At 64.2% G+C, this 40,726-nt stretch carries 36 protein-coding genes (1 of these 36 only partly in view); 8 read left to right on the forward strand and 28 right to left on the reverse strand.

The features are described from left to right. On the forward strand, positions 1–1,976 hold the 3' portion of the coding sequence (locus ACFOMF_RS16245; protein ID WP_386366780.1) for a carboxy terminal-processing peptidase. It extends 118 nt beyond the left edge of the window; the window shows 1,976 of its 2,094 coding nt (coding positions 119–2,094); its start codon lies beyond the left edge, outside the window; the stop codon is at positions 1,974–1,976. A gap of 254 nt (positions 1,977–2,230) precedes the next feature. Here ACFOMF_RS16245 and ACFOMF_RS16250 read toward each other — a convergent pair whose 3' ends face one another. Both ACFOMF_RS16250 and ACFOMF_RS16255 read right to left on the reverse strand, forming a co-directional pair. Further along, complete coding sequence (locus ACFOMF_RS16250) at positions 2,231–3,838, reverse strand: class I adenylate-forming enzyme family protein (protein WP_386366782.1); 1,608 nt, start codon at positions 3,836–3,838, stop codon at positions 2,231–2,233. Positions 3,839–3,984: 146 nt separating this feature from the next. Beyond that, positions 3,985–4,974 (reverse strand): Bug family tripartite tricarboxylate transporter substrate binding protein, encoded by a 990-nt coding sequence (locus ACFOMF_RS16255; protein WP_386366784.1) that lies wholly within the window; start codon positions 4,972–4,974, stop codon positions 3,985–3,987. A 285-nt stretch (positions 4,975–5,259) separates the two neighbouring features. Between ACFOMF_RS16255 and ACFOMF_RS16260 the strand changes: the two genes are divergently transcribed. Then, positions 5,260–5,709, forward strand: a complete 450-nt coding sequence (locus tag ACFOMF_RS16260; RefSeq protein WP_386366786.1) for a PaaI family thioesterase — start codon at positions 5,260–5,262, stop codon at positions 5,707–5,709. A gap of 31 nt (positions 5,710–5,740) precedes the next feature. Here the strand turns inward: ACFOMF_RS16260 and ACFOMF_RS16265 are convergent, their stop codons facing one another. From ACFOMF_RS16265 to ACFOMF_RS16275, 3 genes are read right to left on the reverse strand one after another with little or no spacing between them, the layout of a single operon-like run. Further along, on the reverse strand, positions 5,741–6,412 hold the full coding sequence (locus ACFOMF_RS16265; RefSeq protein ID WP_386366788.1) for a nitroreductase: 672 nt from the start codon (positions 6,410–6,412) through the stop codon (positions 5,741–5,743). 57 nt (positions 6,413–6,469) lie between these two features. Beyond that, positions 6,470–7,399, reverse strand: a complete 930-nt coding sequence (locus ACFOMF_RS16270) for an electron transfer flavoprotein subunit alpha/FixB family protein (RefSeq protein ID WP_386366790.1) — start codon at positions 7,397–7,399, stop codon at positions 6,470–6,472. Next, a complete protein-coding gene (locus ACFOMF_RS16275; protein WP_386366792.1) occupies positions 7,399–8,148 on the reverse strand; it encodes an electron transfer flavoprotein subunit beta/FixA family protein in 750 nt (249 codons plus the stop codon). Before ACFOMF_RS16275 ends, ACFOMF_RS16270 begins: the two co-directional genes overlap by 1 nt. Before the next feature lie 311 nt (positions 8,149–8,459). Here ACFOMF_RS16275 and ACFOMF_RS16280 point away from each other — a divergent pair, with 311 nt between their 5' ends. After that, on the forward strand, positions 8,460–9,785 hold the full coding sequence (locus tag ACFOMF_RS16280) for a hypothetical protein (protein ID WP_386366873.1): 1,326 nt from the start codon (positions 8,460–8,462) through the stop codon (positions 9,783–9,785). 27 nt (positions 9,786–9,812) lie between these two features. Here the strand turns inward: ACFOMF_RS16280 and ACFOMF_RS16285 are convergent, their stop codons facing one another. The 21 genes from ACFOMF_RS16285 to ACFOMF_RS16385 all read right to left on the reverse strand — a co-directional run bounded on the left by ACFOMF_RS16285 (position 9,813) and on the right by ACFOMF_RS16385 (position 33,198). Next, positions 9,813–10,955, reverse strand: coding sequence for an acyl-CoA dehydrogenase family protein (locus tag ACFOMF_RS16285; RefSeq protein WP_386366794.1), 1,143 nt, complete (start codon positions 10,953–10,955; stop codon positions 9,813–9,815). Positions 10,956–10,965: 10 nt separating this feature from the next. Continuing rightward, complete coding sequence (locus ACFOMF_RS16290) at positions 10,966–12,162, reverse strand: acyl-CoA dehydrogenase family protein (RefSeq protein ID WP_386366795.1); 1,197 nt, start codon at positions 12,160–12,162, stop codon at positions 10,966–10,968. Beyond that, entirely contained in the window at positions 12,159–14,300 is a 2,142-nt protein-coding gene (locus ACFOMF_RS16295) for a 3-hydroxyacyl-CoA dehydrogenase NAD-binding domain-containing protein (RefSeq protein ID WP_386366797.1), read from the reverse strand. Before ACFOMF_RS16295 ends, ACFOMF_RS16290 begins: the two co-directional genes overlap by 4 nt. A gap of 37 nt (positions 14,301–14,337) precedes the next feature. Continuing rightward, positions 14,338–16,014: a long-chain fatty acid--CoA ligase gene (locus ACFOMF_RS16300; RefSeq protein WP_386366799.1), complete on the reverse strand. Its 1,677-nt coding sequence runs from the start codon at positions 16,012–16,014 to the stop codon at positions 14,338–14,340. Positions 16,015–16,041: 27 nt separating this feature from the next. Then, complete coding sequence (locus ACFOMF_RS16305; protein WP_386366876.1) at positions 16,042–17,019, reverse strand: NAD(P)H-dependent flavin oxidoreductase; 978 nt, start codon at positions 17,017–17,019, stop codon at positions 16,042–16,044. 7 nt (positions 17,020–17,026) lie between these two features. Next, on the reverse strand, positions 17,027–17,944 hold the full coding sequence (locus tag ACFOMF_RS16310) for an SDR family oxidoreductase (RefSeq protein ID WP_386366801.1): 918 nt from the start codon (positions 17,942–17,944) through the stop codon (positions 17,027–17,029). Between the two features lie 51 nt (positions 17,945–17,995). Then, the gene (locus ACFOMF_RS16315) at positions 17,996–19,264 is read right to left on the reverse strand and encodes an OprD family porin (RefSeq protein ID WP_386366803.1); all 1,269 of its coding nucleotides are present in this window, start codon (positions 19,262–19,264) and stop codon (positions 17,996–17,998) included. Between the two features lie 265 nt (positions 19,265–19,529). Then, positions 19,530–20,681, reverse strand: a complete 1,152-nt coding sequence (locus tag ACFOMF_RS16320) for an acyl-CoA dehydrogenase family protein (RefSeq protein WP_386366805.1) — start codon at positions 20,679–20,681, stop codon at positions 19,530–19,532. A gap of 23 nt (positions 20,682–20,704) precedes the next feature. Beyond that, on the reverse strand, positions 20,705–21,874 hold the full coding sequence (locus ACFOMF_RS16325; protein ID WP_386366806.1) for a thiolase: 1,170 nt from the start codon (positions 21,872–21,874) through the stop codon (positions 20,705–20,707). Next, the gene (locus tag ACFOMF_RS16330; RefSeq protein WP_386366808.1) at positions 21,861–22,262 is read right to left on the reverse strand and encodes a Zn-ribbon domain-containing OB-fold protein; all 402 of its coding nucleotides are present in this window, start codon (positions 22,260–22,262) and stop codon (positions 21,861–21,863) included. The genes ACFOMF_RS16325 and ACFOMF_RS16330 overlap by 14 nt, the downstream gene beginning before the upstream one ends. After that, a complete protein-coding gene (locus ACFOMF_RS16335) occupies positions 22,255–23,103 on the reverse strand; it encodes an enoyl-CoA hydratase/isomerase family protein (protein ID WP_386366810.1) in 849 nt (282 codons plus the stop codon). Before ACFOMF_RS16335 ends, ACFOMF_RS16330 begins: the two co-directional genes overlap by 8 nt. Before the next feature lie 10 nt (positions 23,104–23,113). Next, positions 23,114–23,941 carry an SDR family oxidoreductase gene (locus ACFOMF_RS16340; RefSeq protein WP_386366811.1) on the reverse strand — a complete coding sequence of 276 codons (828 nt, stop codon included), beginning with the start codon at positions 23,939–23,941 and terminating at the stop codon, positions 23,114–23,116. Positions 23,942–23,984: 43 nt separating this feature from the next. Further along, entirely contained in the window at positions 23,985–25,658 is a 1,674-nt protein-coding gene (locus ACFOMF_RS16345) for a long-chain-fatty-acid--CoA ligase (protein WP_386366813.1), read from the reverse strand. Positions 25,659–25,699: 41 nt separating this feature from the next. After that, positions 25,700–26,851 (reverse strand): acyl-CoA dehydrogenase family protein, encoded by a 1,152-nt coding sequence (locus ACFOMF_RS16350; protein WP_386366814.1) that lies wholly within the window; start codon positions 26,849–26,851, stop codon positions 25,700–25,702. Between the two features lie 11 nt (positions 26,852–26,862). Beyond that, complete coding sequence (locus ACFOMF_RS16355; RefSeq protein WP_386366816.1) at positions 26,863–27,684, reverse strand: SDR family NAD(P)-dependent oxidoreductase; 822 nt, start codon at positions 27,682–27,684, stop codon at positions 26,863–26,865. Positions 27,685–27,706: 22 nt separating this feature from the next. After that, on the reverse strand, positions 27,707–28,129 hold the full coding sequence (locus ACFOMF_RS16360) for a MaoC family dehydratase (RefSeq protein WP_386366817.1): 423 nt from the start codon (positions 28,127–28,129) through the stop codon (positions 27,707–27,709). A gap of 10 nt (positions 28,130–28,139) precedes the next feature. Then, on the reverse strand, positions 28,140–28,583 hold the full coding sequence (locus tag ACFOMF_RS16365) for a MaoC family dehydratase N-terminal domain-containing protein (protein WP_386366819.1): 444 nt from the start codon (positions 28,581–28,583) through the stop codon (positions 28,140–28,142). Between the two features lie 10 nt (positions 28,584–28,593). Further along, positions 28,594–29,781, reverse strand: coding sequence for a lipid-transfer protein (locus tag ACFOMF_RS16370; protein WP_386366821.1), 1,188 nt, complete (start codon positions 29,779–29,781; stop codon positions 28,594–28,596). 215 nt (positions 29,782–29,996) lie between these two features. Continuing rightward, a complete protein-coding gene (locus ACFOMF_RS16375; RefSeq protein ID WP_386366823.1) occupies positions 29,997–31,049 on the reverse strand; it encodes an AraC family transcriptional regulator in 1,053 nt (350 codons plus the stop codon). A gap of 42 nt (positions 31,050–31,091) precedes the next feature. Further along, positions 31,092–32,612, reverse strand: coding sequence for a tripartite tricarboxylate transporter permease (locus ACFOMF_RS16380; protein WP_386366825.1), 1,521 nt, complete (start codon positions 32,610–32,612; stop codon positions 31,092–31,094). Between the two features lies 1 nt (position 32,613). Beyond that, on the reverse strand, positions 32,614–33,198 hold the full coding sequence (locus ACFOMF_RS16385; protein ID WP_386366827.1) for a tripartite tricarboxylate transporter TctB family protein: 585 nt from the start codon (positions 33,196–33,198) through the stop codon (positions 32,614–32,616). Positions 33,199–33,482: 284 nt separating this feature from the next. Here ACFOMF_RS16385 and ACFOMF_RS16390 point away from each other — a divergent pair, with 284 nt between their 5' ends. Next, positions 33,483–34,646, forward strand: a complete 1,164-nt coding sequence (locus ACFOMF_RS16390; RefSeq protein ID WP_386366828.1) for a CaiB/BaiF CoA transferase family protein — start codon at positions 33,483–33,485, stop codon at positions 34,644–34,646. A gap of 214 nt (positions 34,647–34,860) precedes the next feature. Here the strand turns inward: ACFOMF_RS16390 and ACFOMF_RS16395 are convergent, their stop codons facing one another. Together ACFOMF_RS16395 and ACFOMF_RS16400 are read right to left on the reverse strand one after the other, a co-directional pair. After that, on the reverse strand, positions 34,861–35,301 hold the full coding sequence (locus ACFOMF_RS16395; protein WP_386366830.1) for a PaaI family thioesterase: 441 nt from the start codon (positions 35,299–35,301) through the stop codon (positions 34,861–34,863). Between the two features lie 44 nt (positions 35,302–35,345). Further along, on the reverse strand, positions 35,346–36,971 hold the full coding sequence (locus ACFOMF_RS16400; protein ID WP_386366832.1) for a class I adenylate-forming enzyme family protein: 1,626 nt from the start codon (positions 36,969–36,971) through the stop codon (positions 35,346–35,348). Positions 36,972–37,273: 302 nt separating this feature from the next. Between ACFOMF_RS16400 and ACFOMF_RS16405 the strand changes: the two genes are divergently transcribed. The 4 genes from ACFOMF_RS16405 to ACFOMF_RS16420 form a co-directional block, all read left to right on the forward strand. After that, positions 37,274–38,260, forward strand: coding sequence for a Bug family tripartite tricarboxylate transporter substrate binding protein (locus tag ACFOMF_RS16405; protein ID WP_386366834.1), 987 nt, complete (start codon positions 37,274–37,276; stop codon positions 38,258–38,260). Positions 38,261–38,490: 230 nt separating this feature from the next. Next, positions 38,491–39,324 carry a tripartite tricarboxylate transporter substrate binding protein gene (locus ACFOMF_RS16410; protein WP_386366836.1) on the forward strand — a complete coding sequence of 278 codons (834 nt, stop codon included), beginning with the start codon at positions 38,491–38,493 and terminating at the stop codon, positions 39,322–39,324. A 221-nt stretch (positions 39,325–39,545) separates the two neighbouring features. Further along, positions 39,546–40,382, forward strand: a complete 837-nt coding sequence (locus tag ACFOMF_RS16415; protein ID WP_386366838.1) for an FAS1-like dehydratase domain-containing protein — start codon at positions 39,546–39,548, stop codon at positions 40,380–40,382. A 67-nt stretch (positions 40,383–40,449) separates the two neighbouring features. Further along, positions 40,450–40,726: acyl-CoA dehydrogenase family protein (locus ACFOMF_RS16420; RefSeq protein WP_386366841.1), on the forward strand; the 277-nt coding region annotated here is incomplete at its 3' end.

The following is a 40,726-nucleotide window of genomic DNA, read 5'->3' on the forward strand; positions in this document are numbered from 1 at the left end:
AGGTCATCGCCAGTCTGAATGTAGTCGAACTACTGAAGCGTCATCACTACAACAAGCCGCCGCTGGACGATGCGCGGTCGGCGCAGATCTTCGAAAGTTACCTGAAGATGCTCGATCCTTCGCGCAGCTTCTTCCTCGCATCGGACGTCGGCGAGTTCGAAAAGTGGCGCCACCAGTTCGACGACTTTCTGCGCAATGGTGAGTTGCAGCCGGGCTACGCCATCTACCGTAGGCACCTCGCACGTCAGCAGGAGCGCCTGAGCTATGCCCTGTCGCTGCTGGAAAAGGGCGTCGAGAACATGGACTTCACCAAGAACGAGGAGCTGCTGGTCGATCGCGAGAACGCACCCTGGGCCAGCAACAAGCAGGAGCTCGACGATCTCTGGCGCAAGCGCCTGAAAGACGAAGTGCTGCGGCTGAAGATTGCAGGGCGCGACGATGAATCCATTGGCGAGCTGCTGACCAAGCGCTACACCAATCAGCTTGCGCGCCTCGGGCAGACTCGCGAGGAGGATGTCTTCCAGTCCTACATCAATGCCTTCGCCCAGAGTTACGACCCGCACACCCAGTATCTTTCCCCGGAAAATGCCGAGAATTTCGATATCAACATGAGCCTGTCGCTCGAAGGTATCGGAGCCGTGCTGCAAAACGACAACGAATTCGTCAAGGTCGTGCGCCTGGTTCCTGCCGGCCCGGCGGAAAAGACCCGTCAGATCGCCCCCGCGGACCGCATCGTCGGTGTCGCCCAGGGTAACGAGGAGATGGTCGACGTGGTGGGCTGGCGGCTCGATGAAGTGGTCAAGCTGATCCGCGGACCGAAAGGCTCGAAGGTTCGCCTGGAGATCATCCCCGCCAGCAACGCCCCCAACGACCAGAGCAGCCGCGTGGTCGCCATTACCCGCGAAGCGGTCAAGCTCGAGGAGCAGGCAGCCAAGAAGGCTGTGCTGGAGCTCGACCATAAAGGGCGGAATTTCCGCCTCGGTGTCATCGAGATCCCTGCGTTCTACCTCGACTTCAAGGCCCTGCGGGCCGGCGAAGCCGAGTACAAGAGCACCACCCGCGACGTACGCCGCCTGCTCACCGAGCTGCAGGAGGAGGACATCGATGGCCTGGTGATCGACCTGCGCAACAATGGCGGCGGCTCGCTGCAGGAAGCCACCGAACTCACGGGCCTGTTCATCGAGCAGGGCCCCACAGTGCTGGTGCGCAATGCCGATGGCCGTGTGGACATTCTTGCCGACGACAACCTGGGGACCTATTACAAGGGCCCCATGGCGGTGCTGGTCAACCGCCTCTCGGCGTCGGCCTCGGAGATCTTCGCCGGCGCGATGCAGGATTATCACCGGGCCCTGGTGCTGGGCGGCCAGACTTTCGGCAAGGGAACCGTACAGAGCATCCAGCCGCTCAACCATGGTGAGCTGAAGCTGACCCTCGCCAAGTTCTATCGCGTTTCAGGTCTCAGCACCCAGCATCAGGGCGTGATTCCCGATATCTCCTACCCGGCCTCGGTGGACACCTCGGTGATTGGCGAGAGCGCCCTGCCCCAGGCCATGCCCTGGGACAGCATCCGTCCGGTCATTCAGGTGGACCGTAATCCGTTCAAGCCTTTCCTCGACGAGCTCACCGCTCGCCACGAGGCGCGCACTGCCGACGATCCTGATTTCGTCTATAGCCGGCAGCGTCTGGCGCTTTCCCAGGAGCTGGTCAAGGAGACGACGGTCAGCCTCAACGAGGAAACCCGCCGCGCCCGTCAGGCGGAGATCGAGCAGCGTCAACTGGATCTGGAAAATGCCATGCGGCAAGCCAAGGGCCAGGAGCCGCTGGACAAGCTCGAGGACGAAGAGACCGCCGCGCTACACGCCGAGAATGAAAAACTCAAGCCTGAGGAGGATGCTTATCTGGCGGAGAGCGGGCGAATCCTGCTCGACTTCCTGAATCTGCATTCGGCCATCGCCAATCGCGAGTCGCGCCTGTAAGCATCGTCTTCAGAGTATTGACCAGGGGCCGCAACGGCCCCTTTTTCATTCCCGTGGTCCGCCCACCGCAGGACGCCCCACAGCCACCACCGTTTTTGCCCGCATCCGAACCTGGTCAAGCCAGGGCCGGAGCAGGTTGTGCCGAATGCGCCGGAGCGAATCAGGCCCTTCCACGGGACCACCCTGGTCCATCTCAGATTCGGAACATCTCTTTCAAGGTTCCTTAACTGCGGCTGGTGGCCGGTGGTCGCGCCTCAGGTAGGCCTGGCGCGCTCGGCATCGACCCAATAGGGGGCGCGCAATTGGGCTTTGAGCAGCTTGCCGGCCGGGTTGCGCGACAGCTCGGTGCGGATCTCGACCCTGCTCAACCGCTGGGTCTTGCCCAACCTGTGGTTTGCCCAGGCCAACAACTCTTCGCAGGTCACCGCTTCACCCGCCGCGGTTATCACCAGGCCCAGCGGCGTTTCGCCCCAACGCTCGCTGGGTACGGCAATGACGGCGGCATCGACTACCTGTGGATGCTCGAGCAGGACGCGTTCCAGGTCTTCGGCATATACGTTGAAGCCACCCGAAAGGATCATGTCCTTGCGCCGGTCCAGCAGGTAGAGAAAACCGTCCTCATCGAACCGGCCGATGTCACCGGAGCGGAAATAGACGGTCCCGTCCTCGTCACGCCACAGTAGTGCTTCGGATGCTTCCGGACGGTTGTGGTAGCCGCGCATCATGCCAGTCGACCGCCCGACCACCTCGCCCACTTCGCCCTGGCGGACAGGCTTGCCGCTCTCGTCGATTAGCAGCAACGAGCAGCCGGCGCTAGGCCGCCCGACCGAATCCCATTTATCGGGATACGCCACGCAATCGAGGGTTGCGCTGACGCCGCCCTCGGTCATGCCATAAACCTCCAGCAGCCTACCAGGCCAGCGCGCCATCAGCTCGGCGATGACCTTGGCGCGCAAGGGCGCACCGGCCGATAGTTTGATTTGGAAACTGCTCAGGTCACGCCGATCGAAACCCGGTTCGTCGAGCAGGCGCTGGTATTGGATCGGTACGAGCATGGTATGGGTGACACGGTGCCGCTCGGCCAGCTCCAGGTAGCGGCCCGCATCGAACTTGCCGAGCATCACCAGCAACCCGCCGAAGGCCAGCGTTGGCAGCACGGCAACCATTGTCGTATTGGAATACAGGGGTGTTGCAACCAGTGTCACCGCCTCGCCCGAGAAGCCGAGCGTCCGGTACCGCTCCATGTTGCGGAAACGGGTCTGGTGATCCTGAACGATGCCTTTTGGAATGCCTGTGGTGCCGGAGCTATAGATGATGTTGAACAGGTCATCCGGCTCGATTCGTACCCCCGGAGGGCTATCGGGAGTGTCGCCAAGCCATGTCGGTAGCCCATGCCAGCCCGGCGCATCGCCTTCCAGCAAGATTCGGTGCAGTTCCTTATTCCCCGTTGATCCCAACGCGGCGTCCAGCAGATCGCGGCCGTTCGGTTCAGCGAAGCAAAAAAGCGCACCGCAATCCTCGACCATCAAGGCCAAGGTCTCGGTCGATGCCATGCCTGACAGCGGCACGATGCAGCCGCCGGCGGCCAGCACCCCGACCATCACCGCTACGTAGGGCCTGCTGTTGCGTCCCAGCATCGCAACGGTGGCGCCCTTGTCCAACCCGGCGGCCACCAGCCGGTTGGCCACCCGGTTCGCCAGGGCCAGCAACTCCCGCCGTGTCCAGGCGCCGTCCTCATCGATCACCGCAATGCGGTCGGCATCGGCAGTGCAGACAGCGCTGAGCTGGCTGTGCAGATCAACGAAGGGGGCGTTCGACTCCAGCGCTGCTTGCGCCGGCAATGCATGGATAAGGTCGTTCACGGTGGCGTCCTGCTTCATCTTATAAAGAGCCGGGCAAGCGCCCTAGCTGGCGTCTGCCCGGCCGGTAATGGGGTGAGCGTCGAGCGAAGGCGAAGGGTGCGCGACAGACAGGCGCACAAGCGCGTGCTTGCCCCGCACCGCCAAGGTCACCGGACCGTGATGCCTGTCTCCCTAATGATCCTGGTCCAGGTCTTCAGGTCCCGCTGATAGCTCTCGGCAAAGGTCTCGTGGTTCCCGGTTCCCGGCTGCAGGCCGAACCCAGCAAGGGTATCGACGACCCGCTGCGCCTTCAGCGCCTTGCTGGCCTGCGCCGAGATCTTCTCGACGATGGGGTCAGGCGTACCGGCCGGCGCCAGCAGCCCGAACCAGCCCCAGGCGCCATAGTTTTCCAGCCCCAGCTCAGTGAAGGTCGGGACATCCGGAGCCAGCGGCGAGCGTGCGCCGCCACTGACGGCGATCACCTTGAACTTGCCGGCATCGATGTGCGACCGGGCACTGCCGACGTCAACGAAGGCCGCGTCGAGCCGGCCGGCCAGCGCATCGGTCAGCAGTGGCGCAACGCCCTGGTAGGGAATGTGCCGCAGCTTCAGGTCCTTCTGCTGGTTGAGCATTTCCCCGTACATGTGCGCGGAAGTACCGTTGCCATAGGAGCCATAGGTGTACTGGTCAGGCTTCTTGCTGGCCATCGCCACGAACTCCTCGAAGCTGCTGACAGGCGACCCCTCCGGGACCACCATGAAGCTTTGCGCCCGGGCGATTTCAGCAATTGGAACGAAGGCGGTGGCCGGATCGTAAGGCTGCGATTCGAACAGAGCGCCCTGGACCAGCGCGTTGATGGTCAGCAGCAGGGTATGGCCATCCGGCTGGGCACGCGCAACCGTGCTGGTACCGATCATGCCGCTGCCACCTGGCTTGTTCTCCACGACCACCGGGCGGCCCCAGACATCGGAGAAATGCTCGGCAAGCAGCCGAGCCAGCGTGTCGGTGCCACCACCGGCCGGATAGGGAACGACAATCTTGACCGTCCTGTTCGGATACGCCTCGTCTTCGGCGGCTTGGCTGACTCCACAAGTCGCGAAGGTCAGGCAGGCACCGAGCGACAGCAGCCAGCGCCGCAGTGAAGATTTTTTCGCCATGTCAGTAGCCTCGTCATTGTTGTTGTGGTAGGCGTGCGTCTCGCGCCAAAAACAGACGCCGCGAGACAATCAGGTTCAGGCTGGCGCAACCGCAGGCGCGGGCCAATGGCCGCAGGCTTCAATGCGGCCTTGCCGAATCTACCAACCCGACCGATGTCACCATCCGCCAGTGGCCTGCTGCCGTTCTGGCCATTTCGTCCCGCCCTGGATTGGGTAAGGTGGAGAGACGGTCGATCTCGCCCTAGCGGTCCGTTTCCCTCCCGGCGATCCAACGAAGGCAAAGCGATGCTCCAGACTCCCACACCCACACCCACACCCACAGATCTAGAGGTTCCCCCAGGCTTCGAGCCCTTTCAGAGCACCGCAACGTTCCTCACCCGCTGCGGCGCCATCTACTTCAACCCAGCGCGGCAGGTGCTCGGCGCTCGCATTGAGGCACAACACACGACCTCTTACGGCAACGCGCACGGCGGCTTCCTGGCCACGCTCGTCGATGTGGCCATCGGCTCGGCGCTGAAAAGGGCCAGCGAGTCGAGCACTCCCTTCCCCACCATCACACTCAGTGTCGACTACCTGAGCCCGGTGGCGGAAGGGGCGTGGATCGAGGTGCCGGTGAATATCCATCGCCTGGGCCGCCAGATCAGTCATGCCACCTGCACCCTGGTTGAGGGCGAACGGCTCGTCGCGCTGGGACGCGCGGTGTTTGCCAGCGTGAAGCCGGCCCCCGCTCGCTAGGGCCTGAGCCGCCCAGCATGGCCGGTACCGGTCAAGGCCGCACGACCGTGCAGAAGGTGTCCAGGGGCATCCGCTCGCTCTTCAGCCTGTTCACCGCCGCCTCCGGATCGGCGTACCCGATCGCCATGCCCGCATGCAGGACCAGTCCGTCCGGCACGCCGAGCAGGGCCTTGACCGTCTGGTGGTAGCGCGTCCAGCAGGCCTGCATGCAGGTGTCCAGCCCCTGCTCCTTGAGCAGCAGCATCATGGATTGCTGGTACATGCCGAGGTCGGCCCACTGCCCGGGGCCCATCCCGGTTTCGACGAAGAAGAACACCGCGCAGGGTGCATCGAAGAAACGAAAATTATTGGCGAACCAGGCCAACCGCCGCTCTTTCTCGTCGCGCCCGATTCCCAGCAACCCATACATGGCCTCGCCCACCCGATAGCGGTAGCCTCGGTAGGGCTCACCCAAGGGCTGCGGGTATACCTGGTAGGCCCGGGGTTCCTCTTGCGCGCCGCTGGCCAGCTTGTCATTGATGGCGGCGCGGAAGTCATCCAGTGCCCTGCCATGCAGGACGTACAGGCGCCAGGGCTGCAGGTTGCCGCTGGAAGGCGCACGGGCGGCCTGCTGGATGACCGACAGCAGGACCTTCAGATTGACGGGCCGGTCCAGGAAGGCCCTGATACTGGCTCGCTGGGCTACCGCATCACTCACATTCATTGCCAAGCCTCATGTAAAAGGCGGGCCGGTCCAGGCGGCCCACCGGACGGCGCACGGTCAGATCCGACCTTCCAGCTCCGGCATGATCTCGAACAGGTCGCCTACCAGACCGTAGTCGGCCACTTGGAAGATCGGCGCGTCCTCGTCCTTGTTGATCGCCACGATCACCTTGGAGTCCTTCATGCCGGCCAGGTGCTGGATGGCACCGGAGATGCCCACCGCGATGTACAGCTGCGGCGCAACGATCTTGCCGGTTTGCCCCACCTGCATGTCGTTCGGTACGAAGCCGGCATCGACCGCCGCGCGCGAGGCACCGACTGCCGCACCGAGCTTGTCGGCCAGCGAGTAGAGGTGTTTGAAGTTGTCGCCGTTCTGCATGCCGCGGCCGCCGGAAACGACGATCTTCGCGCCGGTCAGCTCCGGACGGTCGGACTTGGCCAGCTCTTCGCCGACAAACGACGACTTGCCGGCATCGCCCGGCCCGGAAACCGGCTCGACGCTCGCGGAGCCACCTTCGGCGCTGACCGCATCGAACCCGGGCCCGCGCACGGTGATGACCTTGACCGCCGCCGAGGACTGCACGGTGGCGATGGCATTGCCCGCATAAATCGGACGCATGAAGGTGTCTGCGCTTTCGACCGAGATGATCTCGGAGATCTGGTCGACGTCGAGCTGAGCCGCCACGCGCGGCATGAAGTTCTTGCCATTGGTGGTGGTGGCAGCCAGCACATGACTGTAGCCCGTGGCCAGATCAGCGATCAGCGGGGCGACGTTTTCCGGCAGCTGGTGGGCGTAAGCCGCGTGGTCGGCCAGCAGAACCTTGGACACGCCCGCTACCTTGGCCGCAGCCTCGGCGACCGCGCCACAGCCGGCCCCGGCGACGAGCACGTGGATGTCTCCTCCAATCGCCTGGGCGGCCGCGACGGTATTCAGGGTAACCGCCGCGAGGACGGCATTGTTGTGTTCCGCGATAACCAGGATTGCCATCAGATCACCTTCGCCTCGTTCTTCAGTTTCTCGACCAGTTCTTCCACCGACTTGACCTTCACCCCTGCACTGCGGGGGGCGGGCGCCTCAACTTTCAGCGTGGTCAGGGTGGAGATGGTGGCGACTCCGAGTGCATCAGGAGTGACGATTTCCAGCGGCTTCTTCTTGGCCTTCATGATGCTTGGCAGCGAGGCATAGCGCGGCTCGTTCAGACGCAGGTCGGTGGTGACGATGGCCGGCAGGTCGAGCGCGACCGTTTGCAGGCCGCCATCGATCTCCCGGGTCACGTTGACCTTGTCACCGCTGACCTCGACCTTCGAGGCGAAGGTGCCCTGCGGATAACCGGTCAGCGCGCCGAGCATCTGGCCGGTCTGGTTGTTATCGCTGTCGATCGCCTGCTTGCCGAGAATCACCAGCTGCGGCTGTTCCCTGTCGACCACGGCCTTGAGCAGCTTGGCCACGGCCAGGGAACCGAGCGCTTCGCTCGATTCGACGAGGATGGCCCGGTCGGCGCCGAGAGCCAACGCCGTGCGCAACTGCTCCTGGGCGGCGGTCGGGCCGATCGAGGCCACGATGATCTCGCTGGCTACGCCCTGCTCTTTCAGGCGCACGGCCTCTTCCACGGCGATTTCGCAGAAGGGATTCATCGACATCTTGACGTTGGCGAGATCAACATCGGCGTTGTCCGCCTTCACGCGGACCTTCACGTTGAAGTCGACCACTCGTTTTACCGTTACCAGTATTTTCATCCGTTCCTCTTTTTCGTCATTCCCAGCCGCACACTTGCGTTACCGGCCATGGACACAGCCTGCCGCTCCGAACGGCTGCCGACAATGGCAGCCGGGACCGTTCGGCATGTGCGAAAAATGACGAGACTGGCGTTTTTCGTCAGCCAACCCGCTCGGAGGCGCCATTGACGCCCTGGCGAGCGGCTGCGAGGCTCAACCTCAGGCGTGGCGCGCCGTCGCGTTGCTCCGATCCGTTGTTCTCATCGAGCCCGCCGCGCATGAACACTCCCAATGCCGCCACCAATGACCGATCGCCTGCCAGCCCGCTCGGCCTGCAAGTGCTGCTGCCGTTATCGGTGCTGCTGGTGCTACTCGGCCTGATTACCCGAGCCCCACTGCTCGGCGTGACCGGCGGCGCGCTGATGGTCGCCTTCTTCGTGCGCTACTGGAGTTCGCTGATGCCCTACCCGCGCCGCCTGGGCGTGGTGACCCTGGCGACGACCCTGTGGTGGCTCCTCCAGGGCGGCAGCGGCGCGGAACTGCAACGCGCGCTCGGCTCGGCGGCTTACTACGGCACCTTCATCGGCGCACTCGGCCTGATGCACGCCGTGGTCAAGCGCCTGCCTCAGGTCAGCGGGCTGCACCGCATCCTCCTGGCCGGCCCCAGCCGATGGCTTTATCCGAGTTACCTGTTCAGCGCCTTTGCCATCAGCTCGGTGCTCAGTTTCGGCATGCTGAACCTGGTCTGCAGCTCGCTGCAGCACCACCTGGATCGGCAGTCGTACACCGATGCCCAGCGCCGCGGAGGTCAGCGCGGTGTGATGGTCACTGCGCTGCGCGGCTTCGCGCTGGTACCGCTGATTGCGCCAACCAGCGTGACGGTGGCGATTCTCTCCCGTGAGTTGCCAGGGCTGACCTGGAGCGCACTGTTGCCGTACGGTCTGCTCTGCGCGCTGGTGCTGCTGGTACTCGGTTGGCCGGCGGAAACGGCGCGCCTGAGCCTCCTCGGCCATACCGATACTCCCGAGGAGGGCCCACGGCGGGAGCCGATGATACCCTTGCTGCTGACCTGTCTGGCGGCACTCGCCCTCATCGCCGGGCTGGCCTCGTTCAGCTGGCTATCGGCAACCCAGGCTGCCATGGTTCTCATCCCCGTAGGAGTTGTCGCCTTTCTCTTCAGGACACTGCCAACAACGGCGGTTGGTCGGGAGGTGACCGACACACTGGCCGGCATGCGCAACGAAATCTTCATCTTCGCAGCGTCAGGCTTGCTCGGCGGTCTGGTCGCGGCCCTGGTGCCGGTCGGCGAGCTCGCCCCGCTGTTCAGCAGCACGCCGCTGGGGCCGTTCATCCTGGGGAGCATCGCCATGGTGAGCATCATCGTGCTGGCGCTCGCCGGCGTCGCGCCGATCATCACCTTGAACCTGTGCGCCGGCCTGCTGGTGCCGCTGGCCGACCGTGGCGTGCCGATCATGCAGCCCGCGGTCGCCCTGCTGGCGGGGTTCTCGCTGGCCATGCTGCTGTCGCCCTACGGGCCGTCGGCCTTGATGCTGTCCCGCTACGCGCAGATTTCGCCGTGGAACATCGCGTTCCGCTGGAATGGCCGCTTCGCCCTGCTGGCGATCGTGCCCCTGCTGGCGATCGCCTGGATCGCCTAGCCGGACTTTATGAAGCCTGGAAAGTGGCTAGGCGGCCTCGATCAGTGCGGCATAGGCATCGAGATGATGATCGTCATCGCCCAGTTCATGGCTGGCCATGACCAGCCGTTTGGCGTAATGGCCCAGGCTGTATTCCCAGGTCAGCCCGATACCGCCGTGCAGCTGGATAGCCTGCTCGGCGATGTAGCGACCGGCCCGCACGCAGATGTACTTGGCTGCGGCCAGCGCCCGGCTGCGCTCGGTTGATTCGTCAGCGTCGGCGTAACTGGCCGCGAGCACCGTCATGCTGGTGGCCAGTTCCAGTTCCGTCTGCATGTCCACCATCCGATGTTGCAAGGCCTGGAACTGACCGATCGGCTGACCGAACTGGCGGCGCGTCTTCAGGTAATCCAGGGTCAGCTCACAGGCCACCTGCATGGCCCCGACCATGTCGGCGCACTGCGCCGCGATCGCCCGCCCTTGCTGATAGCGCATCGCGGCAAGCGCCTCACCCGGCTCGCCGAGCAGGTGCTCGGCGCCGATGAAGACGTCATCCAGGAACAGATCGCTGGCCCTACGCCCGTCCATGGTCGGATAGGCGCGGCGCGCCACACCTGCCGCCTCGGGATCGACCATGAACACACTGATCCCGTGCGGATCATGCGAGGCGCCAGCCACCCGCGCTGATACCAGTATCTGGTCGGCGGCGTGGCCACCCATCACCACAGCCTTGCGCCCTGACAGCCGCCAGCCGCCCTCGACTCGTTCGGCATGGGTCTGCACGGCATGAAGCTGGTAATGATTCTGCGGTTCCTCGAAAGCCACCGCAAACCTGACCTCGCCGCTGCCCAGGCGCGGCAACCAGTGGTCCAGCTGTGCCTCGCTGCCCAATTGAGCGAGCAGGCCGCTGCCGAGAACGGCCGATTGCAGGTAGGGCTCGAGGGTCAGGCCACGGCCCAGTTCGGTCATGACCAGCATCACTTCGACGCCACCGCCACCGAAGCCACCGTACGCCTCGGGTAGCGCCACCGCGCACAGACCCAGCTCGCTGAGCTGCTGCCAGAACGCTGATGAAAAACCCTCGGCTAACGCGGAAAAGGACTGCCTGTGCTCGAAGCCGTATTCGGTACGCACCAAGCGGGAGATCGCCTGCTGGAGCATCCTCTGCTCGTCGGTCAGGTTGAAGTTCATGGGTATCCCCTTACAGACCGAGAATCGCCTTGGCGACGATGTTTTTCTGAATTTCGTTCGAGCCGCCATAGATCGAGCTTTTGCGCATGTTGAAGTACTGCCCTGCCAACGCCGCGCTGTAGTCGGCATGCAGGGGCTCGCCGACATGCTCGGGTTGCAGCTCATCGTTGAGATACGGTAGCGCATACGGCCCTATCACCTTGCGCAGCAGATGGGTGATCGCCTGGCGAATTTCCGTGCCCTTGATCTTCAGGATCGAGGATTCCGGGCCCGGCACGCCGCCGTCCGAGGCCGCCGCGACGATGCGCAGCGTGCTCGCTTCGATGGCCATCAGCTGCATCTCGATATCGGCCACCTGTGCGCGAAACAGCGGGTCGTCGAGCATCGGCCGGCCGTTTCGAAGCTCCCGCCGCGCGACATTCTTCAGTTGCGCCAGCGCAGCCTTGGATGCGCCAACCCCGGCCAGGCCGGTCCGCTCATGGGCAAGCAGGTACTTGGCGCAAGTCCAGCCGGCGTTCTCCTCGCCGACGAGATTCTCGACCGGCACGCGCACGTCATTAAGGAACACCTCGTTGACCTCGAAGGTGCCGTCCAGCAAGGTAATCGGCCGCACGCTGACACCGGGGGCGTCCATGTCCAGCAGCAGGAAGCTGATCCCGCGCTGGGGCTGCGCGTCCGGGTCGGTGCGCACCAGACAGAACATTCGGTTGGCATGCTGGCCCAGCGTGGTCCAGGTCTTCTGGCCGTTGACCGCGTAATGATCGCCGTCGCGAACCGCGCGAGTGGACAGGCTAGCCAGGTCGGAGCCGGCGCCAGGTTCGGAATATCCCTGACACCACCAGTCTTCCCCGGACAGGATCCGCGGCAGGTAGTAGCGCTTTTGTGCTTCGGTGCCGAAGCGGATGATCACCGGGCCGACCATATTCACGCCGAAGGGCAGCAGCCGCGGTGCGTGGAAGGCCGCGCATTCTTCTTCGAAGATGTGCTTTTCCATCGCCCCCCAGGTGGTGCCACCGTACTCGACCGGCCAACCCGGGGCATACCAGCCTTGCTGCGCAACGATGTTCTGCCAGCACAGATAGTCCTCGCGCGACAGGTGCTTGCCCAGCCGCACCCGCTCGGCCAGCGCCGGCGGTAGTTTCGCTGATAAAAATGTCCGGACTTCCTCACGGAAGGCGAGCTGTTCTGCTGAATAACCCAGGTTCATAGACTGGCCCCTACGAGAGGCTTAGGCACCACGGCCGGTCGGTCGGGCTGCCAATCGGTCAGCGTGCCGCCTCCGGCCACCGCCCGCTCCAGCAGCGGCGCGGGCGCCCACCAGTCACCGTGTTCGGCATGGAAGGCCCTGATCCGTTCGAGCACACGATCGAGCCCAAGCTGGTCGGCGTAGAACATCGGCCCACCCCTCCAGGCAGGGAATCCGTAGCCGTTGATGAAGATCGCGTCGATATCGCTGGCCCGCTGGGCGATGCCTTCTTCAAGGATCTTCGCGCCCTCATTGATCAGCGCGAATATCGTCCGCTCGATGATGAGCGCCTCGTCCGGCAGGCGCCGCTCGATGCCGCGGTCCTGCGAGGCAGCCTCCAGCATGGGCAGCAAATCTGGATTTTCCTGCGGTGTGCGGCTGCCGCCCTCGTACCGGTAATAACCGGCGCCAGTCTTCTGCCCGAACATGCCAGCGGCACACAGCCGGTCGGAAATGGTCGGCCAGCGCAGGTGGGCCGGCGCATGCGCACGCTGACGGCGGCGAATGGCCAGGCCGACGTCCAGCCCGGACAGGTCGCGTACGGCAAATGGCCCCATGGCCATGCCGAACCGCCGCAAGGCGTCATCGACCTGTTGCGGCGTGGCGCCTTCCTCGAGCAAAAACTCGGCCTCACGTCCGTACTGGAACAACATTCGATTGCCGACGAAGCCGTCACACACGCCTACCACCACAGCGGTTTTCTTCAGCCGTCTGCCAAGCGCCATGGCCGTGGCCAGGGTGTCGTCCGAGGTGCGCGCACCTCGGACCACTTCGAGCAACGGCATTACGTTGGCCGGCGCGAAGAAGTGCAGGCCGACCACCGCTTCGGGGCGCCGGGTGAACGCGGCGATCTCATCGAAATTCAGCGACGAGGTATTGGTCGCCAGAATCGCCCCGGGGCGACAGACCGCATCGAGGCGTTGAAACACCTGGCGCTTGACCTCGACGTCTTCGAACACAGCCTCGACCACGAGGTCGACGTCGGCCAGCGCGGCGTAGTCGGTGACGCCCTCGATCAGAGCCATGCGCCGCTCGACGCTCTCGGCGTCGAGACTGCCGTGCCTGACGCTCGCCGCGTAGGTGTTCTGCGCCCGTTGCAAGGCACGGCCCAACGCCGCCTTGTCGACTTCGACCAGCTTGACCGGTATGCCGGCATTGGCGAACGACAGCGCAATGCCGACGCCCATGGTGCCGCCGCCCACCACTGCGGCGTGCGTGACGGGCCGTGACGTCACGTCGCGGCTCAAACCGGCAATCTTGCGCACAGTGCGCTCGGCAAAGAAGCGATGGATCAGCGCGGCGCTCTGTGGCGAAGCCCTGCATTGCGCGAACAGTGCCTTCTCGCGCGCGAGTCCGTCCGCCATCGGCAGGCCGGTGGCCGCCTCGACGGCCTCGATGGCGCGCTGTGGTGCGAACAAATGTGGTTTGCGCCTGGCGAGGTCGGCGCGCACGGCCTCGAACAAGCCGGCATGATCGCCCGCCAGGCGATCGCTACGGTCGTCGGTGCGACGCAAGGCCAGGGCCTCCGTAGGCTGCTCCTTCACGAACCTGAAAGCCGCTTCCAGCGCATCGCCGTGGAACACTGCATCGACCAGTCCCGCCTCCAATCCCTGGGGTGCCGGGATCGGTGCGCCGTGCACGATCATCTCGAGCGCCAGCGGCACCCCGACCAGCCGGGGCAGGCGCTGAGTCCCGCCTGCGCCTGGCAACAAGCCGAGGGTCACCTCTGGCAACCCGAGGCGGGCGCCCTGTTCAGCGAGCCGGTAATGGCAGGCCATGGCCAGCTCCAGGCCGCCGCCGAGCGCGGCGCCACGAATCGCGGCGATACAGGGCTTGCTCATGGCCGCAATGCGCACGGCGAGCTCCGGCAGCGTCGGTGACTGTGACGGGCGGCCAAACTCGCGGATATCGGCGCCGCTGAGAAACTGCGCGCCGGCGCCCACCAGCACCACCGCCTCCTGCGCGAGGTCGGCCTCGGCGGCTGCCAGTGCCTCCCACAACCCCTGCCGAACCGGAAAGCTCAGGGCATTGACCGGGGGGTTGTCGACGATGACGAAGGTGATCGCCTCGCGCTGCTCTATCCTGACGACATCGGCCATGGGGCCTCCTGGGATTTACGGATGGGCAGTGGTGGGGTCAGCCGGCGGTGGTGGCGAGTTCTCGCTCCCGCTCCCACTCCTGCAATTTACGCCAGAGCACCTTGCCGGTGGATGAACGCGGCAGGCTGCTCATGAATTCGACACAGGTCGGTGCCTTGTACGTCGCCATTTCCTGGCGCGCCCACTGCACGATGTCCGCCTCGGCGACCTGCTGGCCATCGTTCAGAACGATACAGGCCTTCACGGTTTCACCACGACGCGCATCCGGCTTGGCAATCACGCAGCATTCACGGATCGCCGGATGGCGATACATCAAGCCCTCCACCTCGCACGGCCAGACTTTGAAACCGGACGCATTGATCATGCGTTTGATCCGGTCGACCATGAAGAAGTAACCCTGCTCGTCGTGGTAGGCCAGGTCCCCGGTGCGGAAGAACCGCTTGCCATCGCGCTCGACGAATACCTCGGCGGTCTCCTCCGGCCGGCCCCAGTAACCCTCGAACAGGCTGGGGGTATGGGTGATGATTTCGCCGACCTCGTTCGGCCCGAGCTCGGTGAGTGTGTCCGGGTCGACGATGCGGCTATCTACGCCGCACACCGGCACACCCAGGCACTGCGGCTTCGGCAGGTGCAGCGGGTTGGCATGGGTCGCCCCGATGGTCTCGGACATGCCGTAGCCTTCGATATAGGGCAGCCCGGCCAAGCGCCGCAGCCGGGCCTCGACCGCCTCCGGCATCGCCGCCCCGCCACCGCCGACATAGGTCAGGCTGGACGTGTCGAAGCGATCAGCGTCCGGCGCTGACAGGTAATCGATGGCCATGGTGGCGATGTTGATCCAGATATTCACCCGGTAGCGCTGCATCAGCTCGCCGGCCACCTCGCGGTTCCAGCGGGTCATGATGACCATCGTCGATCCGGTGTAGACGGGGCCATTGAGCCCCCCCTGCATGCCGGTGACATGGAAGAAGGGCAACGTCGCCAGGACCACCTGGTCGCTGAAGGTCTGCGCCCAGAGCGAGCGCTGTATCACGGCCGCCATGACCGTGCGGTGCGTATGCACGCAGCCCTTCGGCGCACCGGTGGTACCGGAACTGTAAGGCAGCACGCAGAGATCGACCGGCATGGACCGGTGCGGCCCCGGCAAGTGACCGGCCTCCAGGGCATCGCGCCAGCCGATGGCCCCGGACAGGCTCGGCGCACGAAACGGCTCGTCGAGCTCGGCCGGCAGAGGCAGGTCAGTGGGCTTGCGCAGGTACTCGGCATAGGCGGTCACCACCAGCCGCTCGAGACGGCCCGGGGCAACAAGCAAAGGCTCGAGAGTGGGCACCAGCTCCTGGGCGCAGAGAGACACGCGTGCGCCAGTATCGATCAGGTAATGCTCAAGCTCCTCCGTCCGGTTCATCGGATTGACCGGCACCACCACGGCGTCCGCTCGCAGGATGGCGTAATAGCCAATGACGAACTGCGGTGAATTCTGCATGTAGAGCAGCACGCGCTCGCCGCGTTGGACCCCGGCATGCTGCAGGTAACCGGCCAGCGCTTCGACCTCGGCAAGCAGCTCCCGGTAACTCAGCTCGGTGTCGTAATAGACAATCGCCGTCTTGTCCGGAAAACGCCTGGCGCTGTTCGCCAGGTTTTCGAACAGGCTGGTTTCGGGCACCGACAACTGCCTGGGGACGTGCTCGGGCCAGACGCAGTAATGACGCGTGAACATGCTGTTTTCCTCGATGAGCCGGTCGAGTCAGGCAACCATGGCGGCCAGCCGCTGGTCGATGATGGCCCGTGCGTCGCTGACCATGCGCTCGACCAGCTCGGCACAGCTGGGCACATCGTTGATCAGCCCCAGGCAGGTTCCGACCGACCAGACGCCGGCATTCGGATCGCCCTTCTCGTAGACTTGGCGGCCCCTGGCACCGGAAACCAGCGGGGCGAGCTCGCCGAATTCGACCTGGTCGCGCTCGAGCCCTTGAACGGCAAGCGCCACCTCGTTGCGAAACACCCGAACCGTGTTGCGGAACGAGCGCAGCATCAGGGTGGTGGACAGTTCATCGGCCTCGACCATCTTCTGCTTGATGGCTTCGTGAATCGGGCTTTCGTGGGTGCAGAGGAACCGCGTACCCAGGTTCACGCCGTCGGCGCCCAGCGCCAGCGCAGCCGCCAGGCCACGGCCGTCGGCAATACCGCCGGAGGCGATGACCGGGATGCTCAGCTTGTCCATGGTGGCCGGGATCAGCACCAGGCCGGACACATCGTCCTCACCGGGATGCCCAGCGCATTCGAAACCGTCGATGGAAATCGCGTCGACGCCGAGCGATTGGGCCTTCAACGCGTGACGCACGGCCGTGCACTTGTGAATGACCTTGATACCGGCTGTCTTGAACGCTTCGATGTGAGCCTGCGGATTGCTGCCGGCGGTTTCGACGATGCGCACGCCGCCTTCGATGATGGCGGCGCGGTATTCGTCATAGGGCACCGGCTTGACGGTCGGCAGAATGGTCAGATTGACCGCGAATGGCAGGTCGGTCAGTTCCCGGCAGCGGCGGATCTCTTCGGCGAGCGCTTCGGGCGACGGCTGCGTCAGTGCCGAAACCGTGCCGAGTGCGCCGGTATTGGAAACGGCTGCGGCGAACGATGCGCTACCGACCCACTGCATCCCCCCCATGACGATGGGATGCTGAACGCCGAACAGTTCGGTGAAACGGGTCTTGATGGCCATGATGTCGGTCTCAGATGGGGTCCCAGGAGAACACGTCGGGGCTGCGATCAAGCCCGATGAAGCTCGCCTTCAGCGCCGGCATGCCGTGTTCGGCGATGTCCTGCGGCGTCCAACCCTCGGCACTGTGCACGCTGCGGACCGGACGGGTCTGGCTGAACAGGAACAGTTCGTTGTGACGGGCGGCGAACACCTGCCCGGTAACGTGCTCGGCCGCTTCCGAGGCGAGGTAGACGGCCAGCGGCGCGTTCTTGTCCGGCGTCATCTGTTGGAGCTTGGCCACGCGCGCTTTCTGCTCTGGGGTTTCGGCCGGGATGGAGCTGGTCATCCGGCTCCAGGCGAAGGGCGCGATGCAGTTGGAGCGCACGCCGTAGCGTTGCATGTCCAGCGCAATGGATTTGGACAGCGCGACGATGCCGAGCTTGGCCGCCGAATAGTTGGCCTGGCCGAAGTTGCCGATCAGCCCGGAGGTACTGGTCATGTGCACGTAGGCACCGCTCTGCTGCTGACGAAAATGCTCGGCGGCGGCCCGGCTGACGAAGAAACTGCCGTTGAGGTGCACGTTGATCACCGATAGCCAGTCTTCGGGACTCATCTTGTGGAAAATGGTGTCGCGCAGGATGCCGGCATTGTTCACCACCACATCGATCCGCCCGAAGCTGTCCAGCGCACAGGCCACGATCCGCTGGGCACTTTCCCACTCGGACACGCTGTCGGTGCTGATCACCGCCTCGCCACCGAGTTCGCGGATCAGTTCCTGTGTTTCTTCGGCAGGCGTGGCGGAGCCACCGGCGCCGTCGAGCCCGGCGCCGATGTCGTTGATCACCACGCGCGCGCCCTGGCGCGCCATTTCCAGCGCGATGGCGCGTCCGATACCCCCGCCACCGCCGGTGACGATGACGACTTTTCCTTCCACCAGTTGTGTGCTCATGCGGCGTTCTCCTGTTGCGGGCAGGGCGTCGGCATCCGGCGCCCCGCGGGTTTACCAAAGGTTCATGGTGTAGGTGAGCAAGACGCGGTTCTCATCGACGTCGGTCGCATAGTGGCTGCGGTACATGACATTGCGCAGTAGCACGCCGAAGCCCTTGAGCGCCCCGTCCTGAACGACGTAGCCCAGATCAATGTTTCGCTCCCACTCGCGGTCATCTTCCAGCCCCGCGCCGCGTTCGATATTGGAACCGACGGTATGCCTTGCCATCAGCGTCAGCCCCGGTACGCCGTAAGCGGCGAAGTTAAGGTCGTAGCGAAGCTGCCAGGAGGTTTCCTCGGGGCGAATGAAAACCTGATAGGTACTGGCCGTAACAGTGTAGGGGTCGGTGCCGGCCTGGAACGGCATGCCCGAGTGGCCGCTCTGCTCCTGATAGCCCAGGGTGACTTTATGGCCGGTGTAGGCCAGGCCAAAACGGACACTCCAGGTCTGGTTGTCGATCTCACCGGCGAGCGCCTGGCCGGCATCCGATGCACCGAAATAACGGAAGTTGGTATCCAGGCTGAGTTTTTCGGTCAGCGGCAGCACATGGGAGACGGCAGCGTAGTGCTGGCTGTAGACATCCTTGAGTTCACCGTAGTGGTAGGAGATTTTCAGCGCGTCGGTCCAGGCGTAGTCGACGGCCGCCACGTCAAAGTGGTCCCCGGCGGTGCTGGCCGGCCGACCGGCAATTGTGATGTCGTCGTAGCCGGATGAATCACGGGCCGAGACGTTCGACAGCCGCATCAACGTCAGGTCCAGCCCCTTGATTTCCTGTGAGCGCAGCAACGCCCCGCGGTAGGTAGTGGGCAGCAGCCGGGTGAGATTGCGGAACACCAGCGGCATCATGGGTTGCAGGGTGCCGACGTGCAGTGTGGTATCGCTGAAGCGCATCTTGCCGGTCAGCCCGAAGTTGCTGAAGTCGTCCACCGGCTCACGAGTAACGGGGTTGAACGGCAGGGTGCCGCTGTTGCTGCGGGCTGCGCTGGAGTCCAGCTTGATGCCCAACAGGCCCAGCGCGTCGAGGCCGAAGCCGACCGGACCTTCGGTGTAGCCCGATTCGATGTTGAGCATGAAGCCCTGCGCCCACTCCTCGGCCTTGGACTGGGTCGCGGTGTCGTGGCGAAAGTCGCGATTGATGTAGAAGTTGCGCAGGACGAGGCTTCCCTTGCTGTCTTCGATGAAAGCTGCCGATGCGCTCATCGGAACGATAGACGTCCCCACCACCAGGGCGAGAGGACAAAGGGTTCCGGAATACAGCCGGCTCTTGCGAGACTGGTTCATGCTGGTGTCCTTTTTTGTTCTTGTAATGGGTTCGCCAAGCGAGCGTGTCGCATCGCCTGACCGATTATTCGAGCGGGACGAGGTCGCGCCAATGGCGCAACTGCCTGATCTACAATGGCCAAAGCGGACAGGTCGGGAATGCTGCTTGAGGCGGATCGAAAGAATCTGCAGGTGCACGAAAGCCGCCCGAACAAGCGCTCAGGCGGCTGCTAAGAAAGGAGGTAATCACCAGCGCGAAGGCCCGGGCCGGGCCTTCGTTTAGCGTTTAGCTGGCATCTCTGACCATGTTGCGGCCAATGATGATCTGCTGGATCTGCGTCGAACCTTCGTAGATGCGGAAAAGCCGGACGTCGCGATAGAACCGCTCGATGCCATATTCGGCCATGTAGCCGGCACCGCCGAATATCTGCACGGCGCGGTCGGCCACTCGGCCACAGATTTCCGAGGCGAACATCTTGACGCAGGCGGCCTCGGTGGTGACGTTCTCACCGGCATCACGTCGACGCGCAGCGTCCAGCGCCATGCAGCGTGCGGCATAGGCTTCGGCCTTGCTGTCGGCCAGCATGGCCTGCACCAGCTGGAACTCGGCGATCGGTTGGCCGAACTGCTCACGCTCCATCGCATAATGCAAGGCGTCGTCGAGCATGCGTTCGGTCACCCCGACGCAGAAAGCGCCGATGTGGATGCGCCCCTTATCGAGCACCTTCATCGCCGTTTTGAAGCCTAGGCCCTCGCGCCCGCCGATGATGTTTTCGGCCGGAACCCGGCAATTGTCGAAGATCACATCGCAGGTGTGCGCGCCTTTCTGGCCCATCTTCTTGTCGGGCTGGCCCAGGCTCAGGCCAGGCGTGCCTGCCTCGACGATGAGCGCGCTGATACCGGCCGCGCCCTTGCTGCCCGGGTCGGTGCGAGCCATGAGGGTAAACAGCCCGGCATAGGGCGCGTTGGTGATGAAGCGCTTGGTGCCGTTGATCACGTAGTGGTCGCCGTCACGCACGGCGGTGGTCCGCAGCGACGCGGCATCCGAGCCGGAGCCGGGCTCTGTCAGCGCGAAGGATGCGATGAGTTCGCCGGTGGCGAGCAGCGGCAGATAACGGGCCTTCTGCTCTTCGGTGCCATCCATGAGTATGCCCTGCGAGCCGATGCCCACCGTGGTACCGAAGATCGAGCGAAAGGCCGGCGAGGTCTTGCCCATCTCGATCATCACCAGTGCCTCTTCTTCCATGGTCAGCCCAAGACCGCCGTACTCCTCCGGCACGGTCAAGCCGAACAGGCCGATGGCCTTCATGTCGCTTATGATGTCGGCCGGGATCTTGTCGGTTTCGGCCACCAACTGCTCATTGGGTACCAGGCGCTCGCGGACGAAGCGGCGGACGGTGTCCAGCAGCGAGTCCAGAATTTCCGTGTCACGAATCATGGTGTTCCCCTTCAGTCAGTCCGTCAGAGCGTGGCCGCGGTGCCGAGCAGCGCGGTGGATTGGCTCGACAAGGTGCCGCCGTTACCGTGAACCACGGCAGTGTCGGCGCCCACCTGGCGCTGGCCGCATTCACCGCGCAGCTGTCGCACGGCCTCGATCAGCGCGAAGATGCCGTACATGCCGGGGTGGCCCCAGGACAGGCCGCCGCCGTTGGTATTCACCGGCAGCCGCCCACCGGGTGCGATTCCACCGTTCTCCACGAAGGCGCCGGCCTCGCCCTTGGCGCAGAAGCCCAGGTCCTCCAGGAACAGCAGCGTATTGATGGTGAAGGCGTCGTACAGCTGTGCCACCTGAATGTCCGCCGGGCCCAGGCCGGCCATGGCGAAGGCCGCACGGCCCGAATCCCTCGCGGCGGTGACCGTCAGGTCTTCCATAGAGGAAATCTGCCGGTTCCAGACCGCCGTCCCGTTGCCGAGCACATAGACCGGCTTCTTCGCCAGATCGCGGGCACGATCGGCACGCACCAGCACGTAGGCGCCGCCACCGTCAGTCACCAGGCAGCAGTCGCGCACGGTAAGCGGGTCGGAAATGGGCTTGGCGTTCAGCACATCGTCGATCGTCAGTGGATCGCGCGAGAAGGCTTCCGGATTCAGCCGCGCCCAGGCCCGCGCGGCGACCGCCACCTCGGCAAGCTGCTCACGGGTGGTGCCGAATTCGTACATGTGCCGGGACGCTGCCAGGGCGTAGGCCGAGAGCGGCAGCATGGGTTCGTAGGGCATTTCGTAGGGCTGCGGATCGAGGAAACGCCGGCTGGCGACAACTTCCCTCCGGCCAAAGGTCGCGCTGCGCTGGGCACTGCCGTAACAGACCAGTACCGCGTTGCACTGGCCGGCCTGCAGGGCCAGCATCGCAGGCAGCAGGTGGGCGATGAAGCTCGAGCCTCCGATCATGCTGCCGTCGAGAAAGGTCGGACGAATGCCGAGGTATTCCACCACCGGCATCGACCACATCGTGGCCGAGGCACTGGCTGTGCACAGACCGTCGATGTCGCGCATAGTCAGGCCGGCATCGGCCACCGCCTGCTGCGCGGCGCGGGCGAGCAGCTCCATGTCGGTATAGCCCTCGGCGATCCCGCAACCGAAGGTGCCGACGCCGGCAATCGCGAACTGACCGCGAAGCTCATGCATACTCATTGGACGCCTCCTTGTCCGACAAGGTGAACAGCAGTTTGCCAGTGCCCCCGTTGATCTCCACATACGCCTGCACGGGCAACCCGATGCGCACATCCTCGGCCGCCAGACCTTCGATCCGACTCATCACTCGCACGCCTTCCTCCAGATCCACCAGGGCGATGTTGTAATTGCCGCCGGCCTCAGGCTTGCGCCGCACGACTGTGGTGGCGTACACCACACCGCGGCCGCTAGGCGCCTGCCATTGCGGGTCGGGCGCACCACAGTGCGGGCACAGCTCGCGCGGGAAAAACACCGCTCGCGTGCAGGCACCGCAGCACTGAATCAGGAACTCGCCGCGGTCGAGCGCGGCCTGGTACTGGGCCTGAACGCCCCCTTTGCTCTCAGCCATGCTGGGCACCCTCCCTCTGATAATCGGCTTGCGGCTTCGCGATCATGCGCACCTCGCGCGCCGGCCACTGGAACAGCGCCGGCTTTTTCTCGATGAAACGACCCACGGCGATCCGGTAGTAATCGGTGGAAAAGGCTATCGCCTGGGCCGCCGCTTCGAAGTCCAGCATGCTGTCCAGGCTGCTCGACAGGCTCATGTCCAGGCCGCGCTTGATCAGGCTGGCGGTGGCCGGCGATGACCCCGCCAGGCGCTCGGCGAGCAGGTGCGCGCGCTCGAGCAGATGTTCGGCCGGCTGGATTTCATAGGCGATGCCGAGGTTTTCGGCTTCGCGTGCATCGATCTCGCGGGCAGAAAGCATCAGCTCCCGTGCCTTGTGCACCCCGACGATCCGCGGCAGCGTGTAGAGCGCGCCGAGGTCGGGCACCACGCCGACCTTGCCGAACGACATGCAGAAGCGTGCCGACGGCGCGGCTACCACGAAATCTGCAGCCAGCGCCAGGCTGAAGCCCGCGCCGTACGCCACGCCCTCCACGGCGGCAACCACCGGGCGGTCGAGCGTGAGCAAGTCGCGCAGCCAGCGGTGGGTTTCCTGCATCCGCGTGCGCCAGCCTTCGGTGTCCAGCCCGGCCGAGCTGATACCCCGCAGGTCGCCACCAGCGCAGAAGGCGCCGCCCTGGCCGCTGAGCAGCACCGCATGAATCGAGCGGTCATCTCTGATCGCCTGGATCGCCGCAGCGAGTTCATCGCGCATGTCCAGGTCCATGGCGTTGCGCTTGTCGGGTCGGTTCAGCGACAGGTGAAGAACCGCGCCCCGCCGTTCAATCAGTAGCGTCTTGTTCATGCCGTTGCCCTCAGGAAGTTTGCTGCGGACGCAGTGCGCCGCTCAGGTCGCGGCCGCCGGCGAGCGAGCTGCCGCCATCGACCGGAAGCACCGCGCCGGTGACGAAGCCGGCCAGATCGGAACAGAGCATCAGCGCCATATCGGCCACGTCCTGCTTGAGCCCGAAGCGGCCCAGCGGAATGCTCGCCTGCATGGCTGCCAGCGCTTCATCGCTGGGTGCCAGGCGGCGCACGCCCTCGGTGTCGCCGATGGGGCCGGGCACCAGTGAATTGACGCGGATGCCATCGGGCCCCCACTCCATCGCCAGCACCCGGGTGAGCATGTCGACGCCTGCCTTGGCGGCGCACACGTGGGCCTGGTAGCGCGTAGGGTTGAACGCCTGCGGCGCGGAGATGTTGAGCACGGCCGCCCCGGGCTTGCGCAAGTGCGGGTAAGCCAGGCGCAGCACATTGAAGGTGCCGAGCAGATCGATATCGACCACCGTCTTGAAGGCATTGGTGGACATGCCGGTGGCCGGGGCCACGAAGTTGCCCGCGGCGCCGGAAATCAGCACGTCGATGGCGCCGAAACGCGCCGTGGTGGCCTCGAATGCCTGGGTCAGGGCCTGAGGGTCACGCACATCGGCGGCCTGCCCGAACGCTTCGAAGCCGCGCGCCTGCAGCTGGCTGACCGCCGTGGCGACACGGTCTTCATTGCGGCTGATGATGGCCAGCCGGGCGCCCTGGGCACCGAAGGCCTCGGCAATTGCCAGATTGATCCCGCTGCTGCCACCGGCAACGAACACCACGCGACCCGTGAAGTCGAACCGCGCAGACAGAGAGGAATGATTGTTATGCATTGGATTTCCTCGAAGGCCGACCCTGCGGCCGGCCAATGTAAAGTCAGGACGCCACGGCGTGCAGCCGCTCGGCCTCCTGGAGTTCGCGCCAGAGAATCTTGCCGGTGCTCGACTTGACCAGCTCGTCGACGAAGGCCACCACACGCGGTGCCTTGTAGACCGCCATGTGCTGGCGCGCCCAGGCGATGATGTCGGCCTCCGAGACGTGCCCCCGATACTCGGGACGCAGCACCACCACGGCCTTCACCATCTCCCCTTGCTGGGCATCCGCGACCGAGATCACACAGGCTTCCAGAATCGCCTCGTGGTGATAGAGGGCGCTTTCCACTTCTGCCGGCCAGACCTTGTAGCCGGATACGCTGATTATTCGCTTGAGACGATCGCGCATGAAAAAGTAGCCATCCTCGTCGATGTAGGCGAGGTCGCCGGTGCGGAAGAAGCGTTTGCCATCGAGCTTGATGAAAGCTTCGGCATTGGCGCGCTCGTTCTGCCAGTAGCCCTTCATCAGCTGCTCGGCGCTGGTGATCAGCTCACCCACCTCACCGCGCGGCAGCTCCTCGAGCGTCTCGGGATCGACAATGCGCGAGTCCACCCCGAACGTTGGGATCCCCAGGCACTGCCGCTTGCCGTGCTCGACCGGGTTGGCGTGCAGGAATGCAGCGGTTTCGGTCAGCCCGTACGACTCGTTGTAGCTGATGCCGAAGCGCTCCCGGAGCATGCCGGCGACCGCCTCGGGCATTGCCGCGCCGCCCCCCCAGAGCAGGGCCAGGCTGGACAGGTCGCGGCCTTCCAGCGCCGGGTTGGAAAAGAAGTTCACCAGCATGGCCGGCGGCGCCGACCAGGCGCTGACGCGGTAGCGCTCGATCAGCACGGCGGCGACGTCGCGATTCCAGCGCGGCAGCATGACCACGGTGGCGCCCAGATACACCGGCAGGTTCATGCAGTTCTGCATGCCCAGCAGGTGGAACATCGGCGCCACGCCGAGGAACACCGTTTCGGCATGCAGCTTGCGCCACAGCACCGAGCCATGCACCGCGGCGTTGACGGTCCGGTGGGTATGAATGCAGCCCTTGGGCTTGCCGGTGGTGCCGGAGGTGTAGGGCAGCAGGCAGGGGTCGTCGTAATCGGTTGCCACCGGCTCGGCAGCCAGGTTGGCGGCCAATGCCTCACGCCAGAGCGTGATTCCCACCTTCGCAGGCACCTCGGCTTCCGCGGCACATATCCACTCGGGCAGCTCCAGGTCGGTTTCGGGCCCCACGTACTCGGCATACCGGTGCACGATCACCTGCCGCAGCCGCCCCGACGCGAGGCACGGCAGCGCACATTCGAGCAGCTCACTGGCGGCGAAGGCCACGTGGGCGCCGCTGTCACTGGCCAGATAGTCGAGTTCGTTCGCGATGCACATGGCGTTGACCGGCACCGCAATGGCGCCAATCTGCATGATGGCGTGATAGGCCACCACGAACTGCGGACAGTTCTGGCTGACCAGCAGGACCCGATCGCCCCGCGCGACGCCGCAGCGCTGTTGCAGGTAGCCGGCCATGGCCAGCACCTGCCGCGACAGCTCGGCGTAGGTGAGTACGCCATCGTAGAAGATCACCGCGGCGCGCTCCGGATAGCGGGCCGCGGAAACCGCCAGATTCTGCGGCAGGGTGGTCAGCGGAGCATGCAGCGTAGCCGGCAGGCCACGGGGCCAGAATTGCTGGTGAGCAGACATGGCGCTCTCCCGAATTATTGTTGTTATTCCACGGATGCCCGTCAGTCCATGCCGCGGGCAATGATCTCTTTCATGATTTCGTTGGAGCCGCCGTAGATGCGCGTGCCACGCACGTCGGCATACAGGCGGGCGATGGGGTACTCGAGCATGAAGCCGTAGCCGCCATGCAGCTGCAGGCATTCATCGACGATCTGACACTGCACGTGGGTGGTCCACCACTTGGCCATGGCAGCGGTCGGGACATCCAGCCGATCGTCCAGCACGCGCTGTACGCAGTCGTCGACGAACACCCGGGCGATGGAGGCCTGGGTCTGACACTCGGCGAGCTTGAAGCGGGTGTTCTGCATGTCCATCAACCGCTTGCCGAACACCTTGCGTTCCTTGACGTAGGCCAGCGTTTCGGCGATGGCCCGCTCCATGGTGGCCACGGCGGCGATGGCAATGAGCATCCGCTCGCGCGGCAACTGCTGCATCAGCTGGGCAAAGCCCATGCCTTCGACGCCGCCGAGCAGATTGTCGGCCGGCACCCGCACGTCATCGAAAAACAGCTCGGCGGTGTCCTGGCCCCGTTGCCCGAGCTTGTCGAGCGTACGGCCACGTCGGAAGCCCGGGAGATCACGGGTTTCGACCATGATCAGCGACACGGCCTTGGCGCCCGCGCCGTGGCTGTCGGTCTTGGCCACCAGGCACACCAGATCGGCATGCACGCCGTTGGTAATGAAGGTTTTCGAGCCATTGATCACGTACTCGTCACCGTCGCGACGAGCCATGGTGCGTACGGCCTGCAGGTCGGAGCCGGTGCCCGGTTCGCTCATGGCGATCGCCGCGACACATTCGCCGGTGGCCATGGCTGGCAGCCAGCGTTGCCGTTGTGCCTCGTCGCCATAGTTCAACAGGTAGTGCGCCACGATGCCGCTGTGGACGTTGATGCTGTAGCTGCTGATCATCGCCCGGGCCTGCTCCTGGGCGATCAGCGCTTCGTGGGCGAAGGTCCCGCCCGCGCCGCCGTACTCCTCCGGAATGCCCGCGCAAAGCAAGCCGTATCCTCCGAGCCGGTTCCAGATGCCGCGGTCGGCCATCTTGTTTTCGATCCAGCGCTCTTCCAAAGGCGCAAGTTCGCGCTCGAAGATCTTGCGAATCGAGTCCTGGAAAATCTCCAGGTCGCTGTCCATCCAGCTCGCACGCGGTTGCATGGCCAGCTCCTTCAGGGACGCCCGCCGCCGCAGATGAGCGACTGGCCACTGACGTAGTTCGATTCAGGGATGCAGAACAGATATACGGCCCCTGCCGCTTCCTCCGGCGTACCCGCACGCCCCAGGGGAATGTTCGCCTCGGCGGCCTGCAGGTTCTTCGGGTTGATGCCGACCCGGATCTGCCGCCCTTCGATGTCGACCGACTTCTCGGCGTCGGTGGCCTCGGTCAGGCGGGTCTTGATCAGCGCATAGGCCACCGCGTTGACGTTCACCTTGTAGCGGCCCCACTCCTTGGCCAGCGCCTTGGTCAGGCCAATAACACCGGCCTTGGCTGCGGCATAGTTGCTCTGCCCGGCGTTGCCCATCACGCCGGAGATCGACGAGATGTTGACCACCTTGCGGAACACCTCGCGGCCTTCCTCGGCTTCCTTCTTGGCCTGCTCGCGGATGTAACCGGAGGCGGCGCGGAGAATCTTGAACGGTGCGGTCAGGTGCACCTCGAGGATCGCGTCCCACTGCTCGTCGGTCATCTTCTGGATGACGTTGTCCCAGGTGTAACCGGCGTTGTTGACGATGATGTCGAGCCCGCCGAAGCCTTCGACGGCAGTATTGACGAAGCGCTCGGCGAACCCCGCCTCGGTGACGCTGCCGACGCAGGCGATGGCTTCGCCGCCATTGGCGCGGATGGCCGCGACGGTTTCCTCGGCCGGTGCGGCATCGAGGTCATTAACCACCACGCGGGCGCCTTCGCTGGCGAGCTTGAGCGCGATTTCCCGACCGATACCGCGGCCGGAGCCTGAAACGATGGCGACTTTGCCCTGCAACTTGCTCATTGTTCTTGTCCTTATTCAATAACTAGGCGGCGAGCGCGACGACTGCTTCGCCCTGCAACTTGACCTGGCCCTGCTGGTCGAGGGTGCGGAGGTCGAGGCGCGCACGGCGCTCCCCATCCTCTTCGAACACCTCGCGAACGGTCGCCTCGCAGCGAATGCAATCCTTCAGTTGGGTAACCGCCACGAAGCGCACCTGGAAGCTGCGCAGCTGTCGTTGCGGCACCCAGTCGGTCAGTACCCGGCCCAGCCAGGCCATCGACAGCATGCCGTGGGCGAACACGTCTTCCATGCCCGATGCCCGGGCGAAGTCGATGTCGACGTGGATCGGGTTGTGGTCGGCGGAGGCACCGCAATAAAGCGCCAGATCCAGACGACTGATTGGCGGTGTGGTGAAGCCCGGCAGCGCCTGGCCGATGCCGGTCTGCTGTACGGAGGCTTGGGTCATCGTGGTTTCCTCAGCCATTGCGCACCACCGTGACACAGCGCAGGTCGGCGACCCGCTGGCCGTGCTGGTTGGTCACTCGCGTTTCGCGAACCACAAACTCCAACGCCCCCCCCTTCTTGGCGTAGATGTCGGCGATTCGCGGCTCGAAGGTCAGACAATCTCCGGCATGGGCCATGGCGTGATAGGTGAAGCTTTGCTCGCCATGCAGCACCTTGCCGATGTCGACGCCGAGCAGCTCGCGTACGGCCGCCGGGTTCGGCGCTTCCATTTCGAGGCAGAACAGGAAGGTCGGCGGCACTGGGATGCCGGGGTAACCGGCATCGTGTGCGGCGGCTTCGTCGAGATACACGGGGTCGCGCTGGCCGATGGCCTTGGCGAAGAACTTCAGCCGCCCGGGCTCCACCGCGTTGGTGTAACTGGGCAGCACGTGTCCGATGAATTGCTGATCGATCATGCGGAGATCCTCATGCAGCCTTCTGGTACATCGTGACGACGCAAGCACCACCCAGGCCCAGGTTGTGCTGCAGGGCGACCCGCGCGCCTTCGACCTGCCGCTGCTCGGCCTGGCCGCGCAATTGCCAGACCAGTTCGGCGCACTGCGCAAGACCGGTGGCACCCAGCGGGTGGCCCTTCGACAGCAGGCCGCCGGAAGGGTTGGTCACCACGCGGCCGCCAAAGGTGTTCTGGCCGTCGAGGATGAACTGCTCGGCGGTGCCTTGCGGCGTCAGGCCTAGGGCCTCGTAGGTGATGAGTTCGTTGGCGGTGAAGCAGTCATGCAGTTCGCAGACGGTGACCTCGTCCGGCCCGATGCCGGCCTGCTCGAATACCTGCTGTGCGGCCGACTGGCTCATGTCGAAGCCGACCACCTTGCGCATGTCGTTTTCTTCGAAGGTGCTGGGGTAGTCGGTGGCCATGGCTTGCGCTGCGATGATCACGTCGCGATTGAGGCCATGCTTGCGCGCGAATGCCTCGGAGCAGACGATCGCCGCCGCGGCGCCGCAGGTCGGCGGGCAGCACTGCAGACGCGTCAGCGGATCGAAGATCATCGGCGCGGCGAGCACCTCTTCCAGCGTGACGGTCTGACGGAACACGGCGAAGGGGTTGCGCGCCGCATGCTGACGCGCCTTGACCGAGATGCGCGCGAAGGTTTCCGGCGAGGTGCCGTACTGCTCCATGTAGTCGCGACCGGCACCGCCGAAGAACTGCGCCGCGCGCGGTTTTTCAGGCTCGAAGCCCTGGTGGGCGGTCATCACATCGGCGAAGCGTTGCATCGGCGAGGGGCGGTCGTCATACGCGCCCTTCAGCGCACCCGGTGTCATCTGCTCGAAGCCGAGCGCGAGGGCACATTCGACCGCACCGCTGGCGACGGCCTGACGCGCCAGGAACAATGCGCTCGAGCCGCTGGAGCAGTTGTTGTTCAGGTTGAAGATCGGGATCCCGGACAGGCCGACGCCATAGAGCGCTGCCTGTCCCGAGGTGGAGTCACCGTAGACATAGCTGACGTAGGCCTGCTGCACCTTGGTGTAATCCAGGCCCGCATCCGCCAGCGCCGCCTGGGCCGCCTTGCACCCCATGACCGGGTAGGGCTCGCTTGCCCCCGGCTTGGTGAACGGAACCATCCCTACACCAACGACGTGTACGACGTTACTCATTGTTGTTCTCCTGTCATTCGGCCGGCGGCCTGCTCTTTCGTGATTGTCAGAGTGCAACCTGAGCGCACCGCCGCCAATGGCACGCCCGGTCGAAAGCATTGGCGGAATCTGACAGGCATCGACGAGCTCGCCACGCCATGTCCACGAAACCAGAAAAAAGCCGCGAAGGCACCAGACAGGCTGGCGCCCCCGCGGCCAGGGAGTCGACGCGTATTTCAGGCAATGGCCGCCATGCGCGCGGCGGCGCTCAGACGGCTGGTGCGGTATTCGCCGGGTGGCAAACCCGTCCATTTCTTGAAAGCTCGATGAAAGGTGCTGGGCTCGGAAAAACCCACCATGGAGGCGATGTCGACGAGCGACAGTTCAGGCTTGCCGAGGTATTCGATAGCCGCATCGCAGCGCAGGCGATCCTTGAGCGACTGGTAGCACTCGCCTTCGTCGCGCAGACGCCGGCGCAAGGTCTGCGGGGTCAGGCCCAGCGTCTCGCCGACCTCATCCAGGGTGGGTAGGTCCTGATCGAGATGCCGTCGCAGCAGGCGCCGGATGCGCTCCGACAGGCTGGTTTCGTCCCGGTACTTGATCAGCAGCGTAGCCGGGGCTTGGCGAACGAAGTCTTTGACCGTCAGCGGATGCTGCACCACGGGAAGCTCCAGCCAACGCGATTCGAACGAGTAGCCAAAATAGTCATGCTCGAAGCTGACCGGCGCCTGGAATATCCGGTACAGATCGTCGCGTCGCCCACAGGGGGCGCCCCGATAGTGCACCTGCAGCAAGGGCAGTCGCCGACCGACCAGCCACGAGGCCACCCCGAGCGAGAAGAACAGGAACATCCGTTCGGCAAAGGCCAGAACCGGGTCGGCGTCGTTTGTCGCGCGAATGCGGACGTGCGCCATGCCACGGTCGATGATCAACCGCGCACTGAAGTCATCGATCAGCAGGTGACTGAATGAAAACCCGCTGCGCAGGGCCTCGCCCAGCCGCTGACAGCGGACCAGATCCTCGCACAGACGGGCGAAACTACCGATTTTCACCGGACGGCTGCAGAGGCCGACATATTCGTCGCGCATCTGCTTACGTAGCAACGACAGCAGCCGGGCGTATTGCAACTGCGAGACGCGGGAAAGCGGGGAATCCAGTAATAAGGGGGAAATACCGGCCCTGATCAGCAGCGGCTCGACGTCATAGCCATGGCGGCGCGCGCCCTGCAGGATCTGCCGTACCTGAAAAATGGCAATGGTGTGACTGGTAGACGTTGACTCGTGGGTCATGATCATCTCCGAGCTTCTTATCGTTGTAGGTGGCGACCCTTGTCAGGCCGCGCCGCTCGCATCTCGCACCTGCCGCCGTCCGAGCACGCGGGTCAGCCAGGGCCGCATGGCCAGTAGCAGAAGCAACAGCGTACCGATCAGGAACACCGCACTCAGCGGCCGCAGGAAGAACTCGGCGAAGCTGCCATTGGACAGCAGCATGGCGCGGCGCAGATGTTCCTCGACCAGTGGGCCGAGGACGAAGCCGAGCAGCAGCGGCGCTGCCGGGTACTTGTACTGCTGCATCACGTAGCCGATCAGGCCGAATACTAGTGCCACCAGCACGTCGAAGGTGCTGTTCTGCGCGCTGTACACACCGATACAGATCAGCACCAGGATGCAGGGATAGAGAATGTGGTACGGGATCGACAACAGCTTGACCCACACCCCGATCAGCGGAATGTTCAGAACCAGCAACAACAGGTTGCCCACCCAGAAGCTCATGATCAGCCCCCAGAACATGCCGCTGTGCTCGGTGATGAAAGTCGGTCCCGGCACGATGCCGTGAATCATCATCGCGCCGAGCAGCAGCGCCATGATCGCGTCGCCGGGAATACCGAGGCTGAGCGTGGGAATGAAGCCGGACTGGGTGGCCGCGTTGTTGGCCGCCTCGGGGGCGGTGATGCCTTCCACCGCGCCGTTGCCGAAGCGCGACGGATCGGACGCGACCTTCTTCTCCAGCGAGTACGACAGAAAAGAGGCCAGGGTCGCACCGGTGCCCGGCAGGATACCGATCGCGGTGCCCAGCAACGAGCCGCGGGTCGCCGGCTTCCAGAACCGGCGCCAGTCGTCTCGCTCCGGCAGCATTTCACGCAGCTTGACCTTCAAGGGCCCCTGGCTGCTGGCCGGGCGAAGGATGTTGCTGACGATCTCGGCGACGCCGAACAGGCCCATGGCCAACGCGACCAGGCTGATGCCATCGCTCAGCACCACGCTGTCGAAGGTGAACCGAAACTGGCCGGTGGTCGTATCCGTCCCGATCAGCCCCAGCACCGTGCCGAACACCACCATCGATAATCCCTTGAGCGCGGAGCCCTGGGACAGCGTCGAGGCGGCAATGAGCCCCAGCAACATGATGCTGAAGTACTCGAACGAACTGAACCCCAGTGCGGCCTCAGCCACGGTGGTCGAGAAGCCCACCACCACCAGGATGGCGAAGGAGCTGCCTAGGAAGGAGGCAATGGCCGTGATGAACAGGGCTACACCGGCCCGACCGCTCTGCGCCATGGGATAGCCGTCGAGACAGGTCACCGCCGAGGTGATGCTCCCTGGCAAGTTGAGCAGGATGGAGGCTGTCGAGCCGCCGTACTGGGTCCCGTAGAAGATGCCTGCCAGCATGATCAGCGCATTTGTCGGATCGAGGTGGTAGGTGATCGGCAGTGCGAGCGAGATGGCCGCCATCGGGCCGATCCCAGGCAACACTCCGACGAGGGTGCCCAGGGTTACACCAATGAAGCAGTACAGCAGCGCGCTGGGGCTCAGCGCGACATCGAGCCCGAGGGCAAGGTTGGCAAGCAGCTCCATGTCACCATCCCCGCACGGCTTCGAGGGGAAGGTTGAACCCGACGATGAAGACCAGCCAGCTGAAAGCGGACATCGCCGTGCCGATCCAGACGATCAGCATCGGGTTGAAGCCTGGCCGCCCGATGATGCTCAGCGCAGCCAGCATGAATACGGCGGGCACCAGCCCGAGGCTCTCGACACTGAGGGCGAAACAGAGGATGCCGGCGATCACGCAGACCGCTGGGCGAAAGGGAAAGGGTGTCCTGTCACGTTGCGTGGTGCGCCAGACTTCACAGGCCACCAGCGAGCCGACGCCGGCAAGCATCAGCCCAAGCATCAGCGGAAAGAAGCCGGTACCCATTCGGGTGACGGTTCCAATCCCATAGGACCAGCTCGTGGCCGCCACTGCCAGGCCCAACAGGATCAGCCCGACGCAGGTGCAGAGTTCGGGCCAGTGAATGGAGCGCGCGGGGCTGCCTTCGGGCTGATCGTCGTCAGACGACGGCCTCGATAGCGGCACCGCAATGACTTCGGCCTGCTGGTGCGACTGACGCGAGGGCACGCCCCGCTGGAAGAAGTCGGCACTCCGGTTGGTCGTCGATCCCATCGCTTATCCCTCTTTTGTTGTTGTTTTTCGGCCCATGCGGTTGGGGTCGCCGCGTGGGTACCGGCTCTACATCGCCTTATCCAAAGGCTGAGCCTGACCAAGCTGTTCAGCAATGGCAAGAACGGTTCCAAGCATTGGCAGAAAATGTCATCCCGGATGAACCGCGCCCCTGCCCCCAATGTGATCTTTTCTGCCATCTGCAAGCGCGCAACGCGGCCATTGGCCCGCCGCTGCACCGCTTACACACTGAAGGCCTGCCGCAACAGCCAAACAGGACCAACAAGATGATTCAGAGCCCGCCGCTCGACGGCATCACAGTGCTAGACCTGACACGCTTGCTGCCGGGACCGGTCTGCAGCCAGCACCTGGCCGATCTGGGTGCCAACGTCATCAAGATCGAAGACACCGGGCTTGGTGACTATGCCAATAACGCCATGCGCGCCCTGGTCAACCGGAACAAGCGCGGGCTGCGCCTGGACCTGAAGAACGAGGAGGCGCGCCAGGTGTTCTACCGCCTGGCGGCGGAGGCCGACGTGGTCATCGAAAGTTTCCGACCCGGCACCACGGATCGCCTGGGTATCGGCTACCAGACGCTGCGGGAGCTCAACCCGCGGCTGGTTTACTGCAGTATCAGCGGCTTCGGCCAGCAGGGACCCAACCGGCACCTGCCCGGCCACGACGTGAACTACTGCGCCGAGGTGGGAGTTGCCGATCAGATCGGTGGCGAGGGAGACACCCCTGGGTTCTCCAACCTGCAACTGGCCGATCTGATGGGCGGTGCCCTGACCTCGGCAATGGGCATACTCGCCGCGCTCTTCGATGCCCGCCGCAGTGGCCAGGGCCGCTGCTTGGACATCGCGATGACCGATGGCGTGTTCGCTCACGCGATCATGCCTTTGGCCAGCTACAACCAGCACGGGCGAACCTTTGCGCCCGGGCAGGACACGCTGACGGGCGGGTTGCCCTGTTATGCGGTCTACCGCACCGCCGACGACCGTTTCGTCGCGGTGGGTGCGCTGGAAGCGAAGTTCTGGGCACTGATGTGCCAGACGCTGGGCCGCACGGATCTCATCGAACTGCACCGCAGCAAGGACCCGGCGGTCAACGCCCGGGTCAGGGCGGAACTGACCGAACTCTTCCGCAGCGAACCGCAGGCCCATTGGGACGCCCTGTTCGAAGGCGTCGAGTGTTGCGTCACACCGGTGCGCAAGCTGGAGGAGGCGCTCACGAGCAAGCTGCTGGAAGCCCGCGGCATGGTGGTTCGCACGCATCATCCGCACTATGGCGAGATGGTGCAGGCAGCCTGCCCGGTGAAGATGAGTGGTTTCGAATTTAGCGTGAACCGTCATGCGCCCTTGCCTGGCGAGCACACTGACGAAGTGCTGATCGAAGCAGGCTACAGCCAGAGCGAGGTCAGCAGCCTTCGCCGCAGCGGCGCGATTGCCTGAGTCGCCAGGCCAGCTTGATCGGCCTTTTCAGCAAGGCCCTGCTCAACGCAGGGTCTGCTAAACCTGCGCAAGCAATGGACAGCTGAACGGGACCCAACACGAGGGTTGTCGGGGCCGATCGCTCAATAAAAAAGTGGGGGATGAACCGGAGTATCCGGTTTCAGGTGTGGCGCGCGGCCGGCTCAGGTGCCCGAGTGGGCACCTGAGCACTCAGTCACGCGGCAGGCTGGCTGGCGCTGACGAACACGCCGCGCCCGATGGCCACCAGTTTGTCGCCATCCATCAGGTGGCAGCTGGCATTACTGACGCGTCGGCCACGTCGGTGGATCTCCACCGGTGCCTCGATCCACGCGCCCGCGTGGGCCGGGCTGAGGTAGTCGATGCTCAGTGTGATGGTCGGCTGCGGCAGCGACGTGTCACTGGCCAGCTTGAAGGCGAGCCCGATCGACATGTCCACGATGCTGGCGAGAAAACCACCGTGCGCGAAACCCAGCGGGTTGAGGTGTTCGGGCAGGATCCGAACCCCGATGAGCTTGCGCTCCGGGTGAATGTAGAACCCGCCGCAGTGGCGGACAAAACCTGCCGGGTTGGGAAAGGGCACGAACCCTTCAGGGACACAATCGGCCGGCAGCGCGGCCTTCTCGATAACGGTCATCGCTCGACTCTCTCGTCAAACACGGGGAAACGACCCGCCATTGGCTAGGCCACGTAGGATTGGTGGGTCTTCTGGCCCCTGGCCGCGGCCCAGTACGGTGCCCGCAGCTCTTTCTTCAGCAGCTTGCCGGCAGGGTTGCGCGGCAGCTCGGCACGCAGCTCGATGGCTGCCAACCGTTGCGCCTTGCCAAGCCGCTCGTTGGCCCAGGCCAACAGCGATTCGACATCGAGCATCGAGCCCGCCGCACGGACCACCAGGCCGAGCGGGGTTTCTCCCCAGCGCTCGCTGGGGATAGCGATGACCGCTGCGTCTTCGACGTCCGGGTGAGCGAGCAACGTTCGCTCCAGATCCTCGGCGAAGATGTTGAAGCCGCCGGAAATGATCATGTCTTTCTTGCGATCGAGCACATACAGGAAGCCATCCTCATCGAACCGGCCCATGTCGCCCGAGCGGTAGTAGGCCTCGCCGTTCTCGTCGTGCCAGAGAATTTCGACCGAGGCTTCCAGGCGTTTGTAGTAGCCACGCATCATCCCCGTGGCCCGTCCGACGATCTCGCCGATCTCGCCCTGGGGAACCGGCCGGCCCTGCTCATCGATGAGCAGGATGGTGCAGCCCTCGCTCGGCTGGCCGACCGAATCCCATTTGGCGGGATTGGCCGCGCAATTGAGCATGGCGCTCACCCCACCCTCGGTCATCCCGTAGATCTCCACGAGATTGCCCGGCCAGCGGGCCATGACCTCGCTGATCACCGACGCGCGCAGCGGCGAGCCGGAGGAAAACTTAAGCTTGAAGCTCGACAGATCGTAGCGCGCGAAGTCCGCACTGCTCACCAGCCGCTGGTACTGCACCGGCACGAGAATGGTATGAGTCGCCCGATATTGCTGCGCCAGCTCCAGGTATTTGCCGGCTTCGAATTTTTCCATGACCACCAGCAGGCCACCAAACGCCACGGTCGGGAGCGCGGCCACCATGGTGGTATTTGAGTAAAGCGGGGTGGCAATCATCGTGACCGTATCGCTGCCAAAACCGAGCCGGAGGAAGCGGTCGAGGTTGCGATAACGCATGCGATGGTCGTGCACGATGCCCTTGGGCACGCCCGTGGTACCGGAGCTGTAGATGATATTGAAGGCATCGTCCGGCCCGATGGCGATCGCGGGTGACCCGTCGCTCACCGAACCCAGCCACTGCTCGAGCCCCAGCCAGCCCTCGCTCGGCGCGCCGAGCGAAACCTGGTTGGGTCCTTCGACGAGACCAAGCGGGCCCGGTAGATCGCTCAGCAACGCCTGGCATTCCGGGTCGGCGAAGAGAAACCGGGTGTCGCAATCTTCGATCATCAGGCGGATGGTTTCGGGGCTGGCCATGCCCGAGAGCGGCACGAAGCAGCCCCCGGCCGCTAGCGTACCGACCATCAACGCCACGTAGACATTGGAGTTCTTCGCCAGAACCGCGACGGTGTCGCCCTTGGCCAACCCGTTCTCGATGAGCCGATTGGCGATGCGGTTGGCCAGGCTCATCAGCTCGCGCCGGGTCCAGGCCTCTTGATCGTCCACTACCGCGAGGCGATCAAGGTCGCCCTCGCACGCAACGGTGAACCGCCGATAGAAGTCGACGAAGGCTTGTTCAGCCTGCGCCGCCGCGTAGATCGGCATGGCACTGATGATGTCCGTCATGTTTGGCATCCTGAATTATTGGTGTTGTCGATACCTGCCGCGCACTGGCGACGGCGGCCATGGCAGAAGCCTAACCAATTCCGAGACAAGGTGAATGGCGCAACCACGCCAGAGCGACTGGCGAAAACTGACAGCCATTGGCCTGTCATCTTAGGCAAGCGGTTTTGGTCGTTGTCGCCATTGCCGCCCCTTCGGCACTGCGAAAAGCTGTTTGGGACGGTCGAGCCACGGCCGTCTCGGCGGCGCCCTGCGCTGTCGCAGCTCGCCACCGGCCCCTTACAAGAACAACATGAGGTGATGACATGGCACGCGTTTCAAGCACAAGGCGCTGGCTGTCGCTCAGCCTGGTCAGCCTGCTACTGAGTCTCGGCAGTACGGCGGCACTGGCCGAGGATTACCCGAAAAAGTCGGTGACAATCGTCGTCGCCTACCCTGCAGGCGGCGCAACCGACACCCTGGGCCGCATCTTCGCCGATCATTTCTCTCAGGCCTGGGGCCAGCCGGTGGTCGTCGAGAATCGCCCCGGTGCCGGAGGCATCACCGGTACCAATCTGGCCGCGAAGGCAAAGCCGGACGGCCATACCCTTCTCATGGGCATTACCGCCATGGCCCAAGGCCCGGCGCTGTTCCCTTCGCTTCCCTACGATGTGAAGACCGACTTCCGGCCGGTGGCCGAGATCGCCCGCTCACAGAACCTGATGGTGGTACCGACCTCTCTGGGCGTCGAGACCCTCGATGACTTCCTCGCTCTCGTTCGCAAGGAACCCGATACGCACACCTTCGGTTCCTACGGCAATGGCACCTCTGCTCATATCCATGGCGAGATGCTCAATGATCAGGCGAAGCTCGACCTTCGCCACGTTCCCTACAGAGGCGCGGCACCGCTGGTGACCGATACGCTCGCCGGGCGGCTCAGCGCCTCCTTCCTCGATGCCGGCAGCACCCATGCACATCTCGACTCGGGCCGCTTCAAGGTCCTGGCCGTGACCGGCGCGACCCGCTCGCCCTTGCTGTCAGAGGTTCCGACCTTCACCGAACTCGGGTACAAGAACATGGAATTGTGGGGCTGGTTCGGGTTGTTCGCACCGCAAGGCACCCCCGACGACGTCTTGCAGGCCGTTTCGGCACAAGCCCGAAGGGTGCTGGAGAAACCCGAGGTCATCAAGACCATCACCGGACTCGGGCTGCAGGTCGGCGAAGAAAGCGGCGAGACGTTTTCGGCGACCTTGCTCCGGGACATTGACGTGTGGACCAAGGTGATCAACGACGCCGGCATCACCCTGAACTGACCGTCAACTGAAGGGCGCACGACTTGTCGGCACTTCCGCATTGCACGAAACCGAACCCATCGATCAAAAGGGACCATCCGATGATTAGACATTTTCTCCAGCAGTTCAGTGCAGGCCTGTGCTTGGCCGTCGCCGCCCTGGCTACGACCCCTGCGCTATACGCGGACGAATACCCCACCAAGCCGATACGCATCGTCCTGCCGTTCCCCCCAGGCGGAGGAACAGACGCCGTGGCACGTCTGCTCGCCGAAAAAATGACCAAGGATCTTGGCGAACCTGTGATCATCGAGCACCGCCCGGGCGCCGGAACCATCGTAGGTTCCAACCTAGTGGCTAACTCTAAACCCGACGGTTATAACCTGTTGCTGACCGCTAACCCGCTCGTTCAGGCGACCCATACCCAAAGCACGCCACCCTTCGATCCGGTAGAAGATTTCACCCCTATCGCCCGCCTAGTTGGCCTCTCGCTGGTGCTGGCCGTCCGGTCGGATTCCGGCATCAAAACGGTCGACGACCTGGTCGGGCGTCTTCGTGCTGAACCGGCCAAACACACCTATGGCAGTTACGGCATGGCCTCCTCGGCTCACCTCTACGGTCTGCTGTTTGCGGAAGCGAATAAAGTGGACTTCCGCCATATTGCCTACAGGGGCGAAGCGCCATCGGTCACCGATCTGCTGGGCGGCCAGTTGACCGCCGTGTTTATGTCCGGAGTCGGTGCGCTGCCGCAGATCAAGGGCGGCAAGCTCACCCCGCTTGCCGTGACCAGTACCCAGCGCATGCCCGCACTGCCGGAGGTACCCACTTTCCGCGAACTTGGGTACGAGCGGATGGCCAACGACGGCTGGTTCACCTTGTTCGGCCCAGCCAACATGGACCCGGCGATCGTCGACAAGATTGGCAAGTCCGCAATGGCCGCGGTACAGCAACCGGATGTGGTCGAGCGGTTGGCCGATATCGCCATGGTGCCGTTCGTCCTGGATGGTCCTTCCTTCGCGCCGATGCTGGCCAAGGAAAATGCACTCTGGAAGGAAATCATTGCCAAGGAGGGGCTCGGCGCGAAGTGAAGCACGGGTAGGCGGTGCCTATTAGTTCGACATCACCTTCGCAGGGCTCGCCAGGAGCCCCCGAGACAACCTTGATTATTATCTCCGCGAGTTCGCAATCAGACGCTGACGGCATCGGCCTAGTCTGAAGCAGAGGGGTGCAGAAGTCAGAACAACATGCAGGAAGCTTATGAAATGCAAACTATTAAACCCAGCGGGCATGCCGTTGTAAGTGAGCAACAATGACGACGTCAAAAAACATTCCTCCCTCCGCCTGGCTCGGACGCTCCGGAACCACTCGCGACGTGCTAAGCCCGTCCCTTCTCAAACGAATCGCCGCGACCCTAGCTGATCCCGAGCCGAGTCCCGGTGGCGCACTGCCGCCGCTCTGGCAGTGGTGTTTCTTTCAAGACGTGCTGCCGGAAAACGGCCTAGGCGAGGATGGCCATCCGGCCCGTGGCGGCTTTCTCCCACCTGCGGACAACCGCAATCGCATGTGGGCAGGCGGCCGTGTGGAGTTTTTCGAGCCGCTGAACGCAGGCCTCGAAGCCCAGCGCGTTTCTACCATCACCGGAATCGAGGAGAAGACTGGCCGATCCGGTGCCCTGTTGTTCGTCACCGTACAGCACGACTACAGCCAGGACGGTCGCTTGGCGATCCGCGAGGAGCAGGACATCGTCTATCGTGAGCCGAGCCCGCCCACGATCGGCGGTGGCGAGCTCCCGGCAAGAGGGGATTGGAGTGAAATGGTCACCCCCACCTCGACACTGCTGTTCCGCTATTCAGCAGTGACCTTCAACGGGCATCGCATCCATTACGACTGGCCCTACGTTACCGAGACCGAAGGTTACCCTGGCCTGGTGGTACATGGTCCGCTGATCGCCACGCTCAATCTTCGCGCCTTCTGCCGTGCCAATCCCCAGGCCCGGTTACGACGTTTCAGCTACCGCGGGGTGAGGCCGCTGATTGCGCCACAACCATTCGAGGTCAGCGGACGCATCCTGGGACCGGGCAAGGCGGAGCTCTGGGCCGGCAACGCTGCCGGCATCGCCCAGAAAGCGGAAGTGGAATTCGAATAGCACTGGCAGCGACGCGCACCCGATTGGGAATGCCCAGCCGCACGATTGCCATCCTGAGGGAGTCGAGATGAATCACGAAAACAATGAAAATTTCATAGCCATTCGCGAGGGCGTGCGTGCCCTGTGCACCGAATTTGACGGCGCCTATTGGCGCGAGATTGATGAGAAGAAAGGCTTCCCCGAGGCTTTTGTTAGTTCCATGACCCAAGCCGGCTGGCTGTCGGCGATGATCCCGGAAGAATATGGCGGCTCGGGCCTGGGGCTGACCGAGGCCTCGGTGATCCTCGAGGAGGTCAACCGCTGCGGGGGCAACTCCGGCACCGTCCACGGGCAGATGTACAACA

This window comes from Stutzerimonas tarimensis (genome assembly GCF_042648805.1).
GTDB lineage: Bacteria > Pseudomonadota > Gammaproteobacteria > Pseudomonadales > Pseudomonadaceae > Azomonas > Azomonas tarimensis.

What these genes read in the sequence shown, in the direction of transcription:
- ACFOMF_RS16415 (WP_386366838.1), top strand. Translation starts at nt 39,546, where the DNA reads ATGACGACGTCAAAAAACATTCCTCCCTCCGCCTGGCTCGGACGCTCC.
- ACFOMF_RS16375 (WP_386366823.1), bottom strand. Translation starts at nt 31,049, where the DNA reads ATGACCCACGAGTCAACGTCTACCAGTCACACCATTGCCATTTTTCAG.
- ACFOMF_RS16360 (WP_386366817.1), bottom strand. Translation starts at nt 28,129, where the DNA reads ATGACCCAAGCCTCCGTACAGCAGACCGGCATCGGCCAGGCGCTGCCG.
- ACFOMF_RS16335 (WP_386366810.1), bottom strand. Translation starts at nt 23,103, where the DNA reads ATGAACAAGACGCTACTGATTGAACGGCGGGGCGCGGTTCTTCACCTG.
- ACFOMF_RS16350 (WP_386366814.1), bottom strand. Translation starts at nt 26,851, where the DNA reads ATGCAACCGCGTGCGAGCTGGATGGACAGCGACCTGGAGATTTTCCAG.
- ACFOMF_RS16345 (WP_386366813.1), bottom strand. Translation starts at nt 25,658, where the DNA reads ATGTCTGCTCACCAGCAATTCTGGCCCCGTGGCCTGCCGGCTACGCTG.
- ACFOMF_RS16340 (WP_386366811.1), bottom strand. Translation starts at nt 23,941, where the DNA reads ATGCATAACAATCATTCCTCTCTGTCTGCGCGGTTCGACTTCACGGGT.
- ACFOMF_RS16405 (WP_386366834.1), top strand. Translation starts at nt 37,274, where the DNA reads ATGGCACGCGTTTCAAGCACAAGGCGCTGGCTGTCGCTCAGCCTGGTC.
- ACFOMF_RS16385 (WP_386366827.1), bottom strand. Translation starts at nt 33,198, where the DNA reads ATGGGATCGACGACCAACCGGAGTGCCGACTTCTTCCAGCGGGGCGTG.
- ACFOMF_RS16390 (WP_386366828.1), top strand. Translation starts at nt 33,483, where the DNA reads ATGATTCAGAGCCCGCCGCTCGACGGCATCACAGTGCTAGACCTGACA.
- ACFOMF_RS16365 (WP_386366819.1), bottom strand. Translation starts at nt 28,583, where the DNA reads ATGATCGATCAGCAATTCATCGGACACGTGCTGCCCAGTTACACCAAC.
- ACFOMF_RS16295 (WP_386366797.1), bottom strand. Translation starts at nt 14,300, where the DNA reads ATGGCCGATGTCGTCAGGATAGAGCAGCGCGAGGCGATCACCTTCGTC.
- ACFOMF_RS16310 (WP_386366801.1), bottom strand. Translation starts at nt 17,944, where the DNA reads ATGAGCACACAACTGGTGGAAGGAAAAGTCGTCATCGTCACCGGCGGT.
- ACFOMF_RS16260 (WP_386366786.1), top strand. Translation starts at nt 5,260, where the DNA reads ATGCTCCAGACTCCCACACCCACACCCACACCCACAGATCTAGAGGTT.
- ACFOMF_RS16395 (WP_386366830.1), bottom strand. Translation starts at nt 35,301, where the DNA reads ATGACCGTTATCGAGAAGGCCGCGCTGCCGGCCGATTGTGTCCCTGAA.
- ACFOMF_RS16290 (WP_386366795.1), bottom strand. Translation starts at nt 12,162, where the DNA reads ATGAACCTGGGTTATTCAGCAGAACAGCTCGCCTTCCGTGAGGAAGTC.
- ACFOMF_RS16370 (WP_386366821.1), bottom strand. Translation starts at nt 29,781, where the DNA reads ATGAGTAACGTCGTACACGTCGTTGGTGTAGGGATGGTTCCGTTCACC.
- ACFOMF_RS16400 (WP_386366832.1), bottom strand. Translation starts at nt 36,971, where the DNA reads ATGACGGACATCATCAGTGCCATGCCGATCTACGCGGCGGCGCAGGCT.
- ACFOMF_RS16355 (WP_386366816.1), bottom strand. Translation starts at nt 27,684, where the DNA reads ATGAGCAAGTTGCAGGGCAAAGTCGCCATCGTTTCAGGCTCCGGCCGC.
- ACFOMF_RS16315 (WP_386366803.1), bottom strand. Translation starts at nt 19,264, where the DNA reads ATGAACCAGTCTCGCAAGAGCCGGCTGTATTCCGGAACCCTTTGTCCT.
- ACFOMF_RS16300 (WP_386366799.1), bottom strand. Translation starts at nt 16,014, where the DNA reads ATGTTCACGCGTCATTACTGCGTCTGGCCCGAGCACGTCCCCAGGCAG.
- ACFOMF_RS16255 (WP_386366784.1), bottom strand. Translation starts at nt 4,974, where the DNA reads ATGGCGAAAAAATCTTCACTGCGGCGCTGGCTGCTGTCGCTCGGTGCC.
- ACFOMF_RS16320 (WP_386366805.1), bottom strand. Translation starts at nt 20,681, where the DNA reads ATGATTCGTGACACGGAAATTCTGGACTCGCTGCTGGACACCGTCCGC.
- ACFOMF_RS16270 (WP_386366790.1), bottom strand. Translation starts at nt 7,399, where the DNA reads ATGGCAATCCTGGTTATCGCGGAACACAACAATGCCGTCCTCGCGGCG.
- ACFOMF_RS16325 (WP_386366806.1), bottom strand. Translation starts at nt 21,874, where the DNA reads ATGAGTATGCATGAGCTTCGCGGTCAGTTCGCGATTGCCGGCGTCGGC.
- ACFOMF_RS16380 (WP_386366825.1), bottom strand. Translation starts at nt 32,612, where the DNA reads ATGGAGCTGCTTGCCAACCTTGCCCTCGGGCTCGATGTCGCGCTGAGC.
- ACFOMF_RS16275 (WP_386366792.1), bottom strand. Translation starts at nt 8,148, where the DNA reads ATGAAAATACTGGTAACGGTAAAACGAGTGGTCGACTTCAACGTGAAG.
- ACFOMF_RS16330 (WP_386366808.1), bottom strand. Translation starts at nt 22,262, where the DNA reads ATGGCTGAGAGCAAAGGGGGCGTTCAGGCCCAGTACCAGGCCGCGCTC.
- ACFOMF_RS16265 (WP_386366788.1), bottom strand. Translation starts at nt 6,412, where the DNA reads ATGAATGTGAGTGATGCGGTAGCCCAGCGAGCCAGTATCAGGGCCTTC.
- ACFOMF_RS16285 (WP_386366794.1), bottom strand. Translation starts at nt 10,955, where the DNA reads ATGAACTTCAACCTGACCGACGAGCAGAGGATGCTCCAGCAGGCGATC.